Origin of the sequence: Micromonospora sp. NPDC047557 (assembly GCF_043205095.1) — a bacterium.
GTDB lineage: Bacteria > Actinomycetota > Actinomycetes > Mycobacteriales > Micromonosporaceae > Micromonospora.
In genome coordinates this window covers 1-55,468 of the sequence record NZ_JBIDDK010000022.1, presented here as the reverse complement: position 1 = coordinate 55,468, position 55,468 = coordinate 1, and the positions used below count along the sequence as shown (strand labels likewise).

The following is a 55,468-nucleotide window of genomic DNA, read 5'->3' as shown; positions in this document are numbered from 1 at the left end:
CTCGGCGCGGTGGCGGTGGCCTGGGCGCGTACCGCCCTGTCGGAGCGTTTCCCGGGCACCTGGACGTACCTGCAGGGTCTGCTCTTCGTGGTCGTGGTGGCGTTCCTTCCCGGTGGCCTGGCGTCGCTGTGGGCGCTGGCCCGCCGCCGCGACGGTGGCCCGGCACCCAGCCGGCGCCTGTGGTCACCACCGGGTCGACGTCGCGTCGAACGGCCGGAGGTGCCGGCATGAGCGGCGAGCGGCTGGACGGCCTGTCCGTCCGTGACGTGCGGGTCAGTTTCGACGGCTTCACCGCCGTCGACGGCGTCTCGCTGGAGGTGCCGGCCGGCGACATCCGGTTCCTGATCGGCCCGAACGGCGCCGGCAAGACCACCCTCGTCGACGCCGTCACCGGCCTGGTGCGGGCCACCGGCTCGGTGCGGTTCGGCGACCAGGAGCTGCTCGGCCGCCCGGTGCACCGGATCAGCCGGCTGGGCATCGGGCGAACCTTCCAGACGTCCACGGTGTTCGAGGAGCTGTCGGTCGTGCAGAACCTCGACATCGCGGCCGGCGCCCGGCGGAGCTGGGTGACCCTGGCGCGGCGTCGGCGGGGAATCCCCGACGAGGTGGCCGCCGCGCTGGAGACCATCGGCCTCGCCGGGCGGGCCGACCAGCTCGCCGGGACGCTCGCGCACGGCCAGAAGCAGTGGCTGGAGATCGGGATGCTGCTGGTGCAGGACGCGCGGCTGCTGCTGCTCGACGAGCCGGTCGCCGGGATGAGCCACGAGGAGCGCGACGCCACCGGCGCGCTGCTGGAGACGGTGAGCCGGGACCGCACGGTGGTGGTGATCGAGCACGACATGGACTTCCTGCGCCGGTTCGCGCGCAGCGTCACGGTGCTGCACGCGGGCAAGGTGCTCAGCGAGGGCACGGTGGCGCAGGTCCAGGCGGACCCGCGTGTGCAGGAGGTCTACCTTGGCCACCCGGTCGCCGCCGGGTCGGCCCCCAGTCCTCTGGAGGCATGATGCTGACCCTGCGCGGGGTGCACGCCGGATACGGGCGTTCGAGGGTGCTGCACGGGGTGGACCTCGCCGTCCCGCCCGACGGGGTGGCCGCGGTGCTCGGGCACAACGGCGCCGGCAAGAGCACCCTGCTGCGTGTCGCGGCGGGCCTGCTGCGACCCAGCGCCGGCACCGTCGAGCTGGACGGCGAGGACGTCACCCGTCTCGCGCCGCACGAGCGGGTCGAGCGCGGGATGGCGTACGTCCCGCAGGGCCAGCAGTGCTTTCCGCACCTGACCGCCGCGGAGAATTTGCGCCTGGTCGCCGACGGCCGGCGCGACGGCGCGGTGGCCACGGCGGAGGTGCTGGACCTGTTTCCGGCGCTGCGCCCGCTGCTGCGCCGACGGGCCGGGCTGCTCTCCGGTGGCCAGCGCCAGCAGTTGGCCATCGCCCGCGCGCTGATCACCCGGCCCCGGCTGCTGATGCTCGACGAGCCGACCGAGGGCATCCAGCCGTCGGTGGTCGCGGAGATCCAGGAGCGGATCGTCGAGCTGACCCGACAGTCCGGCTTCAGCGTGCTGCTCGTCGAGCAGCACCTGGGTTTCGCCCTGCGGGTGGCGAACCGCTACCACGTGCTGGAATCCGGTCGGGTCACCTCGGACGGCGACGGCGGAGTCACCGCCGAGCGGGACGTCCGGGCGGCGCTGGCGGTCTGACCGGCACCCCCACCGCAGGTCAGGTCGTCGGCGCGGGGCCTGTCGAGTCCCGGACGACCAGCAGGTGGCCGGTGCCGCGGCGGCGGGGACGCGCCGAGCGGGGCTTGAGGGCGAGGGTGAGCGCCGTGCGGCCCATCTCGGTCATCGGCAGCCGGATGGTGGTGAGGCTGGGCGCGAGGTCGGCGGCGACGGAGACGTCGTCGAAGCCGACGACGGAGATCCGCGCGGGCACCGGCACGCGGCGCGACCGCAGCGTCGAGAGCACGCCGATGGCCATGGCGTCGTTCAGCGCGATGATCGCGGTGGTCTCCGGGTGCTCGTTGAGGATCTGCTCGGTGGCGGCCCGTCCGCCGCCGCGGGTGAAGTCCCCGTGCACGACCGTCAGGTCGGCGGGGCGCAGGCCACGTTGCCGCAGCGCGGACGTCACGCCGGCGAGCCGGTCGGCGACCGTGGTGAGGCCGGCGCTGCCGGCGGCGACCGCGATGCGGCGGTGGCCGAGGTCCATCAGGTGCGCGGCGAGCGCGTGCCCGCCGGCCTCGTTGTCCGGCAGGACGGCGTCGACGCCGAGCGCGTGCCGGCCGATGGCGGCGACCCGGCCGCCGTGGTCCTGGAACGCCGCCAGCTCGGCGCGGGCCTCGGCCTCGACCCGCGGGTCGTCGTACCCGGAGCCGCTGATCAGGATGATGCCGACCCGCTGGGCGATGAGGTGGCGCAGCTGTTGCAGCTCGTAGCCCGGGTCCCGGCCGGACTGGCAGATCTGCACCAGCAGCCCCTGCTCGGCGGCGAGCTGGATGACCCCGGCGGCGATCTCGGAGAAGTAGGGGTCGTCGACCTGGTGGACGATCAGCCCGACGGTGGACCGGGCGCCCCCGGCCAGGGTGCGGGCGTACGGGTTGGCGACGTAGCCCAGCTCGTGCGCGACCTGCCGGATCCGGTCGGCCACCTCGGTGCTGACCCCCTCGCGACCGGCGAGGGCCCGGGAGGCGGTGGCCAGTGAGACGCCCGCACGTTCGGCCACCTCCACGAGGCGCGGCCGCTGGCCAGCCCTGGGCATCCGCGACTCCCCGAGAACATCCATGTCACCGGATCTATTGCCAGTGACGTTCGCCGAAGCCTAGGGTACGTAAGCGCTTACGTAAGCGCTTACGTAGCGGGCACCGGCGTGCCGCGAAACGAGGTGAACGATGTCCAGAGCCCGAATCGTCGCCGTCTCGCTCCTGGTGGTCGGCGTGCTGACCGGCACGGGCGTGCCGCCGGCCCAGGCTGACCGCAGCACCGCGCACGACGTCCACCCGGCTCTGCGGGCGCACCTGGTCGCCGCGTACGACTTCGACCACCCGGTGCCGGGCGACCCGGCCCTGGAGCGTGACCAGGGCCGCTCCGGCACCGAGATCGAGCTGATCAACGGCGGCGCGGCGATGCGGGTGCCCGACCGCGCCTACCGGGGCAGCGGCAACGCGGTGCAGACCCGGCAGGTCGACCCGGCGACCACCGGAAACGACGACTGGAAGGCCGGAACGTGGTCGGCCAGCGGGGTGCGGACGCTGCGAGCCTTCAGCGCCACCGGCGGCACCACCATCATGGGCTGGTTCAAGCTGAACATGGACAGCCCGGCGCTCAACTCCACCACCGCCGACCCGAACGACAGGTACAACGCGATAGGGCTGGCCGGCCTGCTCACCGGCGACTCCGACGGCCACGGCGTCCGGGCCCTGCTGGAGCTGATCGACGTCGACGGCGAACTGCGCCTCGTCGCGCTCGGCCGTCGTCTCGACGGTGGCAACTCGCAGACGTTCGCCGCGAATCGGGACTGGCGGGACCTGCTGCCGGTGGGGGAGTGGGTGCACCTCGCCGCCACCTTCGACTTCGGCACCGGCGCGCTGGCCCTCTACCGCAACGGCGAACCGGTCGACGGCTTCTACACCCGCACCGACGACCCGTGGCTCGTGTCGGGGCCCGGCCCGCACGTCACCACCGCCTCCGACCCCCGCGGCATCAAGATCGGCGGGAGCTTCCCGCAGGACACGCTGGAGCGCAACCCCTGCGACTGCCGCATGGACGGCCTGCTGTTCCTCGACAGCGTGGTCTCCGCGCGCGACGTGCGCAGGCAGTACGACCGCATGGCCCGCTGACCACCCTCGGCACCGTCCCACCGAGAAGGAGACACGCGTGCGCATCCTCCACCGCCGCCCCGGCCGCGTCCGCCGGTCCGCGCTGACAGCCGGCCTCACCGCCCTCGTGGTGGTGCTGTCCACCCTGGTCGCGGGCCCCGCCCGAGCCGCCGGCGCGGTCTACGACCCGATCCCCGAGATGCCGATCCAGTCCCGCCTCGGGCTGGTCCTGAGCGAGTACGCCCGCTTCCCGCAGTCGTACCCGACCCCCGCGCCGACGGACCAGCGGCTCATGCGGACCGCCCGGATCAACACCATCATGGAGCTGCCCGACGGCTCCGGCCGGCGCGCGGTGCCCGACCTGAACGGCAACCTCTACCTGGTCGAGAACGGCGTGCCACACGTCTACCTCGACGTGGCGGCGACGTTCGCGCCCCGGTTCTTCTCCGGCCGAGGGCTCGGCCAGGGCTTCGGGTACGTCGCCTTCCACCCCGAGTTCGGCGTCAACGGCCGGTTCTACACCATCCACACCGAGCTGGCCTCGGCGGCGACCACGCCACCGGACTACGCCCAGGCCGGCACGATCTACCACGGCGTCATCACCGAGTGGACGGCCACCGACCCGGCCGCCGACACCTTCGCCGGCACCCGTCGGGAGGTGCTGCGCATCGGCTTCGGCGGGCAGGTGCACGGCATCCAGGAGATCAACTTCAACCCGACGGCGAAGCGCCACGACCGCGACTACGGCCTGCTGTACCTCGCCGTCGGCGACGGCGGCCTGGGCGTCCGCAACACCGACCCGCAGAACCTGGGCCTGCCGCACGGCAAGCTGCTGCGCATCGACCCGCGAGGCACCAACTCGGCCAACGGCCGGTACGGCATTCCCGCCGACAACCCGTTCGTCGGGCAGGCCGGCGCGCTCGGCGAGATCTACGCCGTGGGCTTTCGCGACCCGCACCGGTTCAGCTGGGACCGGGCGACCGGCCGGATGTACCTCGGGCACATCGGTGAGCACGCCATCGAGGCGATCTACGAGGTCCGCGCCGGCGACAACTTCGGCTGGAGCGAGCGCGAGGGCTCCTTCGTCTTCGACAAGGCGGCCACCAACCCCTGCGACCGGCTGTTCCCGCTGCCCGCCGACGACAAACGCTACGGCTACACGTACCCCGTCGCCGCGTACGACCACGACCCCGCCGCGGACTGGAACTGCACTGCGGACGTCGGCGTCGCGGTGGCCGGCGGGTTCGTCTACCGCGGGCACGCGGTCCCCGCGCTGCGCGGCAAGTACGTCTTCGGCGACCTCGTCGACGGCCGGGTGCTCTACACCGAGGCAAACGAGATGCGCCGCGGCCACGGCCTCGCACCGATCCACCAGCTCGCGCTCTTCAACGCCGCGGGTGGCCCGGTGCGGATGCGGGACCTCTCCGGACCGGGCGCCCCCGGCGACCCCAACCGGGTCGACCTGCGCTTCGGCACCGACGCCGCCGGCGAGCTGTACCTCGTCGCCAAGGCCAACGGCACGATCTGGAAGGTGACCGGCACGAGGGAGTTCGCCAGCGGCGACGTCGGCGACACCACGCTGCGCCACACGTCGGGCGCCGCGAACTGGGCGCCGGTGACGCCCGCGAAGTGGCAGTTCACCCGCGACCAGGTCATCCTCGCCGAGGCCGGCGAGAGCCGGCCGGGCCCGCGCCGGCCCTTCGAGTACGCCGTGCTGACCGCCGGCCCGGCGTGGTCGTCGGTCCTCCTCGACGCTCGGGTACGACTCGACACGCCGGTCGAGGTCAGCAACCGGGACGTGATCATCGTCTTCGGCTGGCGCTCGGACACCGAGTTCTACTACGCCCACCTCTCCACCGACAACACGATCTATCCGCACAACGGCATCTTCAAGGTCAACAACGCCGACCGGGAGCGCATCGACCACCAGTGGAACGGCCGCTCCCGAGGCGCCAACCCGGCGATCACCGACGCCGACTGGCACCGCGTACGCGTCGTGCACCTGCCGGCCACCGGCGAGATCGCCGTCTACGTCGACGGGCACCGGGACCCGCTGCTGACCGCGAAGGACACCACCTTCGGCTCGGGGCGGGTGGGCTTCGGCTCGTTCGACAACGTCGGCCGACTGCGCAACCTCACCGTCACCGGCACACCGGCCTGAGACCCGCCGGGGACGGCGGCCTTTCGTGCCGTCGTCCCCGGCACTGCACCCCGTCGGCCGAGCCGGCCCGGATGGCACGTCCGGTTCGTAGAATCCGTGCCATGCCGCAGATCGTCGAGTTGCTGGCCTCGCCCGTGCACCGCTTGCGGGGCCGGCCCTCCGACGGCCCGGCGCCAGCCCCGCCCGGCGAGCTGGTCGACACCGTTCAGTTGCGCGCCGGGCTCGGCGTCGTCGGCGACCGCTACTTCGGCAAGCCGGCGCACCGCGACGCCAGCGTGACCGTGATCGCCCAGGAGTCCCTGCCGGCCGGCATCGGCCTGGCGCAGGTCCGGCGCAACATCCTCACCGCCGGCATCGCCGTGGACGAGCTGATCGGCCGGGTCCTGATCCTGGACTCCGGCGACGGCCCGGTCAGCCTGCGGGTGAACCGGGCGGCCCGTCCGTGCGCCTGGATGGACGTCACGGTCGGTCCGGGCGCCTGGAAGGCGCTGCGCACCACGGGCGGCATCCGCTGCACCCCGCTCAACGACGGTCTGCTGCGCGTCGGCCCGATCGACGCCACCGTGAGCTGAAGCGGGACAGCCCGGCCGACGGGTCAGACCGGGCTGATGTGTGCGGCGAGGATCCGCCAGCCGTGCGGGTCGTCGTGGATCCAGGTCCGGGTGTAGCGCAGGCGCGCGGCGAACGGCTCACCGTTGAACACCCCGGCCACCCGGCCCAGGAAGAACGTCACACCGGTCCGTCCGACGACGAGCAGGTCCAGCTCCTCCTCGATCAGCTCCTCGATCACCGAGGTCCGGTCCCGGTGCGCGGCCAGGTCCTCGGCCTTGCCGTGCTGGCGGCCGTCGGGGCCGATCGCGATGAGCTGGTCGACCAGCAACTGATCGAGGGCCGCGACGTCACCGGCGAGCTGCGCGGCCTGCAGGGTGCGTTCGGCGTCGAGCAGCTCGGCCTCGCGTTCGCTGTCCGGCATGGCCGTCCTCCTGGTCTCCTCCGTCCGGCGCCACCGTCCGGACTGACCGCATTGTGGCAGTCGGCACGCCTCGACGTGGGCGCATCGGCGCGGCGGCGCGTCTCGTCCCACCGCGGGTTCCACCCGGCCGGAGCGCCACCTCGATGCGCCGGCTGTGTGCCGTTCGTCGGTCGGTGACTAGGCTTCGTGCCATGGCGGACCACGGTGGTCCCGGCGCGCACGCCGCCGAAGCGACGCGGCCGGTCGAGACGGTCGTCCGGGAGATCCTTGCGGTCGTCCCGGCCGGGTGTACGTGGCTGTTGCCCGTGCCCGACGACCACCGGGCGGTCGCCGATTTCCGGATCGCGGCCACCAGCGGCCAGAGCCACGACATCTACGGTCGGGGCGTGGAGCGGGTGGGCGCCCGGCTCAGCGAGCTGTACCCCAGCATGGTCGGCGGACCCCTCTGGCAGCTCTACGAGCAGGTCCTCGCCACGGGTTCGTCCGGCCGCCTGGCCGACTTCCGGCACGAGGAGAAGCGCACCGGCGTCGTCGCCGACTCGCTGTTCGACGTCGATGTGCACCGCGTCCTCGGCGGCCTGCTGGTGTCCTGGCAGCGCCTCGACGAGGACCGCCGGCGCATGGACCGCACCGAGCTGCTGGGCAACCTCGGCTGGGCGGAGTACGACCTGGCCAGCGGGGTCAGCCAGTGGTCCCCCGGGATGTACCGCATCTTCGAGCGTGATCCGGCGCTCGGCCCGCTGTCGCGCGCCGAGCAGGCAGCCGCGCTGCTCCCCGACGACTACATGCTCAGCGAGACGGCGTGGCAGACGCTGGACAGCGGTGCCGCCTCGGACGTGACGGTTCGGTTCGAGGCGGCGGGCGCGGTCCGGTACCTGCGGATCCTCTCCGACGTCTCCCGCGATGCGAACGGCGCCCCGCTGAAGATCCACGCTGTGGTGCAGGACGTGACCGCCCCGGTGGACTCCCGGACCGCCATCGAGCGACTCAGCGACCAGTTGCGGACGCGGGAGATGACCGCCCTCGCCGAGCACCGGCTGGCCGGGCAGTTGCAGAACCTCATCCAGCCGGTGCCCCGCGACCCGTTTCCGCTGGCCGGCCTGGAGGCGGTGGTCAACTACCTGCCGGCCGAGAGCGCCGCGCGCGTCGGCGGGGACTGGTACCACGCGCAGACCCTGCCGGACGGAAAGGTAGTGCTCGCCGTCGGCGACGTCACCGGTCACGGGCTGGACGCGGCGAGCGGAATGGCGCACCTGCGCTTCGCCCTGGTGGCCTGGCTGTCGATCGGCATCCGGGACCCGTCGGTGCTGCTGGGGCACCTCAACCGGCTCTGCGGGCAGCTCTCGATCACCGGAACCGCCGTGGTCGCGGTGTACGACCCGGCCACCCGGGTGCTCTGCTGGGGCCGCGCCGGGCACATGGTGCCGCTGCTGTCCCGCGCCGGCGAGACCAACCCGCTGGACCGCCCCCCGGGTCTGCTGCTGGGCGCCGGTGACGACGCGGTGTACCCGGTGCTCGCCCCGCGCCTGAGCCCCGGCGACCTCGTGCTGTTCTACACCGACGGCCTCATCGAGCGACGCGCGCCCGAGCAGGACCTGTTGCCGCAGGTGCGCGCGACCCTCTCGGCGCTCACCGCGACGCCGGGGGAGCAGCCCCTCGTCCGGCTGCGTGCCCTGCTCAACCATCCCAGCCCGGACGACGACACGTGCACCCTGGCCGTGCGCGTGCTGCCCTGAGCCACCCCGCTCAGAGCGCCAGCCGGATCCGGACCACGGTGCCCTCACCGGCGGCCAGCACGGCCACCTCGTCACAGACCTGCTCGACGATGGCCAGCCCGCGACCCCGTACCGCGTCGGCGGCCGGCATGGCCCGGCCGAACGCCCGCGCCGGGCCCTGGTCGACGACGTCGCAGAACAACTGGTCCCCCTCGGCCCAGAGCCGGACCCGACCACCGTCGGCGGTGTGCTGCAACGTGTTCGTGGCCAGCTCGCTGACCGCCAGCGCCAGCAGCTCCACCCGCTCGGCCGTGAGGCCCCGGGCGATGGCGCCGGCGCAGACGAACGCGCGCAGCGCCCGCAGGTCGGTCGCCACCTCGTACGCCATGGTGTCCGTCCGCAGGTCTGGCGAGGGCTGCTCGGCCACGCCCCGGGCCTCCCGCCGGTCGGCCGCCATCAGCCCGCCAGCCGCGAGTCGTCGGCGGGTGGGCGCAGCAGGTTGCCGATGCCGGTGATGTCGAGGACGGTCGCGACCGGGCCGGCGGCGTTCACGGCGTACAGATGTCGGCCGTTCGCGCGTGCCTCCTGATGAGCGGTCACCAGGCCGTGCAGGCCGGTGGAGTCGAGGAACCGCAGCCCGCCGACGTCGACCACCACCACCGGCGCGGCGCGTACCGCCGCGGACAGCACGGCCGTCAGCTCAGTCTGGGCGGCCAGGTCACACTCACCCATCAGCGTGACCACGATCCGCCCGGGTGTCGTGGACGTGCGGGCCTCGAAGTCCGCCATCAGACAGCAGCACCTTCCTCGTAGCGTCAGCTGTTGTCCGCACATCATGTCATTCGCCGGCCGACTGACCACGTCGTCCGTTCGGCGGGTGATCACCATAAGCCGTTCCGGTCCGCTTCCGAGGCCCGACGACGGGACGCGGAGCTTCGGGCGCGGGTCGCCGATCCGCCCTTCGAGGGGGTCAGGGCGTCGCCTCGAACGCGACGGACTCGCTCAGTTCGCGCCACCGCGCGTCGGACGCGGCGAGCGCCTCGGCGACCGTCGAGGCGGCCACCACGGCGTCGGCGCCGAGGAGCAACCGGGCGGGCGGATCCTCGACGCGGGTGATCCGGATGATCGCCTGGGCGGCCCGGGCGGGGTCGCCGGGCTGGTTCCCGCTGGTGCGGCGCATCCGCTCCACGACCGGCTCGATGACCGGCCGATACGGCTCGCTGATCGGCAACATGCTCATCGAGGCGCCTGCCCAGTCGGTGCGCAGCGCGCCCGGCTCGACCGTGGTGATCCGGATCCCGAACGGCGCGACCTCCGTGGCGAGCACCGCCGAGAAACCGGCGACCGCCCACTTGGCGGACTGGTACGCGCCCAGCCCGGTGCTGGCGACCCGGTCACCGACACTGGAGATCTGCACGATGTGCCCACGCCCCTGCTCCCGCAGCACCGGCAGGGCGGCGCGGGTCAGGTTGACCACCCCGAAGAAGTTGGCCTCGATCTGCGCCCGGAAGGCATCCTCGGACACGTCCTCGATCGCGGCCACGTCGGCGTACCCGGCGTTGTTGACCAGGACGTCCAGACTGCCGAACGCGTCCACCGCGCCGCGTACGGCCGTCCGGGCGGCGGCCGGATCGGTGACGTCGAGCGCGACCGCCCGGACCTGGTCGCCGTACCGGTCGGTGAGGTCGGCGAGCTGTGCCGGGTTGCGGGCGGTGGCGACGAGCCGGTCACCGTCGGCCAGCACGGCCTCGGCGAGCGCCCGGCCGAGCCCTCGCGAGCAACCGGTGACGAGCCAGACTCGTGGCACGACGTCTCCTCCTGGCGGGACTCGCGTGGTCGCTACGGGCGGATGTCCAGGGCGCCGATCAGGTCGTCGCGCAGGGTGAACCGGTAGCGCAGCTCGATCGGGCTGCCCGGAAATTCGCCCGACACCCGTGTGATGACCAGGTACGAGTCGCCCGCCTGGGGCGTCACCCGCAGCGGTTCGGCGGTGTACGAGGAGGCCGCCATCGTCCGCTGCGCCCAGGAGCGGATCGACGGCCGGTCCTCGTACAGCCGGTCCTCGTCGGCCACGTTCGCGGTGTCCGCGAAGCAGGCGACGAGGGCGTCGAGGTCGCCGTCGCGGACGGCCCGGTAGTACCGGTCGATCACGTCGGGCAGGTCGACCGCCATCTGCTCCTCCTGCGGCACGGGCCGCCGTCGGGCGGCCGGCGTGAACCCGGTCCGACCTCACCGTACGAGACGGGGCTGGCCGGGCGCGGGGCAACCGACAGAAGCGACCTCGTCGCGCGCCCGACCAGTAGTTCCAGATCCGGGCCGAGTGCGGCACGCTGGTGTCGATCATGGGCTGGTCGGCGGCCGACCGGGGGCGGCGCCGGCATGCTGGGGCGCACCCGGGTTTGCCGCCGGTAGGCCGGGGTAGCCACGCGTCTCGGCAACGGAAAGGGCGGGACCATGGCCGATCTGGGATTCGTCGACAAGGTCGCGGCGCGGGCGGGCATCCCGCCCGCGCAGGCACGCCCGCTGACCGAGGCCGTGCTGCGGACGCTCACCGAGCGCCTCAGCGGCGGCGAGGCCGCCGCGCTCGCTCCCCACCTGGCCGTCGAGCTGAGCCCACTGCTGGTCAAGGCCGCCGAGCCGCCGGAAGCGTTCGGGTACGACGAGTTCCTGCGCCGCGTGGCCGACCGCGCCGGGACGGATCGGCCCGGGGCCGAACGGGGCGTACGGGCGGTTCTGCAGACCATGCACCGGGTGGTCGGGCACCGCGAGTTCACCGACGCCCTGTCCCAACTCCCCGCGGACCTGCGCGCACTGGCCCAACCCCTGCCGCAGGGTCCCTGACCGAAGTCGTGTCCCGTCGGGCTGGCCGACCGACGGTCGGCGCGGAGCGCGGTCCGACCGGCCGGTCAGACCGCGCCCCAACGGGTGTCAGCCGGCGGTGACCACCCACTTCTGGTGTGCGCCACCGACGTACGTGCCGATCTGGATCTGGGTGCCGTCGGCGGTGCCGCCCCCGGCGGCCTGCAACACCTTGCCCGACTGCGGGTTGCGGATCGACCCGTCGGACTGCGGTTGCCACACCTGCGAGCCGGTGCCGTTGCAGGTCCACAACTGCACCTTCGTGCCGTCGGCGGTGCCGGCGTTGTCCACGTCCAGGCACTTGCCCAGCGCCCGGTACGTGTCGCCGGACCGGCTCCACGACTGCGCGCCGGTGCCGTTGCAGGTCCACAACTGCACCTTCGTGCCGTCGGCGGTACCGGCGTTGTCCACGTCCAGGCACTTGCCGCCGATGCCGGTGATGCTGCCCGCGCCGCTGGCGGCGCTGCCATACACCTCCAACTCGTAGATGCGCGCCGCGGTGTCACTGGTGCTGGTCGGTGCGGTGACGGCCAACCGGACGTAACGGGCACCGGGCGCGGTGACGTCGTGCGTCGTGGTGCTCGCCGTGTTGCCGGTCACCGTGGCCCGGGTGGTCCAGCTCGTGCCGTCGGGGCTGGACGCGATCGTGAAGTCCCGGGTGTTCCAGGCGGTGTCCTCACCACCGGCGCCGGCATGCTTGACCACCACCCGGTTCACCGCGTAGCTGCCCCCCAGGTCCACCTGGAGATACTTCGACGTGCCCTTCGAGCACCACTTGTCGGCGTTGCCACCGGTGACGCTGCCGTTGACGGCCTTGGCCGGCCCCTCGGTCGTCGAGCAGGAGCTGTCCGCGGTGGCCGGCTTGTTGAGCGCCAGGTTGGTCCCGCCGCTCGGCGGGGTGACGCCCGGGATGGCGTTGAGCGTGTACCACGCCTCGGTGCTCCACAACGACTGCCCGCTGGTGGAGGTGAACGGGCGCGGTGACCGCAGGTAGACCACCCGGCCGGCCTTGCGGCCGTCGACGGTCAGGCTGACCTTCCTGCCGTCCGCTGAGAGGGTGGCCCCGCTGACGGTCAACGTCTCCTCGTCGATCTTCGGGCCGCCGTAGTTGGACGTCGGCTCGTACCGCCACTGCTTGACCTTGTAGTGGGCGGCCAGGTTGGCGGCGGTCTCCGCCGAGACCGGCTGCGTGTACTCCACCTCGAAACCGGCGGTGGTGGCCCGCATGGCCAGCATCTCGAAGGTGCTGGTGCTGTTCGGGGTGAGCTTCTGCAACCCGTACGTCAGCTTGCCGGTCTGGCCCCAGTTGCCGCCCGCGCCGAGCCCGCCGACGTAGATCGCGCCGTCCGGACCGAGGTTGACCTCGGAGACGCCCGCCTCCAGGCCCTGGGTGAGCCGGAACAGCGCACCCTGGTACTCGCCGTTGACCTTCTCGACCGACGCGCGCTGGAGGCCGCCGTAGGTGACGTCACCGATCACGAACTGCCCGGCGTACCGCCCGGTAGTGAGGTAGAGCGGCGTGCTGGGGGAGTTGGCGATCTCGTTCTGCGGCATCCAGAGCACCGGCGGGGTGACCGGGTTGGCGTCGAACGGGCCCGCCGGGGTCATGTAGTGGTTGAAGAAGCGACCCTGCTTGATGTGCACCAGCTTCGACGACGGCAGCCAGCCGCCCTGGTTGTCGGTGACGAAGATGCCGCCCTCCGGGCCCCAGCCGATGCCGTGCGGCGTCCGCAGGCCGCCGGCGATGTAGCTGACCGCGCCGGTGTCCTTGTTGACCTTGATGGTGGTTCCCCGGTTGGCGGCGGGCTGCGGCACCGTGGTCGCGCCGCCGTAGTCGATCGACACCGACAGGTTCACGTAGAAGGAACCGTCCTGGTAGAGCAGACCGAACGCGAACTCGTGGAACTTGCCGCCGTGCGGCCAGGTGGCGACGGTGTCGAGGCGGTCGGCCACCTCGTCTCCGGTGGTGTCCACGAGCCGGGTCAGCCGCTGCTTCTCCGACACGTAGACCACGCCGTCGACGACCTTGAGCCCCATCGGCTCCTTGAGGCCGCCGGCGATCTTCTTGGTGGTCACCGACCCGGGGCCGGTCGCGCCGCCGGTGTTGCCCATGATGTACACCTCGCCGTCCTGGGAGGTGCCGGACTGGTCGCTGCCACCCCAGGTGCTGATGACCAGCCGGCCGTCGGCCAGCCAGTCCATCCCGGTGACCTTCGGCTGGAAGCCCGAGGGTCGCAGGTTCGTGAGCGTGTAGCCGGGGTGCACGCCGGTGAGCGGCAACCCGTCGCCGGGGGAGTCGGTGACGCCCTCGCACTCCTTGCGCCCCGGTGCGGTCACCCGTACGACTCCGGCGTCGGTGCTCAGCGCCGAGGTCGGCACGACCACGAAGGACGACGAGCCGGGCGTCCGCCACTCCAACGTGATCTGCTGGCCACCGGCGCGCTCGAAGTGGTCGATGCGCAGTGGGTGCAGCCCGGCGGCGAGGGTGACGGCGCCCTCCTTGGGTGGGGTGGCGCCGTGCAGGCCGTCGTGGTTGATCACGACGGTGTTGTCGATCGTCAGTTTGGACCCGTCGTCGCTGCTGAGCCGGAAGGTGTAGCTCCCGGCCTGGGTGATCGTGATGTTGCCGAGCACCTGGGAGACGAAGTTGTCGTCGAAGCCGAAGTCGGCCGGCGACGTCCAGTTGATCGTGGACATCAGCTTGTCCACGTTCGGGGTCTGCGCGGGCTTGAGCGTGCAGATCTCGGAGAGCGGCACCTGGACGTCATAGACGCGCAGGGTGACGCCCGGTTCCTGCTCGGGGGCGGCGTCGGCCGGGTCGGCCCAGAAGCCGACCGCGAGGACGAGCGCGAGCGCGCCCAGGACGGGACTGCGGAATCGGCGCAGCAGCGGTGTGCCCATCGTTCCTCCACAGAGGATAGGAGTGACCGACGGCCGGCGTGCAGAGATGGTGAGGCGGTGGCCGCCGGCCCGGTCCGTAACGTCCTCGACGCCGACGAGTGACGCTCCGGAAACACCGGGTTGATGGGTCGAGACATTAAGGGGTTTCGATCGGGGTGTCCATGCCTTTGCATCGATACATCAAAAGTTCCCGATGTTCGTGCGAAAGATCGCGGCACTGGTCACCGGATGTCGGAAATGTGCCAGCGCCGTATGGCGTTTCAGGTCCGGGCCAGCGGTGAGTGCTCCGGGCGGTACGCCCAACCGCCGATGGTCGTTGCTGGACAGAAGGCGGACAAGCGCCCGACCGGGGGCGTCACATCGGTGCGCCTCAGCGGCGGCCGCGACGAGCGGGCCGGCGGTCCGTTGCACCGCGCGGACGCGAGGCCGCGCCCCGCGGACGAGGCGCTCCGCTGCGCGGGCGGGTGGTGCCGCCGGATGACGGCGGCGCCGGACGGCGGCGGGCCGCCACCACGATGATCGTGCCGACGACCACCACGACGGCGGCGGGCACCACCCAGGGCGGAAGCCCTCCCTCCGGTGCGGACGCCGGTGGCGCGGCCGCGGGGGTGGCGTCCGCAGGGAGCGTCGCCGCCGGCACGGCGGAAGCCGAGGGGGTGCCCTCGGCCTGGGCGAGGAGTGCGGGCTCGGGGCCGTTCGTCGGTGCCGTCCAGCCGGCCGGGGCGGCCGTGCTCGGGCCCTGGTAGTCGAAGGTGACGGTGCCCCGCACCGCTTCGCCGTCCGAGGCGACCGTGAGGTAGCTGGCGGTGTAGCGGCCCTTCGCCGGCCAGTGGGCGACGGTCACCATGGCGGGGAAGCCGGTGTGGTACAGCCGCGGCTCGAAGACGCCGTTGACCATGAAGTACTCCTGGACCGGCTTGTCCAGCCGCTTCGGCTCGCCGTACGACCAGCCGCTGTCGACCCGTGACCCGTTCGGGCCGGTGAGGGTGAAGTGCGCGTTGGCGGCCGGCTTCTCGGTGAAGTACAACCCGACCTGGGCCAGGGGCTTGCGGACGACGGTGCCGGTCAGCGGCGTGGAGGTCGCCAACTGCCCGTGCGCCGACGCCGGGGCGGCGGGCAGCGCCAGCGACACCACCAGCAGCGCCGCCAGCACCGCGACGGTACGGCACACAACGTGACAGACAGTGACCAGCCTCGATCGCATTCGTTCATCATGGTCATTTCCCCACCGCCGAACAAGACGTAGAGTTCACCCTCCGACGATCAGCTCGACACCCCGCCCCCCGCGTCGTTCGGAGTCCGCCCGTGCTCGTCCGCGCCCCCGGTGCCCGCCGCGCCGCCGTCCCCACCACCCTCCTCGTCACCGGTCTGCTCAGCGCCCTGCTCACCGCCGGCTGCGGGCAGGACGACGCCCCGTCCGTGGCCGCCCCCTCGACGCCGGCCACGTCGGCCGCCGCACCGACCGCCTCCGCGCCGGCCTCGGCGGACAGTCCCACTCCCACTCCCACTCCCACTCCCGCTGCCACCGCCAGCACGCCCGCGGTCGACCGGGAGATCACCGTGACCATCGCCAAACGACGGATCAGCCCGCCCACCGGCCGGGTGACCGTGGCCAAGGGCCAACTCGTCCGGATCACGGTCACCTCGGACGCCGACGACGAACTGCACGTGCACGGCTACGACCTGGGCGCGCGACTGCCAGCCGGCACGCCCGGCTCGGTGGAGTTCCGGGCCGAGAAGACCGGGCTGTTCGAGGTGGAGACGCACGAGACCGAGCTGGTGCTGTTCCAGCTCGTCGTCCGCTGAGCGGGATGTCCGCCGCCCCCGCGCTGCTGGCGCACGGCGTCGGCGGCCGCCAGGACCTGCCGATCACGCTGCCCGAACTCGTCGTCGCCGCAGCCCTGACCCTGGTCGTCACGTTCCTCGCCCTGGGCCTGCTCTGGCGCGAGCCACGCCTCGACCGGGACGCCGCCGGTGGCCGACCGGTACCCGACCGGCTGGCCGGCCTCGTCGACGCCCCCGCGTTCCGGTGGGCGCTGCGCGTACTGGGACTGCTCGCCGCCGGCTGGTTCTGCGTGGGCCTGCTCGGCGGCCCGGACACCCCGGACAATCCGACGGCCGGCGCGCTCTACGTGCTCCTCTGGGTCGGGCTGATACCCGTCTCGCTGCTGTTCGGTCCGGTCTGGCGGGCGGTCAACCCGCTGCGTACCGTGCACCTGCTCGTCGCCCTGGCGGCGCGGCGCGAGCCGGCGCGCGGCGTCCGGGAGCTGCCCGCCGGCCTGGGCCTCTGGCCGGCCGCGCTCACTCTGTTCGGGTTCGTCTGGCTGGAGCTTGTCGCGCCGGACCGGGCCACCCTGCCGGTCATCACCGCGTGGCTGGCCGGGTACGCCGTGGTCATGCTGGGCGGCGCCGCGCTGTTCGGCGCGGGCTGGTTCGACCGGGCCGACCCGTTCGAGGTCTACAGCGCGCTCGTCGGCCAGCTCGCCCCGATCGGCAGGGCCGCCGACGGTGTGCTCGTGTGGCGCAACCCGCTCGACGGGATCGCCGGGCTGCGGCCCCGTCCCGGGCTCGTCGCCGTGGTGATCGTGCTGCTCGGCTCGACCATGTTCGACAGCCTCTCCAACGCGCCGGCGTGGCTGCGCTTCTCCCAGGAGAACGGCCTGCCCCCGGCGGTCACCGGCAGCACTGGACTGATCGTGGTCATCGGCGTCGTCGCCGTGGCGTACCTCCTCGCCACCGGCGCCGCCGCCCGCGTCGGCCGTGCCGGACCGCCACACGCCGCGGAGCCACCGAACTCTGCTGAGTCGCCGCGGGTGCCGCGCGAACTCGCGCACTCGATCGTGCCGATCGCGGTGGGCTACGTGGTGGCGCACTACTACTCGCTGCTGATCCTGGAGGGGCAGCGCACCGTCGCCCTGCTGTCCGACCCTCGCGACACCGGGGCGGACTGGTTCGGCACGGCGGGTTGGCAACCGCACACCGGGCTGGTCACCCCGTCCGGGGTGGCCAACCTCCAGATCACCGTCATCATCGTCGGGCACCTGCTCGGCACGCTGCTCGCCCACGACCGCGCCCTGTACCTGTTTCCCCGGGCGCGGGCGGTGGCCGGTCAGCTCCCGCTGCTCGCGCTGATGGTCGCGTACACCGTCGCCGGCCTGCTGCTGCTCTACGCCGGTTAGGGCCGCCGGCCCGGTGCCGACGCGCCCGCGTCCACGGGTGAGGATGGGGCGTGGACTCTGCTCTTCGGCGCTACCTCGACGACCTCGTGGACACCGCCCGGGACGTGCTCGGCGGCGATCTCGTCGGCGCGTACGCGGCCGGTTCGGTGGGGCTCGGCGCGTACCAGGCCGGCCGGAGCGACGTGGACGTGGCGCTGGTCTGCGCCGGCCCGCTGACCGAGGCCGTCAAGCGGACGCTTGTGGCACGGCTGCGACACGAGGCGCTGCCCTGCCCGGCGCGCGGGCTGGAACTGGTCGTGTACCAGCGGGCCGTGGCCGCGGCCGGCAGCCCCGAGCCCGGCTTCGAGGTCGAGCTGAACACCGGGCGCGCGATGCCGTTCCGCAGCACCCTCGACCCGACGGACCGCCCGAGCGCCGACGGCCGTTTCTGGTACGGGCTGGACCGCAGCATCCTGCACCAGAGCGGGGCGGCGCTGCTCGGGCCGCCGGCGGCGGAGGTCTTCGCCGACCTCACCCCGGCCGACCTGAGGCGGCTGCTGATCGAGGCGCTGACCTGGTGGCTTGCCCTGCCGACGCCACCGGGCGACCGGCCCGCGCCCGGCGCGGAGGACGCGGTGCTCGGCGCCTGCCGCTCGCTGGTGCGCCACCGCGACGGTGAGTGGCTGTCCAAGGTGGCCGCCGGCCGACGGCTCGTCGACACCGGCGACCCGGCCGAGGTGATCCCCCTGGCGATCGCCGCGCGGCACGGTGGGCCACCGCCCACGGGCGCCCAGGCGCGTGCCTTCCAGGAGCGGGTACGCGCCGAGGTCGCCGCCCACCGCTGACGCCGGGTCAGCGCACCGGGCGGGACTTCAGCGACGCGAAGAGCAGGTTGAGGCCCTCGGCCATTGTCGGATGCGTGATGATCGCGTCCCGCAGCGCGGTCCACGGCATGCCGGCGAGCATGGCCAACTGCACCGAGGTGATCACCTCGCCCGCCTCCGCGCCGAGCAGCGCCGCGCCCAGGATCTGATCGGTGCGAGCGTCGATCACCGCCTTCCACATGCCCTGCGTCTGGCGCAGGGTGCGGGCCCGGGGGATCGCGGCGACGGGCAGCTGGGCCACCTGGACGTCGTACCCGGCGCGTCGCGCGTCGCTCTCGCTGAGGCCGACCCGCGCCAGCTCCGGGGTGGTGAAGACGGTGTACGGGATGAGCCGGCCGGCCGTGCTGCGCTGCTCACCCGCCAGGTTGGCCTGGATGATCCGATAGTCGTCGAGCGAGGCGTGGGTGAACTGTGGGCTGCCCGCGACGTCCCCGGCGGCCCACGTCCGCTCGGCGCTGGTGCGCAGGTGCTCGTCGACCAGCACGAAGCCACGGTCGTCGAGTCGGACACCTGCCGCGTCCAGCCCGAGCCCGTCGGTGACCGGCGCCCGGCCGGCCGCCACGAGCACATCGTCGCCGGTCACCACGCTGCCGTCGTCGAGCGTGATCCGGACCGTACCGTCGGCGTCGCGGTCGACCCGGGCGACCGTCACCCCGACGCGTACGTCGATGCCGTCGTCGAGGAAGATCCGCATCATCGCGTCGCCGATGTCGGGGTCCTCACGGGTCAGCAGCTGCGGACCGCCCTCGATCACCGTCACCGCGCTGCCGAACGACGCGAACATCTGCGCGAACTCCACCCCGACGGTGCCGCCGCCGAGCACCACCAGTCGTGCCGGCAACCGGTTCAGGCGCAGCAGATCGTCGCTGGTCAGCACCCCGGCCTCGGCCATCCCGGGTACGGACGGCAGGTACGGCCGGGTGCCCGTGTTGATGACCACGTCGTCGCCGCGCAGCAGTCGTTCGCCGCCGTCGGCCAGTGCCACCCGCACGGTCCGCGCGGCCACGAACCGGGCCTGACCGATCACCAGGTGCAGACCCGAGTCGAGGAACTGCTGCCGGTTGGCGGCGACCATCTGATCGACGACGTCCTGCTTGTGCGCCCGCAGTAGGTCCACGTCGACCCGACCACCCTCGACCACGACGCCGAGCGCGGCGGCGTGGCGCAGCTGGCGGGCCGCCCGCGCGCTCGTCACCAGCGCCTTCGTGGGGATGCACGCGACGTTGATGCAGCTACCGCCGATCATGCCGCGCTCCACCATCGCCACCCGACGGCCGGACCGGGCAACGTCCATGCTCAGCGTCTTGCCGGCCTTGCCGCCGCCCACGACGAGCAGGTCGAAGTCCTCCGGTTGGTCGGTCACGAACGCTCCTTCCGGCCGCGAGGCGCTCCCGGGTCGCCGGTCGGGCCAGCGGCCGTCGGTGCGCGTCGGCCAACCCAGCCTGCCAGCAGCGACGGGACGTTCGGGAAGGTTCGGTGCAGAATCGCCCCGGGTGCGTCGTGCCCGACGACGGGTGCGACGCAGAGTCGGGACCGGCCCGCCGCGCGGCGTCAGGCTTCGGCCGTGACCAGGTACAGGGTGAAACCCGCCAGCAGGGGACCGTCCGTGAGACGCCGCAGCCACGGCTGAACGTCCGCGTCGGTGAGCTCGCCGGCCGCCACGGCGCGGGCCGAATTGCGCCGCAGCCCCAGAATCCGGTCCGCCGTGTCGAAGTCCCGAAAGACGACGGCGACCGCCTCGACCGATCTCACCCGCAGGCCCGCCTGCACCGACAGCCGGACCAGATCCCGCCCGATCGTGGCGTTCCGCACCCGCCCCGCGACGAAGCGGGCGAAGCCGCGGCTCGTCCGCACGTCCTCGTCCGCGACCGCCAGGGTGTCCCAGTCCGGCTCGGCCATTGCGAACACACCTCCCGGACGCAGCACCCGACGAACCTCCGTCAGCACCGTCGCGGGATCCTCTATGTGCATGAGGACCCGGTCCATCCTGGCCCGGTCCATGCTGCTGTCGTGCAGCGGAAGCGCGTGCGCGTCGCCCGCGCGCAGCTCGATCGTCGGCCGGTCGGCCAGCCGCCGACCGGCCTCCGCGAGCATCCGCGCGTCACTGTCGACTCCGACAACCCGGCCGCCGGCCTGGACCGCGTCGGCCAGCCGCCCGAGATCGGTCCCCGGGCCGCAGCCGATGTCCACTACGGCGTGCCCCGGCCGCAGGTCGAGGGCGTCGAGGGCACGCCTCTTGTAGTCGCGCCCGACCGGAGTGGCCGCGGCCGTGTCCAGGTACGCGATCTGGTCGGCGGCGGTGGGCGTCGCGCTCGTGAGCTGGCTCATCGGCCCATCCAAACACCGGATTGTGGGCGTATCGCGAACACGGCGCGCAGATTCGGTGTAAGCCGCCGCCGTCGACGTGCCGGCCTGGCCGCGCCGAACCGTGACCCCGGGCCCCACGCGCATCGGCGCGGGGCCCGGGTCAGCCACCTGCGAGGTCAGTGCCGGGCGGTGCCGTTGTCGCTGACCGGCTGCCCGAAGGCCAGGAACGGTACGGGCGTCGGGGCCTCGGGCCGCGTGAAGATCCGCTCGGCGTCGTTGGTGGGCATCCCCGAGGTGGCCGTCCGATCGGCCGGCTCCACCGGGTACCGCATGGGCGCCCCACCCGGGCGCTCGCCGTCGGCATGGTCACCACCGGCGTGCTCGCCACCGGCGTGCTCAGCCTCGGTGTCGGCGTGCCTGGCCTCGGCGTGCGTGGCCTCGGCATGCTCGGCCTCGGCGTGCGTTGCTTCGGAGTGCTCGGCCTCGGCCCGGGTCTGGTCGGCCCGGCTGTCGTCGGCGTCGACCCGGTCGGCGTCGACCCGGTCGGCGTCGGCCTGGTCGGCGTCGGCGCGGTCGCTCGCGGGCCGGTCCACGGGGAGCAGGTCGACACCTGAGCGGGACGGGTTCGACCGGGGACCGACCATCGGGTACTCGGCGGTCTCCGTGCCGCCGGCCGCGGCGGCCATCACGGCGGCGGCGGCCAGGTCGGCCACCCGCTTCGCCTCGCGCTGCACCCGGGCGCGGACCTCCTTGGCGTGCCGCTCGGCGGAATCCCCGGCCCGGCGGGCCTCGTCCAGCCGGGCCGCCTCGGCGGTCAGGTCCCGGCGCACCTCGCCCAACCGCTGCTGGACGCGGGACAGCTCGTTCTCCAGGGTCTCGCCCTCCTGGCGTACCTCCGCGAGCTGCCGCTGGGCGGTCTCCAACTCGGCGTGCAGCGCGGCCGATTCCTGCCGGCGCTCCTCGATCTCCTGCTGGAGCGCGGTCAGCTGCTCCTGGTGGCTGGCCGCCTGCTCGTCGGCCCGGTTACGCAGCTCGGTCACGTGCTGCTGCGCCTCGGCCAGCAGCGCGGCGATCTGCTGCTCGGTGGAGCTGCGCTGCTCGGCCAGCTCCTCCTCGGCGGCGGCCTGCAACTCGGCGATCTCCTGCTCGGCGGCGCTACGTCGCTCGGCGACCTCGCGCTCCACCCCGGCCTGCCACTGGGCCATCTCCTGCTGGTTCTTGGCCCGGGCGGCCTGAACCTCCTGCTGGATCTGGGTGTGGGCCGACTTCATGAGGGCATCGGCGGCGACCCGGGTCTGGTTGAGCTGCTGCGCGCTCTGTTCGGTGATGCGCTTCGCCTCGTGCTGGGCGCGCTCGTGCGCGGCCTCGCCGTCGGCGCGCAACTGCTCGGCGCGCTCCCGGATAGCGGTCAGCTCGGCCTCGGCCACGGCGCGCCGCTCCTCGTACGCCTGCTCCTGCTCGGTGCGACGCGCGGCCAGCTCCTCCGACAGGTCCTGACGTGCCTGCGCGGCCCGCTCGCGGGTGTCGGCGAGGATCCGCTCGGCCTCGGTGCGCAGCTCGTTGGCCCGATTGCTGGCCGACTCGGTGATGAGGGCGGCCTGCTTCTCAGCGAGGGTCAGGATCTCGCCGACCATCGGGCCCAGATCCTGGAACGAGGCGCGGTCCACCTGCACCGGCTGCTCGTGCAGCTCGGCCAGCTCGGCGCGCAGCCGCTGCACCTCGGCGGTCAGCTCACGAACCCGCACCGCAGAACGTCCGTGCTCGCCGCTGAGCATCGCGATCTGGCCGTCGAGCTGCTCCAGGTGCCGGTCCACCTGGCGTTTGTCGTAGCCGCGCAGGGCGAGCTCGAAGGTTGGCCGCGAGGCCGCGTCGTCGCGTGCTGCGAGCGGCTCAGCGCCGATGGACATGCACCATCCTCCGTACGATCGGGGGCGTCAGGGCCGGCGGTCAACCGCCCCTGCGGGCCGTGAGTGTGGCGCAACGCTACCGCCGAGCCCACCGGTGTGCGAAGGCCAGCACCCCTCATTGGTCGACCATGGAGTCGTGGTGCCCGGAAGGCCCTGATCCGCGGCTCTTGTCATCCACCACAACTCCATGATCGGCGCGGTCAGCGGCGACGAGCCAGCAGGACCGCGTCGTGGTGGACGACGTCGTGGGGGCCGGGGCGGGGGCGCGTTTCGGTGACGAGGACGTCCCACCGGGTCGGGTCCAGTGAGGCCGCCACGTCCTCGGCGGTGTACATCATGTCGGGCATGTGCAGCCGGTGCCCCGACGTCCACAGGTCCGACGGGTGGTGCCCGACGATCAGCAGCACGCCGCCCGGGGCCACCGCGTCGGCCAGCCGGGCGAACAACTCCCGCCGCTGCGTCGGGGGCAGGTGCATGAACTGCGCCGACACCAGGTCGTACGCCTCCTCGGCGGGCGGCTTGTCGCGCAGGTCGACGTGCGTGAACTCGATCCGGTCAGCCACCCCGGCGGTCTCGGCGTGCTCGGCGGCCCGGGTCAGCGCGGTGGTCGAGATGTCCACCGCGGTCACCCGCCAGCCGCGCTCGGCCAGCCACACCGCGTCGGCGCCCTCACCGCTGCCCACGTCCAGCGCCCGCCCCGGGGCCAGATCGGCGGCCTCGGCGACCAGTTGTGGGTTCGGGCGCCCACTCCAGACGGCCGGCTTGGCCTGGTACCGCTCCTCCCACGCCGGCTCCTCGAAGGTGGTGGCCACCAACTGCCGGTACGCGGTGACCGCGTCGCGGGTGTCCTCGGCGATGAGGTCGGCGTTGATCGCCGCCGCGGCGGTGAGGCCGGCGGCGGCGGACGTGATGACCTGGCCCCGCAGGTCGGCCACGTTACCGGCCACCCAGACACCCGGCACGGTCGTCGCCCCGGTCGCGTCGGCCGGGATCTGGGTGCCGATCACGTGCCCACCCATCGTCACCTCCTCCGGGGCCAGTCCCAGCCCCACCAGCAGGTCGGCGCGGGGTGCCGTGCGGGTCCCGACCACGACCACGTCGAGCGCCACCACCCGGCCGTCGGCGAGGCGTACGCCGTTCAGCGCGTCCCCGTTCACCTCCAGCGCGGCGACCGGGCCGGGCACCACCGCGATGCCCCGGGCGGCCAGCCGCTCGGCCGTCTCCTCGTCCGGGGTCGGGGCGTCGTGCAGCAGGAGCAGCACGTCGGAAGTCCACTGCCGCCACATCTCGGCCTGGTGCACGGACATCGGCCCGGTCGCGAGCACGCCGACCCGCCGGTCCCGCGCCTCCCAGCCGTGGCAGTACGGGCAGTGCAGCACGTCACGGCCCCACCGCTGCGCCACCCCGGGCACGTCGGGCAGCTCGTCGGTGAGCCCGGTGGCCACCAGCAGGCGGCGGGCCCGCACCGAATTCCCGTCGTCGAGGGCGAGCCGGAAGCCGTCGTCGTCGCGGGTGGCGGTCTGGACCCGGCCGGCGCGGAACTGCCCGCCGTACCCGGCCACCTCGGCGCGTCCGGCCGCGAGCAGCTCGCCCGGCGGCGTCCCCTCGCGGCCGAGGTAGTTGTGCACGTGGTCGGCCGGCGCGTTGCGCGGCTCGCCGGAGTCGATCACCAGCACCGACCGCCGGGCCCGGCTCAGCGCCAGGGCCCCGCTGAGCCCGGCCGCGCCGCCGCCCACCACCACCACGTCGTATGTCTCGTCCACCGGAATGTCCCCCTACTTGTCGGCTGAGCCCACCATCCGTCGCCGTAACCCGAGTGGCAAGTATCCTTGCCGTTATGGCAAACGAGGACAGTGCCGCGCTGGCGGCCGTCGGTCCCCGGCTGCGTGCCCTGCGCCACCAGCGCGGCACCACGCTGACCCAGCTCGCCGACCTGACCGGCATCTCGGTGAGCACCCTGTCCCGGCTGGAGTCCGGCAGCCGCCGGCCCACCCTGGAGCTGCTGCTCCCGCTGGCGCGGGCGTACCAGGTGGCGCTGGACGAGCTGGTGGACGCCCCGGCCACCGGCGACCCCCGCGTACGCCCCAAGCCGATCGTCAGGCACGGCGTGACCCACCTGCCGCTGACCCGCCGACCGGGCGGCCTCCAGGCGTTCAAGCAGATCTTCCCGCCGGACCCGTCCGCCGGGGGACGGACCCCACAGGTCCACGAGGGGTACGAGTGGCTCTACGTGCTCTCCGGCCGGCTGCGCCTGCTGCTCGGTGACCGCGACCTCATCCTGACGCCCGGGGAGGTGGCCGAGTTCGACACCCGCGTCCCGCACCTCTTCTTCAATCCCGGCCCCGGCACCGCCGAGGCGCTCAGCCTCTTCGGGCCGCAGGGGGAGCGGTTGCACGTCCGCGCCCGCCCCGCCGAGCCGGGGATCGAGGGCTGATCACCACGAGATCGGTGATATCGCGGCATCCACGCCCTCGGGACACCCCGACTTCAGGGATCTCGTGGCCGAATCGCTGATGGCTCAGCGCGGGGCGGCCAGCGGCGACGTCGACGGCCCGAAGGTGGTCAGGAACCGGTCGCGGAAGGCGTCCATCGGCCACACCGGAGCCTGCGGGCCGGGCCGCAGCCCGTCCTGCCAGCCCCAACCCGCGACCCGGTCCAGCACCGCCGGATCCCGGGCCACGATGGTGATCGGCACGTCCCGGCTGGCGCCCTCGCCGGTCACCACCGGGGCCGGCTGGTGGTCGCCGAGGAAGACCAGCACCAGATCGTCGTCACCGTAGGTCTGGACGTAGGAGATCAGCGCCTGGACTGAGTAGGCGACGGCCTGCCGGTAGCCGGCCCGGATCCGACCGGTGTCCCGGTCGTCGGCGTCGCCGTCGTCCTTCGCGCCGGCATCGCTGTGGTAGATCGAACCGTCACCCACCTCGTCCCAGCCGATCATGCGGGGCACCGCCGTCCACGGCGAGTGGCTGGAGATCAGCGGGATCTCCGCCATGATCGGACGGTCCGCGCCGGCGCGGACCCGCCGCTGGAAGAACGACAGCGTGTACTGGTCGGGCATCGGCGCGTAGCTGAACTTCGGCCCCCGGTAGCCGAGCGCCTCGGCGTCGTAGTAGCGGTCGTAGGAGAAGAAACCCTGCTCCGGCCACGGCTGGGTGGCCGCCGGGAGCACCCCGACGGTCTGCCAACCCGCCCGGCGGAACGCGCCGTTGAGGGTGAGCCGGTCACTGGCCAGCAGGCTGCGGTGCCGCTGCTCGTTGTCCGTCCACAGACCGGACAGCAGCGTGTCGTGCGCCAACCAACTGCCCCCGCCGAACGTGGGGGAGGTGAGAAAGCCGCTGCGCGCGCCGTACCCGGCCGCGCGCAGCCGCTCGGTGCCGGTGTCCAGCACGGCGTTGACCTGCGGCGCCAACTGCGGGTCCTCGACGGCGTCACGCCCGTAGCTCTCCACGAAGGCGAGGACGACGTCCTTGCCGCGCAGCCCGGTCAGCAGCTGGTCACCCGGGACGCCCTGGAACGGGTCGGCGTCGATCTGGGCGGTGAACCGTTCCCGATCGTGCAGCCGCGCGTCCACCTGCTCGGCGTGCGCGCCGACCAGCGCGGTGGTCCCGGCGTCGGCGACCGGCACGCCCGGGACGATCCGCACGCCGACGACGGCGCAGAGGACCCAGGCCACCGTCAGCGCGGCCACCGCCCGGGTCGCCACCCGCTCGTGGCCGACCAGCAGCGCCGCCAGCCGTCGCAACGCCACGGTCGCCACCAGCAGCAGCACACCGACCAGCAGCACGACGCCGACCATCGCGCCGACCGCGCCGGCCCGCCCCGCCGAGTCCCGCACGAAACCGAACGCGTCGTCCAGCAGCAGCCAGTCCAGCACCAGATCGAACGGCCGGTCGAGGGCCGTGCGAAACCCCAGGTCGGCGAGCTTCACGATGGCCAGCAGGCCCAGCAGCGGCCCGACCACGGCCACCACCACCCGCCGCGGCCTTGGCGGCAGCGCGAGCAGCAGCGCGGCGACCAGCAGACCCTCCAGCGGGATCCGCACAAACGCGCCGGGCGTCAGCTCGCCGAGCCGGTCCGGGCCGACCAGGACGGCGTACACCAGCAGAACCGCCAGCACCGTGCCCACCCACCCCAGCGCCCGCCGCGCACGACCGCGCGGCACGGGCGACACCCCGGGGGTACGCGCCGAAGCGTCACCTGTCGACGCGGGGCGCGGGCGTTGCCGGCCGGTCAGCCGGCGCAGCCGGGCGGGAACTGTCATCAGGGCCTCCAGTCGGAGTGGACCGTACCGCCCGAGCGGGCCGCCAGCGCGCGCGTGGGCACCGGCAGCAGCGGCGGTACGACGACGGGTGTGTGCCCGCCCAGTGGCAGCAGGGGCACCGCCACCGGCGCGACGGGCGCGGCGATCGGCGGCGGGGCGGGGGCGGTGATCGCCGCGCCGGCCGGGCCGGGGACCGGCAGCGGGTGGGCCCGCCGAGGTGCCGGGCGGCGACGCCACAGCCAGGCCACGTCACGGCCGAACGACTCGACCAGCAGCGCCAACGCCGTCACCAGGACCACTGTGGTCCACGGCTCGGGCAGCACCCGCGCGGCGGCGACCGTCAACAACACGCCCTGCGCGGCGGCCACCACCTTGCGCCAGTAGCGCGGCGGCAAGGAGTTGCGCAGCCAGGGCAGCACGGCGCTGGCCGCGACGAAGACGTACCGCATCGCGCCGATGGCCAGCACCCAGCTCCCGGCCGCCGGGGCGACGTACACGCTGAGAACCAGGATGAGGAACGCGTCGACCTCCATGTCGAAGCGGGCCCCGAGCGCGCTGACCGTGCCGGTGCGCCGGGCGACCTGACCGTCCACCGCGTCCAGCAGCAAGGCCACCGTGCTCAGCGCGACCAGCAGCCCCACCGGCGTCGGGTGGCCGAACGAGTCCACCACCAGGGCGGTGACCGCGCCGACCAGGATCGCCCGGGCCAGCGTCACCCGGTCGGCGGGGCCGAGCCGCGACGCGCCGGACAGGTGCAGGCCCCGGCTCAACGCGAGGCAGGTGAGCGCCGCGTAGCCGGCCCCGGCCAGCCAGCCCGCCGTGCTCAGACCCACGGTGGCGGCCAGCGCCGCCAGCACGACCAACTGCGCGCTCAGCCCGATCACCGGACCGCTTCGAACTGTGGGCACCGTACCTCCGTGTTTATGATCGACGACCCCGACAGGGAACACGGAAATCAGGGCCGTTCGGTTCGACCGGGACAAAAGGTGAGGTGTGCGAGGGTGATCCGCGAGGCGTACGCCTGCTGGGTGCGCGAGCCCGGCGCGGCGGAGATCCGGCCGGTGTCGCTGCCCGTCCCGGGGCCGGACGAGGTGCTGGTGCGAGCCCGCTACTCCGGGGTCAGCCGGGGCACCGAGACGCTGGTGTTCGCCGGCCGGGTGCCCGCCGACCAGTACGCAGCGATGCGTGCCCCGTTTCAGGAGGGTGACTTCCCCGGCCCGGTGAAGTACGGATACCTCAGCGTCGGCGTGGTCGACCAGGGCCCGCCGGAGTTGCTCGGGCGTACGGTCTTCTGCCTGCACCCGCACCAGAGCGCGTACGTCGTGCCGGCGACGGCCGTCGTGCCGGTGCCGGACGACGTGCCGCCCGCCCGCGCCGTGCTCGCCGGCACGGTGGAGACCGCCGTGAACGCCCTGTGGGACGCCGCGCCCCTGGTCGGCGACCGGGTCAGCGTGGTCGGCGCGGGCATGGTGGGCTGCTGCGTCGCGGCGCTGCTGGCGCGGTTCCCCGGTGTGGACGTCGAGCTGATCGACACCGACGCACGCCGGGCCGGGGTGGCCGGGGCGCTCGGTGTGCGGTTCGCCCGGCCGGGCGACGCGACCGGCGAGCGGGACCTGGTCGTGCACGCCAGCGCCACGTCCGCCGGGCTGCAGCAGGCGCTGGATCTGCTCGCGCCCGAGGGCACGGTGATCGAGCTGAGCTGGTACGGCGACCGCCCGGTGCAGGTGTCGCTGGGCGGGGCGTTCCACTCCCGACGGCTCACCGTGCGCAGCAGCCAGGTCGGCATGGTCGCGCCCGCGCGGCGGGGCCGCCGCAGCTACGCCGACCGGCTGGCGCTGGCCCTGGACCTGCTCGACGACCCGGCCTTCGACGCGCTGATCACCGGCGCGTCCCGCTTCTCCGAACTGCCCGACGTACTTGCCCGACTGAGCACGGGTGACCTGCCCGCGCTCTGCCACCTCATCACCTACGACGACGGGGAGTGACCGTGTTCAGCGTGACCGTTCGGGATCACATGATGATCGCCCACAGTTTCCGGGGCGAGGTGTTCGGCCCGGCCCAGCGCCTGCACGGGGCGACGTTCGTGGTGGACGCGACGTTCCGCCGGCCCGACCTGGACGCCGACGGCATCGTCGTCGACATCGGTCTGGCCACCGAGCAGCTGCGCGCCGTGGTCGGCGAGCTGTCCTACCGCAACCTCGACGACGAGCCCGCGTTCGCCGGGGTGAACACCACCACCGAGGTGCTGGCCCGTACCGTCGCCGACCGCCTGGCCGAGCGGGTGCACGCCGGTGAGCTGGGCCCCGGGGCGCGTGAGCTGGCCGGCATCACCGTCACCCTGCACGAGTCACACGTCGCCTGGGCCAGCTACGAGCGGTCGCTGTGATCGACGCGGGCCAGCCGACGCCGGCCCACGCCGCCGGGATCGTCGGCCCGCACCACCGTACGGTGCACGTCGTCCTGCCCGGCGACATCGACGACCCGGCAGCGCCCAGCGGCGGCAACACGTACGACCGGCGGGTCTGCGCCGGGCTCGGCGAGCGCGGTTGGGTGGTGCACGAGCATTCGGTGCCCGGAGCGTGGCCGCACCCCGACCCGGCCGCGCTCGCGGCGCTGGCCCGGCTGCTCGCCACCGCGCCGGACGACGCCGTGGTGCTCGTCGACGGCCTGATCGCCTCGACGGTGCCGGACCTGCTCGCCCCGCACGCGACACGGCTGCGCCTCGTCCTCCTGGTGCACATGCCGCTGGACGACGAGGCCGAGGGCCGGGCGCTGGCCACCGCGCGAGCCGTCGTCGCCACCAGCGAGTGGACCCGCCGTCGCCTGCTGGCCCACCACGGGTTGCCGGCCGACCGCGTCCGGGTCGCGCCGCCGGGGGTGACGCCCGCACCGCCGGCGCCCCCCGGCTCGGCAGCCGGCCACCGACTCCTCTGCGTCGCCGCGGTCAGCCGCCCCAAGGGTCACGACGTGCTTGTCGACGCCCTGTGCGTGCTGGCCGAGATGCCCTGGACGCTGGTCTGCGCCGGCACGCTGACCCGGGACCCCGAGCTGGTGCACCGACTCCGCGACCGGCTCGCCGGCGCCGGTCTGTCGGAACGGGTCCGGCTGGCGGGCCCGCTGACCGGCCCGGCGCTCGACGCCGCGTACGCCGCCGCCGACCTGCTGGTGCTGCCGTCGCGGGGCGAGACGTACGGGATGGTCGTCACCGAGGCCCTCGCTCGCGGCGTGCCGGTGCTGGCCAGCGAGGTGGGGGGCCTGCCCGAGGCGCTGGGCCGCGCCCCCGACGGTGACCTGCCCGGGCTGCTGGTCCCGCCGGACGACCCGGCCGCCCTGGCCGGCGCGCTGAGCCGGTGGTGGGGCGACGGCGAGCTGCGGGCCCGGCTGCGGCACGCCGCGCTCGCCCGGCGCGACACCCTGACCGACTGGCCGGTGACGACCGCGCGCCTGGCCGCCGTGCTGGAGGAGGTGGCGGAATGACCGTCGAGGAGACCCTGCCGTTCGCCGACTGGCTGCGTCTGCGCGAGCCGGCCGACGCGGCCGCCCGCGCCGAGGACCTGGTGGACGCCGTCCGGCCCCGGCTGACCGGCCCCGGCCCGATCCTGATCCACGACCTGGGCAGCGGCACCGGCTCGATGAGCCGCTGGCTCGCGGCCCGGCTGACCGGGCCGCAGCACTGGGTGCTGCACGACCGGGACGCCGACCTGCTGGCCCGGGCGGCCGACGGCATGGCCGGGGTGACCGCCGCCGACGGAGCGCCGGTCACCGTCGACACCCGCTGCGGCGACCTGACCCGGCTGAGCGCCGCCGACCTGTCCGACGGCGCGCTGGTCACCGCGTCCGCGCTGCTGGACATGCTGACCGCCGAGGAGGTCGAACGGGTGGTGGCCGCCTGCGTCGACGCCGGCCGTCCCGTCCTGTTCGCGATATCGGTGACCGGCCGGGTCCGGCTCACCCCGGCCGACCCGCTCGACGCCGCCGTCGAGGAGGCGTTCAACGAGCATCAGCGGCGTACCGTCGACGGCCGCCGGCTGCTCGGCCCGGACGCCGCCGACGCCACCGCCGCCGCGTTCGCCCGGCGGGGCGTGCCGGTGCGGGAGCGGCCCAGCCCGTGGCGGCTCGGCCCGGAGCAGGCCGACCTGGCCGCCGAGTGGTTCCGCGGCTGGCTGGACGCGGCCTGCGAGCAACGACCGGAACTGGCCGGCACAACCCGGGCGTACGCCCAGCGCCGGCTGGCCGACGCCGCCGCCGGCCGGCTCGGCGTGCTGGTCGAGCACCGGGACCTTCTGGCCGGCGGATGAACCGCCGACGCCCTGGGTACGTGCACTAGAGGGAGTGGACGATCTTCAGGGAGGACCGGCGTCGATGGTGTGGGCCTGGGCACGAGTGGTCGGCGGGGTGAGCCTGCTCGCCGCCCTGCTGTGGCAGGTGGGTGGCGGCCCGTTCCTCGCCGGCGTACGGCTGATCAACGCGCCGGCGCTGGCCGCAGCCCTGCTCATCGGCGTGCTCACCACGGTCTGCGCGGCCTGGCGGTGGAGCCTCGTCGCCGGTGGCCTCGGCGTACGGCTGCCGCTGGCGACCGCGGTGGCGCACTGCTACCGGGCGGTGTTCCTCAACGCCACGCTGCCCGGCGGGGTGCTCGGGGACGTGCACCGGGCGGTACGCCACGGCCGCGACGCCGGCGACGTCAGCCGGGGCATCCGCGCGGTGGTCTGGGAGCGTACCGCCGGCCAGGTGGTCCTGGTGGGTGTCGCGCTTGTGGTGCTGGCGGCGTTTCCGTCGCCGGTGCGGCCGTACCTGCCGGCCGCCGCCGCCCTGCTGCTCGCGGGCGGGCTGGCCGTCGTGCTGCTGGCGCGGCGCCTGCCCGGCACCGGTCGGTCCCGATGGGCCCGAGGCGTACGCACCGCCGTGGCGGACGTGCGGTCCGGGCTGCTCGCCCGGCGGACCTGGCTCGGCGTGCTGGTCGCCTCCGCCGTGATGGTCGCCGGGCACCTCGCCACCTTCCTGGTGGCGGCCCGCACCGCCGGTTCGGACGCTCCGCTGACCCGACTGCTGCCACTGACCTTGCTGGCCCTGCTCGCCATGGGTCTGCCCCTGAACGTCGCCGGGTTCGGACCGCGCGAGGGGGTGGCCGCGTGGGTGTTCGGCGCGGCCGGACTCAGCGCGGCCGAAGGTGTCGCCACCGCCACCGTCTACGGTGCCCTCGTGCTGGTGGCCAGCCTGCCCGGCGCGGCCGTGCTGCTCGCCCGGCGGGCCCGCAATCCCACCACCACTCGGGAAGCTGCCTCCGGCGGCGGCTGTTGAGTCGTGGTGAGACGGTACGCGTCGCCGCCTGCCGGCGGCGCCGGACAAAGGAGTCCCATGCCCGAAGCACTGCCGGTCGCCACGGTCCGTACGCAGGTCACGGTGCCGCTGGCGTTTCCCGACGGCTACACCACCACCGTCCGGGTGTTCACGTTCAAGGGCCTGGTCGACGGTCGGGAGCACCTCGCTCTCGGCCTGGGTGACTGGGCCGGAGCGCTGGACCGGCTCGCCGCCGGTGGCGAGCCGCCCCTGGTCCGCCCGCACAGCGAGTGCCTCACCGGTGACGTGTTCGGCAGCCAGCGCTGCGACTGCGGGCCGCAGCTGCGCGAGGCGGTGCAGCGGATCGCCGAGACCGGCGGGTTCCTGCTCTACCTGCGCCAGGAGGGCCGGGGCATCGGCCTGTACGCCAAGCTCGACGCGTACGCCCTGCAGGATGCCGGGTTGGACACCTACCAGGCCAATGTGGCGCTGGGCCGGGGCGAGGACGAGCGCGACTACAGCGCGGCCGCGCAGATGCTGGCCACCCTCGGCGTGCCGCGCGTGCGCCTGCTCAGCAGCAACCCGGACAAGGCCGAGCAGTTGACCCGGCTCGGTGTGGACGTCGTCGAACGCGTCCCCACCAGCGTCTTCCTCTCCCCGGCCAACGCCGAGTACCTCGCGGCGAAGGCCGCCAAGGCGGCGCAGACCGAGGCGGCGGAGACCGAGGCGGGTCGTACCCCTGACCGGCCCGTCTCCCGATGATCAGCCGGCCGTACGTGCTGCTGAGCTGCGCCGCCTCCCTCGACGGGTACATCGACGACGCCTCCGACCAGCGGCTGCTGCTGTCCAACGAGGATGACCTCGACCGTGTCGACGCGGTACGGGCCAGCTGCGACGCGATCCTGGTCGGCGCCGCCACGGTCCGCCGTGACGACCCGCGCCTGCTGGTGCGGTCCGCGTCACGTCGGGCCGAGCGGGTGGCGTGCGGGCGGCCCGCCTCGCCCACCAAGGTGACCCTGACCGCCCGGGGGGATCTCGACCCGACCGCCCGGTTCTTCACCGCGGGCGATCCCGACCGGCTGGTCTACTGCGCCAGCGGTGTGCTGGACAAGACCCGCGAGCGGGTCGGTCGGCTGGCCACCGTGGTGGACGGGGGCGAGCCGGTCGACCTCGCATGGATCCTCGCCGACCTGGCGGCGCGGGGTGTGCGGCGGCTGATGGTGGAGGGCGGCGGGACGGTGCACGCGCAGTTCCTCACCGCCGGCCTCGCCGACGAGCTGCACCTGGTGGTCGCCCCGTTCTTCGTCGGCGACCGCCGGGCGCCCCGGTTCGTCGGCGAGGGACGCTTCCCCTGGCACGCGGATCGCCGCGCCCGCCTGGCCGAGGCTCGCCAGATCGGCGACGTGGTGCTGCTGCGCTACGCGCTCTCGGACCGGTGCCGCGACGCCTGACGACGGCGCAGCAGGTACGTGACAGCGCTGAGTAGGAACAGCGCCGCGCTGAGCACCAACCAGCGCACCAGGTACGGCCGCTGGGTCAGGCCGGAGGCCGCCTCGTGGGTGGTCTCGCCCCAGCGCAGGATGCCGGGGGAGTAGACCACGAACAGCAGCGCCGTGCCGAGCGCCGGCACCCGCAGGCGGTTGAGCAGCGTGACACGATCGCGTACCACCGCGCGCAGCACCCGATCGACGCTCGCGTACACCGGGAACAGCACCAGGTCGTGGGCGATGACCGCGCCGACGAACCAGAGCAACATCCGGCTGAACGTCGCCTCCTGCGCCAGCCGCAGCGCCACCCAGCCGGCGAGCACGATGGCCGCCGTCACCAGGGCGAAATGCCACGGCGCGGCGCCGTAGGCGGCCCGCAACCGCCCGGCCCGCCCAGCCGTCGGCCCGGCCCGTCCCTCCGTCGGCCCCTCCCGTCCGCCGGTCGGCCCGGCCCGCTCAGCCATCGGTCTGACCCCGGAAGTCGATCTCGGCGACCCACTTCGTGCAGTGCACCCCGGGCAGGGCCGGCACGATGACCCGAGCCGGGTAGCCGTGGTCGGGGCCGAGGTCGACGCCGTTGACCCGCAGGGCGAGCAGCGAATCTGGATTGAGGACCTGGTTGGCGGCGAGCACCGCCGTGCGGAACAGCCCGGCCTGCTCCAGCGACGACACGCGCGCCGAGGCCGGGTCCGCGACCCCGGCGAGTGCGGCCAGGTCACGAAGACGGACGCCGGTCCAGGTCTGCCGGGTGGACCAGCCCTCCACACAGGAGATGGGTAGGGCGGCGGTGTGCTGCGCCATGGCCAGCAGGCCGGGCCGGTCCAGGGTCACGGTCCGGCCGCCACCCCGCAGCGTCAGCCGCCAGCTCGCGTCGGTCTGCTCGGGGCGTACGCCGGCGGCGGCGACGGTGCGGTTGACCGGGAAGCCGTTCGGCCCGGTGCCGGGCTGCCGTCCGCGGGGCAGCAGCAGCGCGGTGCGCCGCAGCGGGCCGTCCAGGCTCTGCCCGATGGTGAGGACGGCCAGCAGCAGCGCCCCGCCGCCGACCAGGCCGACCGCGCCGCGCCGGCTGACCGTGGCCGACCCGGGTGCGGCGGCGACCAGGCCGTCCGGGTCGGGCGGCTCGGGTCGTGTCGCGGCGCGCGGGGTGCGCAGTTCCGCGCCCAGCGGGCGGGACCGCAGCGCGGTCACCAGCCGGGGAAACTTGATGATCACGTGCGCCACGAAGGCGCCGGTGAAGATCCAGGCCCCGAAGTAGTGGGCGGTGTAGAAGTCGAAGCCGAACACGTACGAGTACTGGATGTTGAGCAGGCCGGTGGCGATCTGGAACAGGATCCCGCCGACCAGCAGCAGCAGGGTCAGCCGTTCCAGCACCTGAGCCAGGGAGCGGGCCGGCGGCCAGTCGAACAGCTTCGGCAGCACCGACCACAGCTTGCCCAGCACCACCGGGACGAGCACGATGCCGAGCGTCACGTGCAGCCCCTGGGTGACCCGGAACAGCCAGGACGGCCGGGTCGGCCAGTCGAAGGCGGGCAGCCGCAGCCAGCCGACGTTCGTCGGGAACGCCTGGTCGAACTGCGGGCCGTAGGCGGCGTAGTCGAGCAGCCCGGTGATGATCACCAGTGGCAGCGCCACCAGCAGCACCGACCCGTAGACGGCGGTGAGCCAGGGGCCGCGCAACGGGCTGCGCCAGCTTCGTTTGACGGCGTCCACACCCGGTGGGCCGTGCTGGGCCAGCCCTCGCCAGAGCCGGCTCGGCGCGCCGTAGCCGTCCGCGTCCGTTGCCCGGGTTTCGCTGCCGCTCGGGCCGGGTCTGCTGACCGGCACCCGCTGCCCCTTCCTCGCCGTCACGCGCCGTTGTCGTCCACACCGGTCGGCCCGGCCGGGCGCGTGGGCCGGTGGCGGGCACTGCCGGCAGGTTAGACCGCAGGGGTACGGCCGGGCCGGGTTTACCGCATTACCGAACGCTTACCAGGGCGTCGGCGCCCGCCGAGCTGTTGCGAACTCCTTACGGGTCCGCCGAACCGGCCCGCCGGGCGTCCGGACCGCCCTACCGTGACCGGCATGCGCGTACTGGTCACCGGCGCGGCCGGGTTCATCGGGTCGCAGGTCGTCGACCTGCTCGTCGAGCAGGGCCACGAGGTGGTGGCGCTGGATGCCCTGCTGCCCCAGGCGCACGGCGGCGAGCTGCCCGCCTGGTCACGCGGGCACGAGGTGGTCCGCGGCGACGTCCGGGACGGCCCCCTGCTGGACCGGCTGCTCGTCGGCGTGGACGCGGTCTGTCACCAGGCGGCGATGGTCGGCCACGGCCTCGACCCGTCGGACGCCCCCGACTACGTCACGCACAACGACTACGGCACGGCGGTGCTGCTGGCGGCGCTGCACCGGGCGGGGATCGGCCGGTTGGTGCTGGCCAGCTCGATGGTGGTCTACGGGGAGGGGCGCTACGCCTGCCCCGAGCACGCCACGGTGCGCCCCGCGCCCCGCCGGCCCGAGGACGTGACGGCCGGCCGGTACGACCCGACCTGCCCACACTGCGGACGCGGACTCGATCCGGTGCTCGTGCCGGAGGACGCGCCGCTGGAACCCCGCAGCACGTACGCCGCGAGCAAGCTCGCCCAGGAGCACCTGGCCGCCGCCTGGGCCCGGCAGACCGGCGGCGCGGTGTGGGCGCTGCGATACCACAACGTCTACGGCCCTCGGATGCCCCGCGACACCCCGTACGCCGGAGTGGCATCGATCTTCCGGTCGGCACTGGCGGCCGGCGTGGCGCCGCGGGTGTTGGAGGACGGCCGGCAACGGCGCGACTTCGTGCACGTCACCGACGTGGCGCGGGCCAACCTCCTGGCCCTCACCAGCAGCGCGCCACCGGCCACGCTGGTGCCGGTGAACGTCTGCTCGGGCGAGCCGCACACGGTCGGAGAGTTGGCGGTCACCCTGGCCGAGGCGATGGGCGGGCCGCCCCCGCAGGTGGTGGGTGGGGCCCGCGCGGCCGACGTGCGGCACGTGGTTGCCGACCCCCGCCGGGCCGTGGAGCTGCTCGGCTACACGGCCCGGGTCGGCTTCGCCGAGGGCGTGGCCGGCTTCGCCACCGACCCGCTACGGGAACCAGCCGCCGTCGCCGGCTAACCGCCCGCCGCCCGCCGCCTGCCGCCGGTCCACGCCGAGTGGTGCGCGCGGTGGTGATGTTCGCGCGGCGCGGTGTGCTTGGCCGGCGGCGGTGCTCGCTCAGGCGGGGTGGCTCGCGGTGGTCGGCGCGCGCGACGAGCCGCTACCGACAATGAGCGGTATGACTGTGAGTCATAAATATGACTCACAGTCATACCGCTCAACGGAGTGGCAGGGTGGCCGGAGGGCGGGCGGGCCCGGGTGGCGGCGCGGCCGAGCGGTGCGGCGGTGGGGCCGGGCGGTGCGGCCGAGCGGTGCGGCGGCGCGGCCGGGCGGTGTGGCGGCGCGGCCGGGCGGTGTGGCCGGGGTGGTCAGGAGACCGTCCAGACCAGGTGGTTGACGGCCAGCGCGGTGAGCGCCTGCGCGGCCAACCACCAGCGCCGGGAACCCGTCGGCAAGTGGGCGGTGGCCACCAGCAGCCACACGATGAACGGCAGCCAGATCCGCTCCACCTCGGCCTTGCTCAGCCCGGACAGGTCCGCGCCGAGCACCGCCACCAGGGCGGCCAGCGGTAGCAGCACCGTGGGGCCGGCTGCGCGTACCGCTGCTGCCGCAGGCGTGGCCAGCCGGCCGACGGCCCGCCACCCGCCGGCGGCCGCGCCCGGCCCGAAGCGCGGCCCACCGGGCGCCGGTCCGCCCGGCGGGGTGGGGGCATGGGCCGGCAGCGCCGCGCGCAGCCCTGGCCACGGCGACCGTGCGGCCGACAGCACGCGGCGCAGCGCCGGCCCGAGCACGGGCCCGGCGCTGAGCAGCAGCGCGGCCAGGTTGGCCCACACCCAGTAGGCGTACGGGCGGTCGGCGGCCCAGCCCTGGTAGTACCGCTCGACGACCAGCTGGTAGCCCACCCACCAGTGAAAGCCCGCCGCGCTGAAGGCCGCCGTCACGGCCGCGACCCCGACGGCGGCGGCGAGCAGCGCGCCCCAGCGGTGCGTCCGGCGCAGCGCCACCACGGCCAGCGCGAGCACACCGACCAGGAGGAACCCGTACGACAGGTACAGCGCGAACCCGAGCACCGCCCCGCCGGCCAGAGCGGCGACGCGGCCCCGGACCGCCAGCAGCGCCAGGCCGGCCGCGACCACGGCGGCGAAGATGCCGTCGGCCGAGGCGCCCACCCAGACCGCCCCCGGCAGCAGCACCAGGAACGGGAGCACCGCGCGGGCCGCCTCGGACGCGCCGAGCGCTCGCAGGGTCACCGGCACCGACACCGCGACCGTGGCGCCGACCAGCACGCAGGCCAGCGCGGCGGCGGCGCCCCCGCCGAGGCCGATGCGATCCAGCCAGACGAAGATGAGCAGCGCGCCCGGCGGATGCCCGGCGGTGTGGGTGGACCACGCGTCGGGTTGAAAGTCGACGATCCGGCCGGCGAAGCCGGCCAGCATGGCCGGGATGTCGGTCACCCCGGGGACCTCGTGCAGGTACTCGGCCTGCGGGGTGAGCCGCCGGGTCAGCCCCGCCGTCCAGCCGTCCACCAGGGCCAACGACAACGTCCAGGCGACCGCGGTCAGCCACGCGGCAGCCAGCAGGACACCCCACCGGGCGGTGCGGGCCCACCGCGCTCCCCAGCCCACCACCGCGACGGCTACGGCCAGCGCGGCGGGGCTGCCCCAGCCGACGTGCGGGCGCCACGTCGCGTACAGCGGAGCGGCGTCGGCGTGCAGCCCGGCGCCACGCGCGTTGAGCAGGGCGCCCACCAGCACGGCGGCGGCGAGCAGCGCCGCCTCCACGCCCAGCACCAGGAGGTCGCCGGACCGGCGGCGGGGCGGGGTCCGCCCGGGGGCGGCGGGGAGTGTGGTGGTCGAGGCCATGACCACCGGACGGTACGGCGACAGCCCGCCCTCGCGCTCGCCAATCGGTGGCTCGTCACCGGACGGTAAGAAATGCCCAGGTGGTAAGGGTTCGGTAAGCACATTTCGGCCTCCGCCGCAGGCCTGCCGCCCTAGCGTCGGCGGTATGCCGACTGAGATCGACGTGGTGCTGCCCTGCCTGGACGAGGCGGCCGCCCTGCCCGGCGTGCTGACCGCGCTGCCGCCCGGCTACCGGGCCATCGTGGTGGACAACGGCTCGCGCGACGGCTCGCCCGAGGTGGCCGCGCGGCACGGCGCCCGGGTGGTGCACGAGCCTCGGCGTGGCTACGGCGCGGCGGTGCACGCCGGCCTGGAGGCCGCCGACGCCGAGGTGGTGTGCGTCCTCGACGCCGACGGGTCCTTCGATCCCACCGAGTTGCCGGCCCTGGTCGCGCCGGTGCTGGCCGGCACCGCCGACCTCAGCGTGGGCCGGCGACGGCCGGTCGGGGCCGGGGTGTGGCCGTGGCACGCCCGCGCCGGTACGGCGCTGGTCGCCGCGCTGCTGCGCCGTCGGGGCGTACCGTTGCGGGACCTCAGCCCGATCCGGGTGGCCCGCCGGGAGGCGCTGCTCGACCTCGGTGTCACCGACCGGGCCTTCGGCTATCCCCTCGAACTGCTGATCCGGGCCGCCGCCGCCGGCTGGCGGATCCACGAGCTGGACGTCACCTACGCGCCCCGGGCCGCCGGCACCCGGTCCAAGGTGTCCGGTTCGGTGCGGGGCACCCTGCGCGCGACCCGTGACTTCGCCGGGGTGCTGCGTACCGTGGAGGGCCCCCGGTGACCGTTCTGCTGGTGGTCGCCAAGGCGCCCGTCGCGGGGGCGGTGAAGACGCGGCTCTGCCCACCGGCCACCCCGGCGCAGGCGGCCCGGATCGCGGCCGCCGCGCTGCGCGACACCCTCGACGCCGTCCGCGCCACCCCCGGGGTCACTCCGGTGCTGGCCTGGACGGGTCGGCTGACCGAGGCGGAGGACGCCGCCGCGTTGACCGCCGCGCTGGCCGGCTGGGTGGTGCTCGACCAGCGCGGCGTCGGCCTGGGCGATCGGCTCGCCAACGCGTACGCCGAGGTCGCGGCGGCGTACCCGGGTCGGCCGGTGCTCCAGATCGGGATGGACACCCCGCAGGTGACGCCGACCGGGCTGGCCGCGGCGGTGGTGCGTCTGGGCGCCACCGACGCGGTGCTCGGCCAGGCGCGCGACGGCGGCTGGTGGTCGCTCGGGCTGCGCGACCCCCGGCACGCCCGGGTGTTGCGCGACGTGCCGATGTCGACGCCGAGCACCGGCCACGACACGTGGGCGGCCCTGACCGGGCGCGGCCTGCGTACCGTGCCGTTGCCGGTGCTGCGCGACGTCGACGAGTGGTCCGACGCCCTCGCGGTGGCCGTCGAGGCGCCCGAGGGTCGGTTCGCCCGACAGGTCGCGGCGGTCCGCCTCGCCCTGCAGCCGGGAGGTCGGCGGTGAACCCCATCGACACCGCCCCGATCGAGGCGCTGTCGACGTCGCCTGTCGTGCCGGCGCGGGGGCACGACCGGTCGTCGGCGGGCACGGGGGCGGATCCGTTCGCCGCCGCTCTCGCCGACCGTGCCGCCCGGAGGCGGTGGCTCGTGCACGGCGACGGTGTCCGCAGCCGGCTACCGGTGGACCGCTGGCACGGACCGGCCGAGCCGGCGGTCGCCGGTCTGGTCGAGCGGTGCGCCGGGCCGACACTCGACCTCGGTTGCGGGCCGGGGCGGCTCACCGTGGCGCTGACCCGGGCCGGGCGGACGGCGGTCGGCGTGGACGTCTCCGCGACGGCGGTGCGGCTGACGCGGGCCCGGGGTGCGGTGGCGGTGCACGGCGACCTGTTCGAGCCGCTGCCCGGCGAGGGCCGGTGGGCACACGCCGTGCTGATCGACGGGAACATCGGCATCGGCGGTGAACCGGTCGCGCTGCTGCGCCGCTGCCGGGAACTGCTCGCACCCGACGGCACGGTGCTTGTCGAGCTGGAGCCGCCCGGCGCAGGGCTGTGGCAGGGCCTGGCCCGGGTGGCCGCCGAGCAGCGCGCCGGCCGGTTGCTGCTCGGCCCGGCGTTCCGCTGGGCCCGGCTGGACGCGCGGGCCGTGCACCCGGTCGCCGATGCTGCCGGCCTGGCGGTGCGGGGCGTTTTCCGGCGGGGGCGACGCTGGTTCGGCGAGCTGGCAGCGAGCCGCTGACGCCGCGGGGTGTCAGGCCGTCGGGAGACGGACCACGAATCGGCAACCGCCGACGACGTTCTGCACGTCCACCCGGCCGCCGTGCGCCTCGACCAGGCCGCGCACGATCGCCAGCCCCAGCCCGCCGGAGCCCTCCCCACCGGTGCGGGGCGTACGCGCCGGCTCACCCCGGAACGCCACGTCGAACAGCCGGGGCAGGTCGTCTTCGGGTATGCCGCCGCAGGTGTCGGCGATCGCCAGCCAGGCGGCGTCGCTCTCGCACCCGGCGTCCACCCGCACCGTGCCGTCGCTCGGCGTGTAGTGCACCGCGTTGAGCAGCAGGTTGCCCACGACCCGGGCCAGCTCGGGCTCGCTGGCCAGCACGGTGGGCCAGCCCGACTCGGCGGCCACCAGACGGATGCGGCGGGCCTTGGCCAGCGGCGCGGTGCCGGCCAACGCGTCGGAGACCACCTCACCGAGCGGCACCGCCGACAGTGTCAGGCGCAACGCCCCGGCGTTGATCCGGGACAGCTCGAACAGGTCGTCGACGAGTCGGGTCATCCGGTCGGTCTGCAGGCGGATCCGCCGGTGGTACTCGGCGACCGTCTCCGGGTCGTCGACCACCCGGTCCTCCAGCGCCTCGGCCATCGCCCGCAGGCCGGCCAGCGGCGTCCGCAGGTCGTGTGACACCCAGGCCACCAGGTCCCGGCGGCCCTTCTCGACCCGCCGTTCCCGCTCCCGGGCCTGGGCCGCCCAGACCGCGGCCACGGCCAGTCGCCGCCCGAAGTACCAACCGACGCCGAGGCTGACGACCGCCGCCGCGGCGACGGTGAGCAGGACGACCTGGAGGTCGTGCGGAGACAGGAACATCGCCTGGGCGACCACCACCACCCCGGCCACCACGGCGGCCACGGTGACGGTGAGCAGGACGCACACGTGCACGGTGATCGACCGGTGGCGCAGCAGCCGCAGGGTGAGCGCGCCCAGCAGGCCCACGCCGAGCGCGGCCGTGAGCGCCGCCCCGAAAATCAGCGCCAGGTCACGCATCGGCCGGCTCGTACCGGTAGCCGACGCCCCAGACCGTGACGATCCGTCGCGGTTCGGCCGGGTCGTCCTCGATCTTCTCCCGCAGCCGTCGCACGTGCACGGTCACCGTGGACTGGTCGCCGAAGTTCCACCCCCACACCCGTTCCAGCAGCTCGGTGCGTTTGAACGCCCGCGTCGGGTGCCGCATCAGGTGTGCCAGCAGATCGAACTCGCGCAAGGTCAGGGCCAGCTCGCGGCCGTGCAGCCGGGCGATCCGTGGCCCGGTGGCCACCTCCAGCCCCGCGTCGGCCAGCAGCTCGGCCGCCGGCGCGGCCGGCTCGCCGGCCCGGCGCAGCACCGAACCGACCCGCAGCACCAGCTCGCGCGGAGAGAACGGCTTGCCCAGGTAGTCGTCGGCGCCCAGTTGCAGGCCGAGCACCCGGTCCGCCTCGTCGCCGCGCGCGGTCAGCATGATGATGGGTACGCCGTCCGGCCGCTCCCGCAGCCGCCGGCACACCTGCAACCCGTCCAGTCCGGGGAGCATCAGGTCCAGCACCACCAGGTGCGGTGGCCGATCCTGGACGGCCTCCAGGGCGGTCAGCCCGTCCCCGACGTGGCTCACCTCGTACCCGGCGTGCTCCAGGTAGCGGCACACCACATCGCTGACGGTGCGATCGTCGTCGACCACGAGCACCCGCTGCGCCACCGGCCACCTCCCGGGCCAGCCTAGCCAGTGGAGCCGACGGCCCCGCGGGGGCAGATCTTGCGGTTCGCTTACGTCCAGGCCGCACCAACCACGGCCGGTCTGTCGAGGCCGGGTCGTCGGAACGCGGCGACCGCACCGACCGATCGGTCCGGCGGCGCGTGCTGCGTACGATGCGGGGCTGGGTTTCCCTCGTCGCGGCGGAGGTATCGGCAGATGGCAGGCCAGCACGAGGGTTACGCCCTCGGTGTCGACCTCGGTACGTCCAACACGGTCGCCGTGCTGCGGTGGCCGGACGGGCGGACCCGTCCGTTGCTGATGGACGGTCAGCCGGTCAGCCCGTCCGCCGTGTACGCCGACCCGGACGGCACCCTGCACGTCGGGATGGACGCCCGGCGGTTGGCGCAGGCCGACCCGGCCCGGTTCGAGGCGAACCCGAAGCGCCGGGTGGACGAGCCGACCGTGCAGCTCGGTGACCGCGCGTACCCTCCGGCGGAGCTGCTCGCCGCGGTGCTGACGGCGGTCGGTCGGGCCGCGGTGGACGCCGTCGGCTTCCTACCGCCGGCCGTGCTCACCTGCCCCGCGGCCTGGGACGACACGCGCCGGCAGGTGCTCGCCGACGCGCTGCTGCGGGCGGGCTGGCCGCAGGCGGCCGAGCACACCCTCGCCGGGCCGACGCCGCCGGGCACCCGGCTGCTGCGTGAGCCGGTTGCCGCCGCCCGCTACTACACGCAGGTGCTGCACCGGCCGGTGCCGGTCGGCGGCGCGATCGCGGTGTTCGACTTCGGCGGCGGAACGCTCGACGTCGCGGTGCTGCGCAACGAGGGCGCCGACCCGTGGGGTGACTCCGGCTTCCGCGTGGTCGCCGACGGCGGCCTGCCCGACCTGGGTGGTCTCGATCTGGACGCGGCGCTGGTGCAGCGGGTGGGCGAGCTGCTCGGCGAGCGGCACGCCCGGCGGTGGGCCCGGTTGATCCGGCCGTCGGATCCGGCGCAGCGCCGCGACCAGGTCTGGCTGTGGGACGAGGTGCGCGGTGCGAAGGAGACGCTGTCGCGCTCGGCCGTGGCCCCGGTCGCGGTGCCGGGGGTGGCCGAGGCGGTGCGGTTGACGCGGGAGGACGTCGAGCGGGTGGCCGCGCCGCTGCTGCACCGGGCGGTGCAGCGGGCCCGGGAGGTCATCGCCGCGGCCGGGCTTCGCCCCGACCAGCTCGCCGGGCTGTTCCTGGTGGGCGGCTCGTCGCGAATTCCGCTGGTCGCCCGGATGCTGCACGCCGAGCTGGGAGTGGCGCCGACGGTGCTGGACCAGCCGGAGCTGCCGGTGGCCGAGGGCGCGTTGACCGACCTTCCGCTGCGCCGAGCGCTGCCGGCGCACGCGGGACCGCAGGCCGCCGGGCCCGCGCTGCCCGTACCGCCTCCGGCGGGCCCGCCGGCGCCGGCTCTCGCGGGCCCGCCCGCTCCGGCGACCGCGCCGACCGTGCCGTCGCAACCCGGGCCGGCGGCGGCCCGGCCGGGCGGCCCGGGGTGGCCGCCGGCGCTCGCGCCGACCGTGCCCGAACCGGCGGGCGTCGCGGGCACGCTGGTCGGCGTGGCCGGTGCCACGCCGACGCCCACGCCGCCCGGCGGTACGACCTGGCGGCGGGCCCGTTGGGTGGTGCTCGGCGCGGTGCTCGCCCTGGCCGGGGTGGCCACCGCGGCGACGCTCTACCTGCTGCGGGACCGCTACCCGGACCTGGAGTTCGGATCGCTGCGCGAGCTGTCGAGGCTGCCGGCCGGCGCCGAGCGGCCCAGCGGCATGTGGACCGCGGTGCTCGGCGACCGGGCCTACCTCGGGTACCCGCTGCCGGACGACCGGCTGGAGGTGGTCGCCGTCGACACCGGCACCGGCGACGAGCTGTGGCGACGGCAGACCGGCGTCACCGCCGACGACTGGGGCGGTCTGGTCGCCGTACCGGGGGCGGTCGCGGTCCTCGCCGACGCGCCGGGCGACAGCACACCGCGTGAACTGGCCGTTCTGGACGGCCGCTCCGGCGCCCAGCGCTGGCACCGGGCGGTCCGCGGCGACGACGACGTCTACTTCTCCGACGACACCGCCGTGCTGGTGGACCGGGCCGCCGGGCGGCTGGTCGGCCTGCGGCTGGGCGACGGCACCGACAAGTGGAGCAAGCCCAACCCGCGTGACCAGTACGGCGGGGCGCGTACCGTCGTCCGGCCGGTGGGCACCGACGAGGCGGCGGGTGGGCCGGCGTACCTCGACGGCGGCGCCCGCGACCCGTGGACGGGCAAGGGGCGACGACTCGTGCAGATCGGGGCGGACCGCTCGGCGCGGCTGCTCGACATGTCCTCCGGCTCGGTGCTGCGCGAGTGGGGCAACGTCGCCGACCTCGACGACCTGGTGGTGGCGCACGAGGACCGCCTGTACGTGGCCCCCACCGACGGCGGGTACCAGGTGCTGGCGTACGACCTGGGTTCCGACGCGGCGCCGGTGGTCCTCTACCGGGCTGAGAACGCGGAGTACCGGCCGAAGGCGCTGGTGGCCTGCGGTGAGCGGCGGGCCTGCCTGGTGCAGGTGCGCAACAGCGAGGCCGAGCGCACCGAGGTGGTGGCGGCGACCGAGGGGAAGTCGGCGATCTCCTGGTCGGCGCCGGGCGCGACCGGCCTGGTGCCGGTCGGCGAGCAGGTGCTCACCCAACGGGAGTACCCGAAGGCGACGGTCAGCCTCTTCGACGCCACCGGCAAGGCGGTGCTGGCCGACCGCCCCGGCGTGGCGGCCCGACTGGACGCCGGCAACCTGCTCGTCTTCGCCGAGCCGACCAGCACGGTGGCGGACAACCGCAGCGTGGCCGGCGTGTGGGCCGAGTCGGGCGCCGTCGACGAGTTGGGCCAGCTCGTCGACGTCCGCAGCGCGTCCTGCTCGTGGAACACGCGGGTGATCGCGTGCGGCGCGGACAAGGACTTCGTGCTGTACCGGTTCACTGACGACTGACCGCTCGCCGGGCAGCGGTCAGGCGCGGACGATGTCGGTGCCGTCGACCCGCACGGCGATCTCGGTGAGCCCTCGGCTGGCGGGCCCGCCCAGGCGGGCGCCGTCGCCGATCGCGAACGTGGAGTTGTGCGCCGGGCAGGTGATCACCCCGTCGCGCGGTGCGCCGACCCGTACGCCCTGGTGGGGACAGGTCGCGTCGTACGCGCTGAAGGTGCCGGCCTCGGCCTGGACGACCAGGACCCCGTCGATGACCGTGCCGCCGCCGACCGGGACGTCGCCGGTGCGAGCCAGTACGGTGCCGGGGGTGGCGGCCGCCTGGCCGGCGGAGCTGTCGCCGCCACCGCAGGCGCTCAGCAGCCCCGCCGCGCCGAGGGCGCCGGCTTTGGTCAGCAGCGTCCGCCTGCTCAGGCACCACCGCTTGTCGCGGAGGAACTCCTGTCCGTCGTACACCCTCGTCACCTCTTTCGTCGGCGGCCCGGACCCCCGGCGCCGTCGCCGGTGATCGGCGGCCTTGTGCTCGGGTGGGCCCGATGGTCGCGGGACCAGCCTGCCGCACGTGCCTGGACGTGCGGTGAGACGAACCTGGATGGTGGCTGGGTGCACAGCGGGCCCACCGACGACGGCCCTTAGGATGCTGCGGTGATTCTTCGGGGTACGGTCCGCGCCGATCGTCCGCTGGTGGTGCTCGCCGTGGGGGAGGAGGCCCGCTACCTGCCGCCCGATCTGCCGGTGCTGCTCACCGGCATGGGCAAGGTCAACGCCGCCAGCGCGGTCGCGGCGGTGCTGGCCGCCGGGCCACGCCCCAGCCTGCTGCTCAACCTGGGCACGGCCGGGGCGCTGCGCCCCGGGTGGGCGGGCATCCACGAGGTCGCCACCGTGCTCCAACACGACCTGGACACGGCCCTGCTGCGCACGCTCACCGGCGAGACCTACGGGGCGCCGCTGGCCTTGGCCGCCGAGGGGGCGGTGCTGGCCACCGGCGACACGTTCGTGGCCGACGACGACGAGCGGGACCGGTTGGCCCAGCGTGCCGACCTGGTCGACATGGAGGGGTACGCGGTGGCGTGGGCCGCCGCCCAGGCCGGTGTGCCCTGCCGGTTGGTCAAGCAGGTCAGCGACGAGGCGGGCGACGGCGCTGCCCGGACGTGGCGGGAGTTGGTGGACGCCTGTGCCCGGGACCTCGCCGACTGGGCCGGTTCGCACCTCGCCTGACCGTCGCGGGTCATTCGACTGGCGGTCGTGGCCGGAGCCCTCGTGTGGTTTCCTGGCCGCGCTGGTGGGGGACCAGGATGTGCCCGACCAGCGCGAGGGCCACGATCGCGGTGACCAGCACCGGTGGCCAGCCGCCGGCCCAGGGCAGCAGCAGCAGGGGTAGCAGTTGCCACGCCACCCGCCGCCATGGCAGGCGGGCGGACAGCAGATAGGTGAACAGTGCCCGGCCGAGCACGAACACCAGCGGTCCGCCGATGATCAGCATCAGCCACCGCGCCGGGGTCGTTCCGGTCGGCCGGTTGACGACCAGGTCGAAGGAGGCCGCGGTGACGGCCACGCCGACCAGCAGCACCAGATGGGTGTACGGGGCGATCCGGGTGGACCTGCCGGGCACCGACGCGGCCGAAGCCTCGAGCAACTCGCCGGCTCGGAAGACGTAGATCTGCCAGAGCAGCAGCATGATGGCGAACGCGCAGAGCAGGGCGGTGACTCGGAGCCGGTCGAATTCGCTGCGACTGACCTCCAGGGTGGGCACCAGGATGATGTCGCCGAGGGCCAGGATGACGAACTGCTGGTACCGCTCGCCCAGGTGCGCCGTGGTCCGGTCGTACTGGTCGAGCGGCACCCGCCCCAGCCAGGGTGTGGGGTACCGCGCCGCCGCGGAGATCAGGTCGATCGCAATCGCGATGATCCAGATCCACCACCGGGCGGTGTCGGCCAGCGCGCCGATGATCCAGAGGACGCCGGACACCAGGAACCAGAACAGGAACCGGGTGGCTCGCGCCATGGCCGAGCGGTGCTGCTGGCGGTACAACGTGCTGACCAGGACGATGCCACGCACCACGTGGGTGCCGACGTAGGCGAGCGCGAAGGCCGTGGCCTGCCCTCTGGTGATCATCGGCAGTGATGCCGCCATCCCCACCGATCCGACCATGGCGGCCATCAGGATGGCCTGGATGGGGCGCTGCTGCGGGTCGTAGAACTCGGTCGTGGTGGTGGTGACCGACCAGGTCCACCAGATGGCCGTCAGCATCAGCAACACCGCCCCGCTGCGTGCCCAGGACTCCTGGTCGGCGAGGAGCTTCGAGGTCTGCGCGAGCGCGGCCACGAAGACCACGTCGAACAGCAGCTCCAGCAGCGTGGCCCGGGTCGATCCGTCCAGTCGGCGTACCAGCGCCCCGGTGCCTCCGGTGGTCATGCCCGGCCTCCCGCCGTTTCTCCCGAGGATTATCGGCGGCGTCGGCGCGGGCCGTCCCCGGATCGGCGATTCCCGCCGGTCGGGGAAGAGGGCGTTCGGAGGTTGCCACGGCGTCGGACGTCGGACGATGCTTGCCGAATCCATCAATCTCGATCTCTTCGGAGGTTCGGATGCGCCGCTCCCCGCTGGTCGCCCTCGTCCTGACCATCCTGCTGTTCGTCGCGCCCGGCGCGGCGCAGGCCGCCGCCCCCGACCGGGCCGCCGCGCCCGCCGCCGACCCGGCCGCCCTGCTGACCGGGGTACGCACCGCGGGCACCGCCTGGGGCCTCGACCCCGCAACCGGCCGGATGACGCTCACCGTCGACGACACCGTGGCCTCCGGCGAGCTGGCCGCGCTGCGGGCGGTGGCCGACCGGGCCGGTGTGCTGCTGCGCCACGCGCCGGGAACGCTGCGCCCCCTGATCGCCGGTGGGCAGGGCATCTACGGCGGCGGCACGCGCTGCTCGCTCGGCGCGAACGCGCGCAGCGGCAGCACCTACTACGTGATCACCGCCGGCCACTGCACCACCGCCGCCGCCACCTGGTACGCCGACAGCGCGCAGACCACCGTCCTCGGCACCCGCACCGCCACCAGCTATCCCGGCGACGACTACGGGCTGATCCGCTACACCGGCCGGATCGCCCACCCGAGCGCCGTCTACACCTACCCCGGGCTGCTCACCATCAACGGCCCCGGCAACGCGTACGTCGGGCAGGCGGTGTGCCGCAGCGGCGTCACGACCGGCGTCCGCTGCGGCACCGTCACCGGTCTCAACCAGACCGTCAACTACGCCACCGGCGTGATCTACGGCCTGATTCGCACCAACATCTGCGCCGAGCCGGGCGACAGTGGCGGACCGCTGTACGTGGCGTCCACCGGCACCATCATCGGCATCCTCTCCGGAGGCAGCGGCAACTGCACCTCCGGCGGCACGACCTACTACCAGCCGATCGCCGAGGTGCTGTCCGCGTACGGACTGACCCTGCCCTGACCTCCGTTGCGCTGAGCGCAACAGGTTGCTCGTCTGGCACAACGCGCCTAGGCTCGGCGACGCCCCGGACCCCCGCCCCGAGGACGTGTGCCGCCATGTCGAGCAAGCCCCGACCCGACCACGCGGTCGCCCCGGCCGGCTCCCCGCCGGCCGAGGTGGTCACGGTGGGGGAGACCATGGTCGTGCTGTGCCCACCGCCGGGCGAGCCGCTGGAGCACGCCGAGCGGGTGGCCGTCTCGGTCGGCGGCGCGGAGTCCAACGTGGCCGGTTACCTGGCCCGCCTCGACCACCGGGCGACCTGGGTGAGCCGGGTCGGCGACGACCCCTTCGGCCGGGCCGTCGTCCGGCACGTCGCCGACGCCGGCGTCCGCGTCGACCTGGTGGGCGTGGACCCGGCCGCCCCGACCGGCCTCTACCTCAAGGATCCGGGCCCGACGGCCACCGCCGTGCACTACTACCGGACGGGCTCGGCCGCGTCCCGGATGGCCCCCGACGCGTTGGCCGACCCACGGCTGGCCGGGGCCCGGGTGCTGCACCTGTCCGGGATCACCCCGGCTATCTCCGCCTCCTGCCGGGCACTGGTCGAGCACGCGGTGACCGACCGGCCGCTGCCGGGCGCGCTGGTCAGCTTCGACGTCAACCACCGGGCGCGGCTCTGGCCCGCCGAGCGGGCCGCGCCGGTGCTGCGTGACCTCGCCGACCGCAGCGACCTGGTCTTCGTCGGCCAGGACGAGGCGTACGCCCTCTGGGGCGCCGCCGACGCGGCGGCGGTACGCCGGCTGCTGCCCGGCCCGCGGACCGTGGTCGTCAAGGACGGCGCGGTGTGCGCCACGGCCCTGTCCCGCGACGCCGCACCGGTCGTCGTCCCGGCGCCCCGCGTGTCGGTGGTGGAGCCGGTCGGCGCCGGAGACGCGTTCGCGGCCGGCTACCTGGCCGGGCTGCTGCGCGACCTCGACCCGACGCGGCGCCTGCGCCTCGGTCACCTCGTCGCCGCGCAGGCGCTGGGCAGCGCCGGCGACAACGCGCCGCTGCCACCGTGGTCCTGGTTTCAGCGGCTGCTCGACGGCCCCTGGTCACCACCCGACCTGACCGGCGTACGAGCGGAGGGTTGAGGGGTGTCCGAGGGCGTCGACCGGGCGATGCGCGTGCTGGAACTGCTGGCACGCGAGCCCGCGCAGCTCGGTGGCGTGGCCGCCGACTTGGGCGTGCACAAGTCCACCGCGCTGCGACTGTTGCAGACCCTCGAGTCGGGTGGCTTCGCCCGCCGCACCGACGGCGGGTGGACGGTGGGCCTGCGACTGATCGACCTCGCCCAGCAGGCACTGGACTCCCTGGACGTGCGCGCGGTGGCCCGTCCACACCTGGCGGCGCTCGGCCGCGACTGCGGGCACACCATCCACCTGGCACAGCTGGTCGACGACGACCTCGTCTACGTGGACAAGATCGAGGCCCGTGGCCAGGTGCGGATGTACTCCCGGATCGGCCGCACCGCGCCGCTGCACGCCAGCGGGGTCGGCAAGGTCGTCCTCGCGTACCGCCCGCAGCTCACCCGGCTGGTCGAGGGCGCCGCGCTGCGGGCGTACACCCCGGCCACCATCTGCGACCCGGCCGCGCTGCGTGCCGAGCTGGCGGCCGTCGCCGAGCAGGGCTGGGCCGCCGACGACGGCGAGTTCGAGCCGCTGATCACCTGTGTGGCCGCGCCGGTGCGCCACGCCGACGGGTCGGTCAGCGCGGCGGTGTCGGTGACCGCTCCGACGGTGGTGGCCACCCTCGCCGACCTGCGCCGCCTGCTACCCCGTCTGCTGGCCACCACCCAGCAGATCTCCCGTGACCTCGGATGGAGTGGACCATGACCACAGCGGACTTCGAGCACATCTTCGGCGGTGCCCGGGTGATGGCGATCCTGCGCGGCCTGCCGGTCGCCGAGACCGTCCGGCTCGCCGAGCGCGCCTGGGACCTCGGCATCGTCGTGGTGGAGGTGCCGGTGGCCACCCCCGACGCGGTGCCCGCCCTGCGCGCCGCCGTCGAGGCGGGCGCGGCGCGGGACCGGATCGTCGGCGCCGGCACCGTGCTCGATGCCGAGCAGGTCGCGGCGGCCGCCGACGCGGGCGCCGCGTTCACCGTCGCGCCCGGTCTGGACCTCACGATCGCCGACGCCGCCGCCGCGCGCGGCCTGCCGCACCTGCCCGGCGTGGCCACTCCCACCGAGGCGCAGCAGGCGCTGCGACACGGTCTGACCTGGCTCAAGGCGTTCCCCGCGATCTCCCTCGGGCCGGCCTGGTTCCGGGCCATGGCCGGCCCCCTGCCGCAGCTGCGCTTCGTCGCCACCGGCGGCCTGGACGCGGGCAACGCCGCCGCCTTCCTCGACGCGGGCGTACGGGTGGCAGCCGTCGGCTCGGCGCTGTCCGACCCGACCCAGCTCGACCAGCTGGCCAAGCTGACAAACCACCAGTGACCCGCGCGAGGGGACGGTGGCGGGATTGCGTCATGGCGTAAACGCGCCGAGGGGCGGCGGGGTCCGAGGGGTGGGCGTTGCCGTGATGCTGTGCTGCGTACCGCTCCTCGACACAAAGAGGTCATCGTGGCTCTGTCTTCCAGGCGCCGCCGAGCCGGGCTGATCGCCCTCGGCACCGCCCTCACTCTGGCCGCCGGGTTCACCCCACCCGGCACGGGGGCGTCCGCCGCCCCGCCGGGCAACCTGGGCCACCCGACCGGCCAGCCGCCGGCAGCTCCGGGCCGGGCGTCCACCGTCACCCTGATCACCGGCGACATCGTCACCGTCACGACCGCGGCCGACGGCAGCACCGTCTCGACCGTCCGCCGGCCGGACGGCAGCACGCCGACCTTCCACCGTACGGTGCTCGACGGCGACACCTACGTCTACCCGGACGCCGCGCTGCCGTACGTCACCGGCGGCCTGCTGGACCGCAAGCTGTTCAACGTCACCGACCTCATCGCCGACGGGTACGACGACGCACACGCGGACGCGCTGCCGCTGATCGTGACGCTGACCGACGCCGCAGCCCGCGCCCGCACCCGGCCCACAGTGGACGGTGCCGAGCTGGTCCGGCCGCTGGACAGCGTGCGGGGCGCCGCGTTGACCCGCCCGCGCGGCGCCGCCGACCGGTTCTGGGGCGCGCTCACCACCGGCACGTCCCTCCGCGCCGGTGCCGCCCCGACGCTCGCGGGCGGCATCGCCAAGGTCTGGCTGGACGGCCGGGTGCACGCCGACCTCGCCGAGTCCACCGCGCAGATCGGCGCGCCGGGCGTCTGGGCCGAGGGCAACACCGCCGCCGGTGTCGACGTCGCGGTGCTCGACTCCGGCGCGGACGCCGAGCACCCGGACCTCGCCGGGCAGATCACCGCGTCGAGCAGCTTCGTGCCCGAGGAGCCCGACATCCTCGACTACAAGGGACACGGGACGCACGTCGCCTCGACGATCGCCGGGACCGGCGCCGCGTCCGGTGGTGTCGAGCGGGGTGTCGCTCCCGGCGCCCGGCTGCACGTCGGCAAGGTGCTCAACAGCGAGGGCAGCGGGCAGGACTCGTGGATCATCGCCGGCATGGAGTGGGCCGCCCGCGAGCAGAAGGCCCGCGTCGTCAGCATGAGCCTGGGCGGTGAGGCCACCGACGGCAGCGACCCGATGAGCCAGGCGGTCGACCGGCTCAGCGCCGAGACCGGCGCGCTCTTCGTGATCGCCGCCGGCAACAGCGGCCCGGCGAGCATCGGCAGCCCCGGCGCGGCGAACTCCGCGCTGACCGTGGGCGCCGTCGACTCCACCGACCACCTCGCCGACTTCTCCAGCCAGGGCCCGCGCGCCGGCGACGGCGGGCTCAAGCCCGAGATCACCGCGCCCGGCGTGGACATCCTGGCCGCCCGCTCCCACCAGGTACGCGGCTCCGGGGACTACACGCTGATGAGCGGCACGTCGATGGCGACGCCGCACGTGGCGGGCACCGCCGCGCTGGTCGCCGCCGCGCACCCCGACTGGACCGGTCAGCGCATCAAGGAGGCGCTGGTCAGCACCGTCAAGGCCACCCCGGGCTACACCCCGTACCAGGCCGGCGCCGGCCGGGTGGACGCGGTCGCCGCCGTGCACGCCACAGTCTTCGCCACCCCGAGCGCCTACTCTGGCTTCCAGGCGTGGCCGCAGCAGCCCGGTGGCACTGTCGAGAAGACGGTCACCTACACCAACACCGCCAGCGCGCCGATCACGCTGAAGCTGTCCCTCGACGCGCCGACCGCGCCGACCGGCCTCTTCGCGCTGTCCGCCGACACGGTCACCGTGCCCGCCGCCGGCACCGCGACGGTGACGCTCACCGCCGCGTACGACCGGCTGCCGGTCGAGAAGCAGGTCAGTGGCGCGATCATCGCCACCGACGACGCCGGTACGGTGCGCGGTCGCACCCTGATCGGGGCGGGCAAGGAGGGTCAGCGGCAGAACCTGACGCTTGTCGCGAAGGACCGGGACGGCAAACCGCTCGCCGGCAAGGTCATCCTCACCACCGACAATCTGTTCACCGCCGTGGACCTGCCCGAGAGCGGCACCGCGACGCTGCGACTGCCGGTGGCGAGCTGGTCCGGTTGGCTCACCACCGACGTGCGCGGCGTGCACGGGCCGCGCTCCAAGGGCATGGCGATGCTCGCCTTCACCGACGTCAACCTGAACACCGACCGCACCGTCACCCTGGACGCGCGGGCCGCTCGGCAGGTCCGCGCGGAGGTGCCGCAGGAGGCCACCGCCACCTCGCTGCGGATGGACATCCACCGGTCCACGGCGAACGGCCTCACCGAGAGCCAGGTGCTGCCCGACGACTCGTACGACAGCATGTGGGCGCTGCCGACGGGCCGTGCCGTCACCGATGGCGAGTTCGAGTTCGGCGCCCGGTGGCGGCTGGAACAGCCGGCGCTGACCGTGGCGGCCGGCGGCCGGTCGTACGACGATCTGCTGGTCAAGCGGGCGACCCCCGCGCTGCCGGCGGGTCGTCGCCAGGTGGACGCGGTCTACGTCGCCGACGCGTCGGCGGCCGGGCTGGCGAAGCACCCGGTCTGGGACCGGGCGGTGGTTCTGCGGCGCAGCGACACCGTGGACATCGCCACCCAGGCGCAGGCCGCCGCGGCGGCCGGGGCGACGCTGCTGCTGGTGGTCAACGACGGCGTCGGCCGGCTCCAGCCGTGGGACGAGACGCCGTGGAGCCCGCAGAGCCCGGCCCCGGTGACCGTGGCGACGCTCGGCGCCGACGAGGGCGACCAGCTCATCGCGGCGCTGGAACGCGGTCCGGTGCGGCTGACCGTCGACTCGCACCCGGAGACGACCTACCTGTACGACGTGGCGCACCACTGGTCCGGCGCGGCGCCCGCCGACCCCACCTACCGGCCGACCAAGCGGCAACTGGCCCAGGTCGACGTGGAGTTCCGCAACTACCGGCAGGGCAAGGCGTTGGAGTTCCGCACCGACGTCTGGCGGGGTTGGGCGTCGAGCAACCAGGAGACCGCTCCGGCGCAGGGCCGGCGGACCGACTGGGTGAGCGCCGACCAGCGGTGGATCGACGACGCGTTCATCGCCGGCGAGACCGGCCAGCACCTCGGTGCGGTGGCCACCTACCCGGCGGACCGGTCGAGCCGGGTCGAGTGGTTCGGGCCGATCCAGCGGCCCCGGATGGGCGGGGGCTACGTGCCGGTCCGGTACCTGGACACCGTCTACCTGCCCGCGCCCGGCTGGGGCGACGGGGGAGGGCACATCGGTGAGGCGTACGCCAACTTCGACATGGTCAACCGGACCACCCTCTACCAGGGCGACAAGGAGCTGAACTGGGGTAACGCCGAGTACCTGCAGGTGTCCGGTCTGTCCGCGCAGCGGCTGCCGTACCGGTTGGTGGTGGAGAACGACAGGGCGGCGTGGACCAACCCGTACTCCCGGCAGACCCGCACCGAGTGGGGCTTCAGCTCGGCGGCGACCGGCGCGGAGTCCTCGGAGGTGCTGCCGATGATCCAGCTGGACTACCAGGTGGCCATCGACCGCGACGGTACGGCGTCACGGCGGGCGCCGCTCACCGTTGTCGCCGCCCAGCTGCCCGGCGTCTCGGCGACGGTCGGTCCGGTGACCGTCGAGGTGTCCTACGACGACGGCAAGACCTGGCAGAAGCCGCGGCTCACCCGGCACGGCGACGGCTGGCGCACCACGCTGGACGCACCGACGAAGGCCCGCTTCGTGAGCCTGCGGACCACCGCGCGCGACACCGCCGGCAACACCGTGAGCCAGAGCATCACCCGGGCGTTCGGTCTGCGCTGAGGGCGGCCGGGGGGGGGGGGGGGGGGGGGGGGGGCGCCCCCCCCCCCCCCCCCCCGGCGGGGGCCCCCCCCCCCCCCCGCGCCCGCCCCCCCCCCCCCCGGGGGGGGGGGCGGGGGGGGGGGGGGGGGCGGGACCGGCGGCCCC

At 74.3% G+C, this 55,468-nt stretch carries 51 protein-coding genes (1 of these 51 cut by a window edge); 30 read left to right on the top strand and 21 right to left on the bottom strand.

Annotated elements, in window-relative coordinates:
* The 3 genes in view from urtC to urtE are tightly spaced (each overlapping or abutting the next) and all read left to right on the top strand, a layout consistent with a single transcriptional unit that may run on beyond the window.
* Positions 1–231, top strand: partial view of an urea ABC transporter permease subunit UrtC gene (gene urtC / locus ACGGAQ_RS31295; RefSeq protein ID WP_393055444.1) — the 3' portion only. Its footprint begins 954 nt before the window's first position; the window shows 231 of its 1,185 coding nt (coding positions 955–1,185); its start codon lies off the left edge, out of view; it ends in the stop codon at positions 229–231.
* Positions 228–1,004: an urea ABC transporter ATP-binding protein UrtD gene (gene urtD, locus ACGGAQ_RS31290; RefSeq protein WP_393055441.1), complete on the top strand. Its 777-nt coding sequence runs from the start codon at positions 228–230 to the stop codon at positions 1,002–1,004. Before urtC ends, urtD begins: the two co-directional genes overlap by 4 nt.
* A complete protein-coding gene (gene urtE, locus ACGGAQ_RS31285) occupies positions 1,001–1,696 on the top strand; it encodes an urea ABC transporter ATP-binding subunit UrtE (protein WP_393055438.1) in 696 nt (231 codons plus the stop codon). The genes urtD and urtE overlap by 4 nt, the downstream gene beginning before the upstream one ends.
* Positions 1,697–1,715: 19 nt before the next feature.
* Here the strand turns inward: urtE and ACGGAQ_RS31280 are convergent, their stop codons facing one another.
* The gene (locus ACGGAQ_RS31280) at positions 1,716–2,750 is read right to left on the bottom strand and encodes a LacI family DNA-binding transcriptional regulator (protein WP_393055435.1); all 1,035 of its coding nucleotides are present in this window, start codon (positions 2,748–2,750) and stop codon (positions 1,716–1,718) included.
* Positions 2,751–2,880: 130 nt separating this feature from the next.
* Between ACGGAQ_RS31280 and ACGGAQ_RS31275 the strand changes: the two genes are divergently transcribed.
* From ACGGAQ_RS31275 to ACGGAQ_RS31265, 3 genes are all read left to right on the top strand, one after another.
* Positions 2,881–3,828, top strand: a complete 948-nt coding sequence (locus tag ACGGAQ_RS31275; protein ID WP_393055432.1) for a LamG-like jellyroll fold domain-containing protein — start codon at positions 2,881–2,883, stop codon at positions 3,826–3,828.
* Between the two features lie 37 nt (positions 3,829–3,865).
* Positions 3,866–5,968 (top strand): PQQ-dependent sugar dehydrogenase, encoded by a 2,103-nt coding sequence (locus ACGGAQ_RS31270; RefSeq protein WP_393055429.1) that lies wholly within the window; start codon positions 3,866–3,868, stop codon positions 5,966–5,968.
* 101 nt (positions 5,969–6,069) lie between these two features.
* Positions 6,070–6,540 (top strand): molybdenum cofactor biosysynthesis protein, encoded by a 471-nt coding sequence (locus tag ACGGAQ_RS31265; RefSeq protein ID WP_393055426.1) that lies wholly within the window; start codon positions 6,070–6,072, stop codon positions 6,538–6,540.
* Positions 6,541–6,563: 23 nt separating this feature from the next.
* Here ACGGAQ_RS31265 and ACGGAQ_RS31260 read toward each other — a convergent pair whose 3' ends face one another.
* Positions 6,564–6,941 carry a nuclear transport factor 2 family protein gene (locus ACGGAQ_RS31260; RefSeq protein ID WP_393055423.1) on the bottom strand — a complete coding sequence of 126 codons (378 nt, stop codon included), beginning with the start codon at positions 6,939–6,941 and terminating at the stop codon, positions 6,564–6,566.
* A gap of 191 nt (positions 6,942–7,132) precedes the next feature.
* On the opposite strand from ACGGAQ_RS31260, the gene ACGGAQ_RS31255 reads away from it, so the two are divergent.
* On the top strand, positions 7,133–8,677 hold the full coding sequence (locus tag ACGGAQ_RS31255) for a PP2C family protein-serine/threonine phosphatase (RefSeq protein WP_393055420.1): 1,545 nt from the start codon (positions 7,133–7,135) through the stop codon (positions 8,675–8,677).
* 10 nt (positions 8,678–8,687) lie between these two features.
* Here ACGGAQ_RS31255 and ACGGAQ_RS31250 read toward each other — a convergent pair whose 3' ends face one another.
* The 4 genes from ACGGAQ_RS31250 to ACGGAQ_RS31235 form a co-directional block, all read right to left on the bottom strand.
* Positions 8,688–9,113: an ATP-binding protein gene (locus ACGGAQ_RS31250; RefSeq protein WP_393055417.1), complete on the bottom strand. Its 426-nt coding sequence runs from the start codon at positions 9,111–9,113 to the stop codon at positions 8,688–8,690.
* Positions 9,113–9,445: an STAS domain-containing protein gene (locus tag ACGGAQ_RS31245; protein WP_393055415.1), complete on the bottom strand. Its 333-nt coding sequence runs from the start codon at positions 9,443–9,445 to the stop codon at positions 9,113–9,115. The genes ACGGAQ_RS31250 and ACGGAQ_RS31245 overlap by 1 nt, the downstream gene beginning before the upstream one ends.
* 181 nt (positions 9,446–9,626) lie before the next feature.
* Positions 9,627–10,463: an oxidoreductase gene (locus tag ACGGAQ_RS31240; protein ID WP_393055412.1), complete on the bottom strand. Its 837-nt coding sequence runs from the start codon at positions 10,461–10,463 to the stop codon at positions 9,627–9,629.
* Positions 10,464–10,495: 32 nt separating this feature from the next.
* A complete protein-coding gene (locus ACGGAQ_RS31235) occupies positions 10,496–10,828 on the bottom strand; it encodes a nuclear transport factor 2 family protein (protein WP_393055409.1) in 333 nt (110 codons plus the stop codon).
* Between the two features lie 282 nt (positions 10,829–11,110).
* Between ACGGAQ_RS31235 and ACGGAQ_RS31230 the strand changes: the two genes are divergently transcribed.
* The gene (locus ACGGAQ_RS31230) at positions 11,111–11,497 is read left to right on the top strand and encodes a DUF2267 domain-containing protein (protein ID WP_393055406.1); all 387 of its coding nucleotides are present in this window, start codon (positions 11,111–11,113) and stop codon (positions 11,495–11,497) included.
* An 87-nt stretch (positions 11,498–11,584) separates the two neighbouring features.
* Here the strand turns inward: ACGGAQ_RS31230 and ACGGAQ_RS31225 are convergent, their stop codons facing one another.
* Positions 11,585–14,416: a ricin-type beta-trefoil lectin domain protein gene (locus tag ACGGAQ_RS31225; RefSeq protein ID WP_393055403.1), complete on the bottom strand. Its 2,832-nt coding sequence runs from the start codon at positions 14,414–14,416 to the stop codon at positions 11,585–11,587.
* A gap of 370 nt (positions 14,417–14,786) precedes the next feature.
* Positions 14,787–15,620, bottom strand: a complete 834-nt coding sequence (locus ACGGAQ_RS31220) for a copper resistance protein CopC (protein WP_393055401.1) — start codon at positions 15,618–15,620, stop codon at positions 14,787–14,789.
* A 101-nt stretch (positions 15,621–15,721) separates the two neighbouring features.
* On the opposite strand from ACGGAQ_RS31220, the gene ACGGAQ_RS31215 reads away from it, so the two are divergent.
* From ACGGAQ_RS31215 to ACGGAQ_RS31205, 3 genes are read left to right on the top strand one after another with little or no spacing between them, the layout of a single operon-like run.
* On the top strand, positions 15,722–16,222 hold the full coding sequence (locus ACGGAQ_RS31215; protein ID WP_393055398.1) for a hypothetical protein: 501 nt from the start codon (positions 15,722–15,724) through the stop codon (positions 16,220–16,222).
* 5 nt (positions 16,223–16,227) lie between these two features.
* Complete coding sequence (locus ACGGAQ_RS31210; protein ID WP_393055395.1) at positions 16,228–17,595, top strand: hypothetical protein; 1,368 nt, start codon at positions 16,228–16,230, stop codon at positions 17,593–17,595.
* A 50-nt stretch (positions 17,596–17,645) separates the two neighbouring features.
* Positions 17,646–18,419, top strand: coding sequence for a nucleotidyltransferase domain-containing protein (locus ACGGAQ_RS31205; protein WP_393055392.1), 774 nt, complete (start codon positions 17,646–17,648; stop codon positions 18,417–18,419).
* Between the two features lie 7 nt (positions 18,420–18,426).
* Here ACGGAQ_RS31205 and ACGGAQ_RS31200 read toward each other — a convergent pair whose 3' ends face one another.
* The 4 genes from ACGGAQ_RS31200 to ACGGAQ_RS31185 all read right to left on the bottom strand — a co-directional run bounded on the left by ACGGAQ_RS31200 (position 18,427) and on the right by ACGGAQ_RS31185 (position 24,435).
* On the bottom strand, positions 18,427–19,821 hold the full coding sequence (locus ACGGAQ_RS31200) for a dihydrolipoyl dehydrogenase family protein (protein WP_393055389.1): 1,395 nt from the start codon (positions 19,819–19,821) through the stop codon (positions 18,427–18,429).
* Between the two features lie 188 nt (positions 19,822–20,009).
* A complete protein-coding gene (locus tag ACGGAQ_RS31195) occupies positions 20,010–20,786 on the bottom strand; it encodes a methyltransferase domain-containing protein (RefSeq protein WP_393055386.1) in 777 nt (258 codons plus the stop codon).
* Between the two features lie 155 nt (positions 20,787–20,941).
* Positions 20,942–22,672, bottom strand: coding sequence for a hypothetical protein (locus tag ACGGAQ_RS31190; protein WP_393055383.1), 1,731 nt, complete (start codon positions 22,670–22,672; stop codon positions 20,942–20,944).
* Between the two features lie 200 nt (positions 22,673–22,872).
* Positions 22,873–24,435 carry an FAD-dependent oxidoreductase gene (locus tag ACGGAQ_RS31185; protein ID WP_393055381.1) on the bottom strand — a complete coding sequence of 521 codons (1,563 nt, stop codon included), beginning with the start codon at positions 24,433–24,435 and terminating at the stop codon, positions 22,873–22,875.
* Between the two features lie 74 nt (positions 24,436–24,509).
* Here ACGGAQ_RS31185 and ACGGAQ_RS31180 point away from each other — a divergent pair, with 74 nt between their 5' ends.
* On the top strand, positions 24,510–25,106 hold the full coding sequence (locus tag ACGGAQ_RS31180) for a helix-turn-helix domain-containing protein (protein ID WP_393055378.1): 597 nt from the start codon (positions 24,510–24,512) through the stop codon (positions 25,104–25,106).
* Positions 25,107–25,190: 84 nt separating this feature from the next.
* Here ACGGAQ_RS31180 and ACGGAQ_RS31175 read toward each other — a convergent pair whose 3' ends face one another.
* Positions 25,191–26,936: a sulfatase-like hydrolase/transferase gene (locus ACGGAQ_RS31175; protein WP_393055375.1), complete on the bottom strand. Its 1,746-nt coding sequence runs from the start codon at positions 26,934–26,936 to the stop codon at positions 25,191–25,193.
* The gene (locus tag ACGGAQ_RS31170) at positions 26,936–27,844 is read right to left on the bottom strand and encodes a CDP-alcohol phosphatidyltransferase family protein (protein WP_393055372.1); all 909 of its coding nucleotides are present in this window, start codon (positions 27,842–27,844) and stop codon (positions 26,936–26,938) included. The genes ACGGAQ_RS31175 and ACGGAQ_RS31170 overlap by 1 nt, the downstream gene beginning before the upstream one ends.
* A gap of 93 nt (positions 27,845–27,937) precedes the next feature.
* Between ACGGAQ_RS31170 and ACGGAQ_RS31165 the strand changes: the two genes are divergently transcribed.
* From ACGGAQ_RS31165 to ACGGAQ_RS31135, 7 genes are all read left to right on the top strand, one after another.
* Positions 27,938–28,921: an NAD(P)-binding protein gene (locus ACGGAQ_RS31165; RefSeq protein WP_393055369.1), complete on the top strand. Its 984-nt coding sequence runs from the start codon at positions 27,938–27,940 to the stop codon at positions 28,919–28,921.
* 2 nt (positions 28,922–28,923) lie between these two features.
* Positions 28,924–29,322, top strand: coding sequence for a 6-pyruvoyl tetrahydropterin synthase family protein (locus ACGGAQ_RS31160; protein ID WP_393055366.1), 399 nt, complete (start codon positions 28,924–28,926; stop codon positions 29,320–29,322).
* Positions 29,323–29,360: 38 nt separating this feature from the next.
* Entirely contained in the window at positions 29,361–30,413 is a 1,053-nt protein-coding gene (locus ACGGAQ_RS31155; protein WP_393055464.1) for a glycosyltransferase family 4 protein, read from the top strand.
* The gene (locus ACGGAQ_RS31150; protein WP_393055363.1) at positions 30,410–31,234 is read left to right on the top strand and encodes a class I SAM-dependent methyltransferase; all 825 of its coding nucleotides are present in this window, start codon (positions 30,410–30,412) and stop codon (positions 31,232–31,234) included. Before ACGGAQ_RS31155 ends, ACGGAQ_RS31150 begins: the two co-directional genes overlap by 4 nt.
* Before the next feature lie 64 nt (positions 31,235–31,298).
* Positions 31,299–32,237, top strand: a complete 939-nt coding sequence (locus tag ACGGAQ_RS31145) for a lysylphosphatidylglycerol synthase transmembrane domain-containing protein (protein WP_393055361.1) — start codon at positions 31,299–31,301, stop codon at positions 32,235–32,237.
* 57 nt (positions 32,238–32,294) lie between these two features.
* Entirely contained in the window at positions 32,295–32,978 is a 684-nt protein-coding gene (gene ribA / locus ACGGAQ_RS31140) for a GTP cyclohydrolase II (RefSeq protein ID WP_393055358.1), read from the top strand.
* Positions 32,975–33,667: a RibD family protein gene (locus ACGGAQ_RS31135; protein WP_393055355.1), complete on the top strand. Its 693-nt coding sequence runs from the start codon at positions 32,975–32,977 to the stop codon at positions 33,665–33,667. Before ribA ends, ACGGAQ_RS31135 begins: the two co-directional genes overlap by 4 nt.
* Here ACGGAQ_RS31135 and ACGGAQ_RS31130 read toward each other — a convergent pair.
* A complete protein-coding gene (locus ACGGAQ_RS31130) occupies positions 33,634–34,167 on the bottom strand; it encodes a hypothetical protein (protein ID WP_393055353.1) in 534 nt (177 codons plus the stop codon). The two genes, ACGGAQ_RS31135 and ACGGAQ_RS31130, sit on opposite strands and share 34 nt — an antisense overlap.
* Positions 34,160–35,527, bottom strand: a complete 1,368-nt coding sequence (locus ACGGAQ_RS31125) for a molybdopterin-dependent oxidoreductase (RefSeq protein WP_393055350.1) — start codon at positions 35,525–35,527, stop codon at positions 34,160–34,162. Before ACGGAQ_RS31125 ends, ACGGAQ_RS31130 begins: the two co-directional genes overlap by 8 nt.
* Before the next feature lie 237 nt (positions 35,528–35,764).
* Here ACGGAQ_RS31125 and ACGGAQ_RS31120 point away from each other — a divergent pair, with 237 nt between their 5' ends.
* Entirely contained in the window at positions 35,765–36,829 is a 1,065-nt protein-coding gene (locus tag ACGGAQ_RS31120; protein WP_393055348.1) for an NAD-dependent epimerase/dehydratase family protein, read from the top strand.
* A gap of 350 nt (positions 36,830–37,179) precedes the next feature.
* Here ACGGAQ_RS31120 and ACGGAQ_RS31115 read toward each other — a convergent pair whose 3' ends face one another.
* Positions 37,180–38,673: a hypothetical protein gene (locus tag ACGGAQ_RS31115; protein ID WP_393055345.1), complete on the bottom strand. Its 1,494-nt coding sequence runs from the start codon at positions 38,671–38,673 to the stop codon at positions 37,180–37,182.
* A gap of 145 nt (positions 38,674–38,818) precedes the next feature.
* On the opposite strand from ACGGAQ_RS31115, the gene ACGGAQ_RS31110 reads away from it, so the two are divergent.
* Genes ACGGAQ_RS31110 through ACGGAQ_RS31100 form a run of 3 tightly spaced genes read left to right on the top strand, consistent with a single transcriptional unit; the run spans position 38,819 to position 40,901 of the window.
* Positions 38,819–39,493, top strand: a complete 675-nt coding sequence (locus ACGGAQ_RS31110) for a glycosyltransferase family 2 protein (RefSeq protein WP_393055342.1) — start codon at positions 38,819–38,821, stop codon at positions 39,491–39,493.
* Complete coding sequence (locus tag ACGGAQ_RS31105) at positions 39,490–40,170, top strand: DUF2064 domain-containing protein (protein ID WP_393055339.1); 681 nt, start codon at positions 39,490–39,492, stop codon at positions 40,168–40,170. The genes ACGGAQ_RS31110 and ACGGAQ_RS31105 overlap by 4 nt, the downstream gene beginning before the upstream one ends.
* A gap of 5 nt (positions 40,171–40,175) precedes the next feature.
* On the top strand, positions 40,176–40,901 hold the full coding sequence (locus tag ACGGAQ_RS31100) for a class I SAM-dependent methyltransferase (protein WP_393055462.1): 726 nt from the start codon (positions 40,176–40,178) through the stop codon (positions 40,899–40,901).
* A 12-nt stretch (positions 40,902–40,913) separates the two neighbouring features.
* Here the strand turns inward: ACGGAQ_RS31100 and ACGGAQ_RS31095 are convergent, their stop codons facing one another.
* Positions 40,914–41,927, bottom strand: a complete 1,014-nt coding sequence (locus ACGGAQ_RS31095) for a sensor histidine kinase (protein WP_393055336.1) — start codon at positions 41,925–41,927, stop codon at positions 40,914–40,916.
* On the bottom strand, positions 41,920–42,612 hold the full coding sequence (locus tag ACGGAQ_RS31090) for a response regulator transcription factor (RefSeq protein ID WP_393055333.1): 693 nt from the start codon (positions 42,610–42,612) through the stop codon (positions 41,920–41,922). The genes ACGGAQ_RS31095 and ACGGAQ_RS31090 overlap by 8 nt, the downstream gene beginning before the upstream one ends.
* 213 nt (positions 42,613–42,825) lie before the next feature.
* On the opposite strand from ACGGAQ_RS31090, the gene ACGGAQ_RS31085 reads away from it, so the two are divergent.
* Positions 42,826–45,591, top strand: a complete 2,766-nt coding sequence (locus ACGGAQ_RS31085; RefSeq protein ID WP_393055331.1) for an Hsp70 family protein — start codon at positions 42,826–42,828, stop codon at positions 45,589–45,591.
* 18 nt (positions 45,592–45,609) lie between these two features.
* Here ACGGAQ_RS31085 and ACGGAQ_RS31080 read toward each other — a convergent pair whose 3' ends face one another.
* Complete coding sequence (locus ACGGAQ_RS31080; RefSeq protein ID WP_393055329.1) at positions 45,610–46,041, bottom strand: Rieske (2Fe-2S) protein; 432 nt, start codon at positions 46,039–46,041, stop codon at positions 45,610–45,612.
* Between the two features lie 189 nt (positions 46,042–46,230).
* On the opposite strand from ACGGAQ_RS31080, the gene ACGGAQ_RS31075 reads away from it, so the two are divergent.
* A complete protein-coding gene (locus ACGGAQ_RS31075) occupies positions 46,231–46,803 on the top strand; it encodes a nucleosidase (protein WP_393055328.1) in 573 nt (190 codons plus the stop codon).
* Between the two features lie 10 nt (positions 46,804–46,813).
* Here the strand turns inward: ACGGAQ_RS31075 and ACGGAQ_RS31070 are convergent, their stop codons facing one another.
* Positions 46,814–48,001 (bottom strand): low temperature requirement protein A, encoded by a 1,188-nt coding sequence (locus ACGGAQ_RS31070; RefSeq protein WP_393055326.1) that lies wholly within the window; start codon positions 47,999–48,001, stop codon positions 46,814–46,816.
* 170 nt (positions 48,002–48,171) lie between these two features.
* Between ACGGAQ_RS31070 and ACGGAQ_RS31065 the strand changes: the two genes are divergently transcribed.
* The 5 genes from ACGGAQ_RS31065 (at position 48,172) to ACGGAQ_RS31045 (ending at position 55,324) form a co-directional block, all read left to right on the top strand.
* A complete protein-coding gene (locus ACGGAQ_RS31065; RefSeq protein ID WP_393055324.1) occupies positions 48,172–49,032 on the top strand; it encodes a S1 family peptidase in 861 nt (286 codons plus the stop codon).
* A 95-nt stretch (positions 49,033–49,127) separates the two neighbouring features.
* A complete protein-coding gene (locus ACGGAQ_RS31060; RefSeq protein WP_393055322.1) occupies positions 49,128–50,144 on the top strand; it encodes a sugar kinase in 1,017 nt (338 codons plus the stop codon).
* 3 nt (positions 50,145–50,147) lie between these two features.
* Positions 50,148–50,885 (top strand): IclR family transcriptional regulator, encoded by a 738-nt coding sequence (locus ACGGAQ_RS31055; protein ID WP_393055320.1) that lies wholly within the window; start codon positions 50,148–50,150, stop codon positions 50,883–50,885.
* Positions 50,882–51,487: a bifunctional 4-hydroxy-2-oxoglutarate aldolase/2-dehydro-3-deoxy-phosphogluconate aldolase gene (locus tag ACGGAQ_RS31050; RefSeq protein ID WP_393055318.1), complete on the top strand. Its 606-nt coding sequence runs from the start codon at positions 50,882–50,884 to the stop codon at positions 51,485–51,487. Before ACGGAQ_RS31055 ends, ACGGAQ_RS31050 begins: the two co-directional genes overlap by 4 nt.
* Positions 51,488–51,613: 126 nt before the next feature.
* Complete coding sequence (locus ACGGAQ_RS31045) at positions 51,614–55,324, top strand: S8 family serine peptidase (protein ID WP_393055316.1); 3,711 nt, start codon at positions 51,614–51,616, stop codon at positions 55,322–55,324.
* The last annotated feature ends 144 nt before the right edge of the window (positions 55,325–55,468 follow it).

What these genes read in the sequence shown, in the direction of transcription:
- urtD (WP_393055441.1), top strand. Translation starts at nt 228, where the DNA reads ATGAGCGGCGAGCGGCTGGACGGCCTGTCCGTCCGTGACGTGCGGGTC.
- urtE (WP_393055438.1), top strand. Translation starts at nt 1,001, where the DNA reads ATGATGCTGACCCTGCGCGGGGTGCACGCCGGATACGGGCGTTCGAGG.
- ACGGAQ_RS31280 (WP_393055435.1), bottom strand. Translation starts at nt 2,750, where the DNA reads ATGCCCAGGGCTGGCCAGCGGCCGCGCCTCGTGGAGGTGGCCGAACGT.
- ACGGAQ_RS31275 (WP_393055432.1), top strand. Translation starts at nt 2,881, where the DNA reads ATGTCCAGAGCCCGAATCGTCGCCGTCTCGCTCCTGGTGGTCGGCGTG.
- ACGGAQ_RS31265 (WP_393055426.1), top strand. Translation starts at nt 6,070, where the DNA reads ATGCCGCAGATCGTCGAGTTGCTGGCCTCGCCCGTGCACCGCTTGCGG.
- ACGGAQ_RS31260 (WP_393055423.1), bottom strand. Translation starts at nt 6,941, where the DNA reads ATGCCGGACAGCGAACGCGAGGCCGAGCTGCTCGACGCCGAACGCACC.
- ACGGAQ_RS31255 (WP_393055420.1), top strand. Translation starts at nt 7,133, where the DNA reads ATGGCGGACCACGGTGGTCCCGGCGCGCACGCCGCCGAAGCGACGCGG.
- ACGGAQ_RS31250 (WP_393055417.1), bottom strand. Translation starts at nt 9,113, where the DNA reads ATGGCGGCCGACCGGCGGGAGGCCCGGGGCGTGGCCGAGCAGCCCTCG.
- ACGGAQ_RS31245 (WP_393055415.1), bottom strand. Translation starts at nt 9,445, where the DNA reads ATGGCGGACTTCGAGGCCCGCACGTCCACGACACCCGGGCGGATCGTG.
- ACGGAQ_RS31235 (WP_393055409.1), bottom strand. Translation starts at nt 10,828, where the DNA reads ATGGCGGTCGACCTGCCCGACGTGATCGACCGGTACTACCGGGCCGTC.
- ACGGAQ_RS31230 (WP_393055406.1), top strand. Translation starts at nt 11,111, where the DNA reads ATGGCCGATCTGGGATTCGTCGACAAGGTCGCGGCGCGGGCGGGCATC.
- ACGGAQ_RS31225 (WP_393055403.1), bottom strand. Translation starts at nt 14,416, where the DNA reads ATGGGCACACCGCTGCTGCGCCGATTCCGCAGTCCCGTCCTGGGCGCG.
- ACGGAQ_RS31220 (WP_393055401.1), bottom strand. Translation starts at nt 15,620, where the DNA reads ATGCGATCGAGGCTGGTCACTGTCTGTCACGTTGTGTGCCGTACCGTC.
- ACGGAQ_RS31210 (WP_393055395.1), top strand. Translation starts at nt 16,228, where the DNA reads ATGTCCGCCGCCCCCGCGCTGCTGGCGCACGGCGTCGGCGGCCGCCAG.
- ACGGAQ_RS31195 (WP_393055386.1), bottom strand. Translation starts at nt 20,786, where the DNA reads ATGAGCCAGCTCACGAGCGCGACGCCCACCGCCGCCGACCAGATCGCG.
- ACGGAQ_RS31190 (WP_393055383.1), bottom strand. Translation starts at nt 22,672, where the DNA reads ATGTCCATCGGCGCTGAGCCGCTCGCAGCACGCGACGACGCGGCCTCG.
- ACGGAQ_RS31180 (WP_393055378.1), top strand. Translation starts at nt 24,510, where the DNA reads ATGGCAAACGAGGACAGTGCCGCGCTGGCGGCCGTCGGTCCCCGGCTG.
- ACGGAQ_RS31175 (WP_393055375.1), bottom strand. Translation starts at nt 26,936, where the DNA reads ATGACAGTTCCCGCCCGGCTGCGCCGGCTGACCGGCCGGCAACGCCCG.
- ACGGAQ_RS31150 (WP_393055363.1), top strand. Translation starts at nt 30,410, where the DNA reads ATGACCGTCGAGGAGACCCTGCCGTTCGCCGACTGGCTGCGTCTGCGC.
- ACGGAQ_RS31145 (WP_393055361.1), top strand. Translation starts at nt 31,299, where the DNA reads ATGGTGTGGGCCTGGGCACGAGTGGTCGGCGGGGTGAGCCTGCTCGCC.
- ribA (WP_393055358.1), top strand. Translation starts at nt 32,295, where the DNA reads ATGCCCGAAGCACTGCCGGTCGCCACGGTCCGTACGCAGGTCACGGTG.
- ACGGAQ_RS31135 (WP_393055355.1), top strand. Translation starts at nt 32,975, where the DNA reads ATGATCAGCCGGCCGTACGTGCTGCTGAGCTGCGCCGCCTCCCTCGAC.
- ACGGAQ_RS31130 (WP_393055353.1), bottom strand. Translation starts at nt 34,167, where the DNA reads ATGGCTGAGCGGGCCGGGCCGACCGGCGGACGGGAGGGGCCGACGGAG.
- ACGGAQ_RS31120 (WP_393055348.1), top strand. Translation starts at nt 35,765, where the DNA reads ATGCGCGTACTGGTCACCGGCGCGGCCGGGTTCATCGGGTCGCAGGTC.
- ACGGAQ_RS31115 (WP_393055345.1), bottom strand. Translation starts at nt 38,673, where the DNA reads ATGGCCTCGACCACCACACTCCCCGCCGCCCCCGGGCGGACCCCGCCC.
- ACGGAQ_RS31110 (WP_393055342.1), top strand. Translation starts at nt 38,819, where the DNA reads ATGCCGACTGAGATCGACGTGGTGCTGCCCTGCCTGGACGAGGCGGCC.
- ACGGAQ_RS31095 (WP_393055336.1), bottom strand. Translation starts at nt 41,927, where the DNA reads ATGCGTGACCTGGCGCTGATTTTCGGGGCGGCGCTCACGGCCGCGCTC.
- ACGGAQ_RS31085 (WP_393055331.1), top strand. Translation starts at nt 42,826, where the DNA reads ATGGCAGGCCAGCACGAGGGTTACGCCCTCGGTGTCGACCTCGGTACG.
- ACGGAQ_RS31070 (WP_393055326.1), bottom strand. Translation starts at nt 48,001, where the DNA reads ATGACCACCGGAGGCACCGGGGCGCTGGTACGCCGACTGGACGGATCG.
- ACGGAQ_RS31065 (WP_393055324.1), top strand. Translation starts at nt 48,172, where the DNA reads ATGCGCCGCTCCCCGCTGGTCGCCCTCGTCCTGACCATCCTGCTGTTC.
- ACGGAQ_RS31060 (WP_393055322.1), top strand. Translation starts at nt 49,128, where the DNA reads ATGTCGAGCAAGCCCCGACCCGACCACGCGGTCGCCCCGGCCGGCTCC.
- ACGGAQ_RS31050 (WP_393055318.1), top strand. Translation starts at nt 50,882, where the DNA reads ATGACCACAGCGGACTTCGAGCACATCTTCGGCGGTGCCCGGGTGATG.